The organism is Citrobacter sp. Ct235, assembly GCF_030332305.1.
Taxonomy (GTDB): Bacteria; Pseudomonadota; Gammaproteobacteria; order Enterobacterales; family Enterobacteriaceae; genus Citrobacter_A; species Citrobacter_A telavivensis.
In genome coordinates this window covers 113,593-171,263 of sequence record NZ_JAOWIC010000049.1, presented here as the reverse complement: position 1 = coordinate 171,263, position 57,671 = coordinate 113,593, and the positions used below count along the sequence as shown (strand labels likewise).

The window sequence follows — 57,671 nt, the reverse complement described above, 5'->3', positions numbered from 1 at the left end:
ATTTCTGGCTGGGTGAAACCATCGCCAATGGTCCGTTCGTGCATTATCCGAACGAGAAATGGTTCCCGCTGACCGAAAATGACGACGTACCGGAAGGTCTGCTGGATGCGCGCCTGCGTGCTTTCTACGATCCCGAGAACGAACTGACAGGCAGCATGCTGATCGACCTGCAGTCTGGCAACGAAGAGCGTGGTATCTGCGGTCTGCCGTTCACCCGCCAGTCGGATAACCAGACCGTCTATATTCCGATGAACATTATCGGCAATCTGTACGTCTCGAACGGGATGTCTGCCGGTAACACCCGTAATGAAGCCCGCGTGCAGGGGCTTTCTGAAGTCTTTGAACGTTACGTGAAGAATCGCATTATTGCCGAAAGTATCAGCCTGCCGGAAATCCCGGCCGACGTGCTGGCACGCTACCCGGCGGTGGTGGAATCGATTGCGACGCTGGAAGCAGAAGGTTTCCCAATCTTTGCTTACGACGGTTCTCTGGGCGGCCAGTATCCTGTTATCTGTGTCGTCCTGTTTAATCCGGCTAACGGCACCTGCTTTGCCTCCTTCGGTGCACACCCTGACTTTGGCGTCGCGCTGGAACGTACGGTGACGGAGCTGTTGCAGGGCCGCGGCCTGAAAGATCTCGATGTCTTCACGCCACCGACCTTCGACGATGAAGAAGTGGCTGAGCATACCAATCTGGAAACGCACTTCATTGACTCCAGCGGTCTGATCTCCTGGGATCTGTTCAAACAGGATGCCGACTACCCGTTCGTTGACTGGAGTTTCTCCGGTACAACAGAAGAAGAATTCGCTACCCTGATGGCTATCTTCAACGCGGAAGATAAAGAAGTGTACATCGCCGATTACGAGCATCTTGGCGTCTACGCCTGCCGGATCATCGTGCCGGGGATGTCCGATATTTATCCTGCTGAAGATTTGTGGCTTGCCAATAACAGCATGGGCAGTCATCTGCGCGAGACCCTCCTCTCATTGCCGGACAGCGCCTGGGATAAAGAAGACTACCTCAACCTGATTGAACAGTTAGACGAAGAAGGGTTTGATGATTTCACCCGCGTTCGTGAACTGTTAGGTCTGGCAACCGGTCCGGATAACGGCTGGTACACCCTGCGTATTGGCGAGCTGAAAGCGATGCTGGCGTTGGCAGGTGGCGATCTGGAACAGGCGCTGATCTGGACCGAATGGACGATGGAATTTAATGCGTCGATCTTTAGCGCTGAACGGGCGAATTATTACCGTTGCCTGCAAACGCTGCTGCTTCTGTCGCAGGAAGAAGAGCGTGAACCGCTACAATATCTGAACGCGTTTGTCCGCATGTATGGCGCAGAAGCGGTGGAGGCTGCCAGCGCAGCGTTGAGCGGTGAAGCGGCCTTTTATGGTTTGCAGCCGGTTGACAGCGATCTGCATGCTTTCGCGTCACACCAGTCGCTGCTGAAGGCCTATGAGAAGTTACAGCGCGCAAAATCTTCATTCTGGTCAAAATAAAGACAATTAACCTACGCTGAGTAGGTTTAAATAATCGTCTGAGCTATATTACGGGGCGCACTTAGCGCCCCGTTTTACTTATTTTTGGCTGCTCAAAAATAAATGTAATAACAAGGTTAAATATTGGTAGTTGATATTATACAACTTAACGGTTAGTTGTTACTTTGCAAGTCAATTACTCCATATTAATTAACTGGCCAACAGACCCAGGAAGGAAAATTTTCAACTCATTTGCTAAATTTTAAAATTTATTTTTATCATATTAATCAATAAATTACTCCGTAATTGCATAAAAACCATGCGTATTACGGGCCTATAAGCCAGGCGAGATATGATCTATATCAATTTCTCATCTATAATGCTTTGTTAGTATCTCGTCGCCGACTTAATAAAGAGAGAGTTAGTGTGAAAGCTGACAACCCTTTTGATCTTTTACTCCCTGCAGCAATGGCCAAAGTGGCCGAAGAGGCAGGCGTCTATAAAGCAACGAAACATCCGCTTAAGACTTTCTTCCTGGCAATTACTGCCGGTGTGTTCATTTCCATCGCCTTTGTTTTCTATATCACTGCAACGACCGGTACTGGTACGATGCCCTTTGGTATGGCGAAACTGATTGGCGGTATCTGCTTCTCTCTGGGGTTGATTCTTTGCGTCATCTGCGGTGCAGACCTCTTTACGTCAACCGTGTTGATTGTCGTCGCCAAAGCCAGTGGTCGTATCACCTGGGGTCAGTTGGCGAAAAACTGGCTCAACGTCTATTTTGGTAACCTGATTGGTTGCTTGCTCTTTGTGCTGTTGATGTGGCTTTCTGGCGAATATATGGTCGCCAACGGCCAGTGGGGATTTAACGTCCTGCAAACCGCCGACCACAAAATGCACCATACTTTTATTGAAGCCGTCAGTCTCGGTATCCTCGCAAACCTGATGGTATGCCTGGCCGTCTGGATGAGCTACTCAGGCCGTAGCCTGATGGATAAAGCGTTTATCATGGTTTTACCCGTTGCGATGTTTGTTGCCAGCGGTTTTGAGCACAGTATCGCAAACATGTTTATGATCCCGATGGGTATTGTAATCCGCGATCTCGCTACACCGGAGTTCTGGAGCGCAGTTGGCTCGGCTCCGGAAAATTTTTCTCACCTGACCGCGATGAACTTCATCACTGATAACCTGATTCCGGTTACGATCGGCAACATTATCGGCGGGGGTTTGTTGGTTGGGTTGACATACTGGGTCATTTATCTGCGTGACAACGATCATCATTAATTGATGTCGCGATACACGAAATCATTCAAGTTGCATTGAGGCGGCAAGTGAATGAGTTCCCAGGAGCGTACACACAGTACGTGACTGGGGCGAATGAGCGTAGCCAACAAAGAGGCAGCTTGAAGGATGAAGTGTATATACGCAGTAAATAAAAAATCCACTTAAGAAGGTAGGTGTTACATGTCCGAGCTTAATGAAAAGTTAGCCACAGCCTGGGAAGGTTTTACCAAAGGTGACTGGCAGAATGAAGTAAACGTCCGCGACTTCATTCAGAAAAACTACACTCCGTACGAGGGTGACGAGTCCTTCCTGGCTGGCGCAACTGATGCGACCACTGCACTGTGGGACAGCGTAATGGAAGGCGTTAAACAGGAAAACCGCACTCACGCGCCTGTTGACTTTGACACCTCTGTTGCTTCCACCATCACTTCTCACGACGCTGGCTACATCAATAAAGCGCTTGAGAAAATCGTCGGTCTGCAAACTGAAGCTCCGCTGAAACGTGCGATCATCCCGTTCGGTGGTATCAAAATGGTTGAAGGTTCCTGCAAAGCGTACAATCGCGAACTGGACCCGATGCTGAAAAAAATCTTCACTGAATATCGTAAAACCCACAACCAGGGTGTTTTCGATGTTTACACCAAAGACATTCTGAACTGCCGTAAATCCGGTGTTCTGACTGGTCTGCCGGATGCATATGGCCGTGGCCGTATCATCGGTGACTACCGTCGCATTGCGCTGTACGGTATCGACTTCCTGATGAAAGACAAATACGCTCAGTTCGTTTCCCTGCAGTCCGATCTGGAAAACGGCGTAAACCTGGAAGCGACTATCCGTCTGCGTGAAGAAATTGCTGAACAGCACCGTGCACTGGGCCAGATCAAAGAGATGGCGGCTAAATATGGCTGCGATATTTCCGCACCGGCAACCAACGCACAGGAAGCTATCCAGTGGACTTACTTCGGCTACCTGGCTGCTGTTAAGTCTCAGAACGGCGCTGCAATGTCCTTCGGTCGTGTTTCCACCTTCCTGGATGCATACATCGAACGTGACCTGAAAGCAGGCAAAATCACAGAGCAAGACGCTCAGGAAATGATTGACCACCTGGTCATGAAACTGCGTATGGTTCGTTTCCTGCGTACGCCTGAATATGATGAACTGTTCTCCGGTGACCCGATTTGGGCAACAGAATCTATCGGTGGTATGGGCGTTGACGGCCGTACTCTGGTAACCAAAAACAGCTTCCGCTTCCTGAACACCCTGTACACCATGGGTCCGTCTCCGGAGCCGAACATCACTGTTCTGTGGTCTGAAAAACTGCCTCTGAACTTCAAAAAATTCGCCGCTAAAGTGTCTATCGACACCTCTTCTCTGCAGTATGAGAACGATGACCTGATGCGTCCGGACTTCAACAACGACGACTACGCTATCGCTTGCTGCGTAAGCCCGATGATCGTTGGTAAACAAATGCAGTTCTTCGGTGCCCGTGCAAACCTGGCGAAAACCATGCTGTACGCCATCAACGGCGGCGTTGATGAAAAACTGAAAATGCAGGTTGGTCCGAAATCTGAACCGATCAAAGGCGACGTGCTGAAGTTCGACGAAGTGATGGAACGCATGGATCACTTCATGGACTGGCTGGCTAAGCAGTATGTCACCGCGCTGAACGTTATCCACTACATGCACGACAAGTACAGCTACGAAGCCTCTCTGATGGCGCTGCACGACCGTGACGTTATCCGCACCATGGCGTGTGGTATCGCTGGTCTGTCCGTTGCGGCTGACTCCCTGTCTGCTATCAAATATGCGAAAGTTAAACCGATTCGTGACGAAGACGGTCTGGCTATCGACTTCGAAATCGAAGGCGAATACCCGCAGTTTGGTAACAACGACGCGCGCGTTGATGACATGGCGGTTGACCTGGTTGAACGTTTCATGAAGAAAATTCAGAAACTGAAAACCTACCGTGATGCTATCCCGACTCAGTCTGTTCTGACCATCACCTCTAACGTTGTGTATGGTAAGAAAACCGGTAACACCCCAGATGGTCGTCGTGCTGGCGCGCCGTTCGGACCAGGTGCTAACCCAATGCACGGTCGTGACCAGAAAGGTGCTGTTGCCTCTCTGACCTCCGTTGCTAAACTGCCGTTTGCTTACGCGAAAGATGGTATCTCTTACACCTTCTCTATCGTTCCGAACGCACTGGGTAAAGACGATGAAGTTCGTAAGACCAACCTGGCAGGCCTGATGGATGGTTACTTCCATCATGAGTCTTCCATTGAAGGCGGTCAGCACCTGAACGTGAACGTCATGAACCGTGAAATGCTGCTGGACGCGATGGAGCATCCGGAAAAATATCCGCAGCTGACCATCCGCGTTTCCGGTTACGCAGTACGTTTTAACTCCCTGACGAAAGAACAGCAGCAGGACGTTATTACTCGTACCTTCACTCAGACCATGTAATGTGTTTTGACTGAAATCACGCGTTAAAAGGCGTACAATAAAGGCTCCACGGAAGTGGGGCCTTTTTAACAGGTCGTTTCCCAAACACAGCCTGTTTTGTCAGCTATCTATACTCAATGGATAACCGCCAAAACAGACTCGACACAGCCAATGAGCTGTGCACCAACACGGCCCCGGATGGGCCACATCTGGAGAAACACCGCAATGTCAGTTATTGGTCGCATTCACTCCTTTGAATCCTGTGGTACCGTTGACGGCCCGGGCATCCGCTTTATTACTTTCTTCCAGGGTTGCCTGATGCGCTGCCTGTATTGCCATAACCGCGATACGTGGGACACGCATGGCGGTAAAGAAGTCACCGTTGAAGAACTGATGAAAGAGGTCGTGACCTATCGCCACTTTATGAACGCATCCGGCGGTGGCGTAACGGCATCGGGCGGTGAAGCCATCCTGCAGGCAGAATTTGTTCGCGACTGGTTCCGTGCCTGTAAGAAAGAAGGTATCCATACCTGCCTGGATACCAACGGTTTTGTCCGCCGCTACGACCCGGTGATTGATGAACTGCTGGAGGTCACCGATCTGGTGATGCTCGATCTTAAGCAGATGAATGATGAGATCCACCAGAACCTCGTCGGCGTTTCCAACCATCGTACGCTGGAGTTCGCCCGCTATCTGGCAAACAAAGATATCAACGTGTGGATCCGTTACGTCGTCGTGCCTGGCTGGTCTGACGATGACGACTCAGCGCACCGACTCGGTGAGTTTACCCGCGATATGGGCAACGTTGAGAAAATCGAGCTCCTGCCCTATCACGAGCTGGGTAAACACAAATGGGTGGCGATGGGCGAAGAGTACAAACTGGATGGCGTACACCCACCGAAGAAAGAGACAATGGAACGCGTCAAAGGCATTCTCGAGCAGTACGGTCATAAAGTGATGTACTAAGTTTTGCCACCAGGCCTGATAAGCGCCGCGCTATCAGGCCGCAACACAAGCCAAATGCATTACGACATAAAATATTCCGACAGCTTATTCGCCACACTCTCAATCGAGAAGATGCTCTTCTGATGCGCTTTGCGGCACTCTGCATAGCGTTCATCCTGTTCCTCCAGTGCATTGAGTAATCGGTCCGCAACCATCATTGCCCCAGCAATTTCAGCAAACCCATACTCTCCCTCTCCCTTCAGCGCCACTGCAGCCTGTAAATTCCAGTCAGAAAGACGACTCAATGGTGCAAAGGTTCCTCGCGTAAGCGAAAGAATTCGGGCTCCATGCTGTTTTGCCAGGGTCAGTGCCTGCATCATATCGGCTGACGTCTGCTCAGTGTGAACGACAATAATTCCCTGACTCTGTGACTCAACCATCACGGATGATGTTGTGAGATAAAAACGATCGACAAAACTTGCCGCCTTACCCATTTTGATCAGATTCATCTGCAAAAAGAGCGCAACCGGTACTGCCGTGCCAACGGCATAAATTGCGACATTATTCACCTGGTTGAGCCAGGTGGCAGCAGCCTGTAATTCCTGTGTATTGATAATGGCATGGCTGTCGCGAATACTCGCCACAACAGCAGAGATCTCCGCGTTTCCCTGCTCTTCAGGACGTGCAGCCCCCTGCTCCAGAGCAAGCGCAGTTCTGAAATCTGAGAAACCTTTAAAACCAAATGCCCGGCAAAAACGCGTAATACTCCCCTCACTGGTTTCAATCGAATCGGCTAACTCAGTAATCGTGTGTCGCATCACAAAGTCAGGATTTTCCGTCACAAAATGACCCACCTTTTCCAGGATTGGGCTAAGCCCACTGGCCTCATTTCTGATGTTTATCAGCAAGTTAGTATTAATCTGACTCATTTTTCGCCTTTTTGCTCAAAATGCATACACAATCACATTTTTCTGCCCACACAAAGATAATAATTTTTTTTGTTTTACATTCAATAAAAATAATTATTTTTACAAAACAGGAGAAGTGACATGAAAGGTCTTATTGTCTGTCGTACCGGCATGGGCAGCTCCTTAATGCTCAAAATCAAAGCACAGAAAATCATCGATAAGAATGGATGGGATGTCGACCTTGAACATGATGTGCTGTCAGGTCTCGCCACCTGGCAAGGGATCGACTTTGTTATCACCATGCGCGACCTCACCGATGAAATAGAAGCTGCCGGATTCAGAGCCATCGGTATAACCGATTTGATGAATAGCGAAGAAATGGAAACCGCGCTCACCAGCGTCATTCAGGGCAACTAACCTCTCCCGGAGGCAATATGGATCTCCTCAGGTTTATTGTATTCGACATTCTGGGTGTAACCCCACTTTTAGTTGGATTTATTGCACTAATAGGTCTGTTAATCCAACGTAAGCCAATTGAAAAAGTCTTATCCGGCACATTCAAAACCATCGTCGGTTTTCTGGTTTTCGCCGGTGGTGCCGGATTGGCCGTCACCTCTCTGGGTAATTTCCAGACGCTGTTCAGCGATGGGTTTGGACTTAAAGGGGTGATGCCGCTGGCAGAAGCGTTAACCGGGTTGGCACAGACCAAATTTGCCATGTGCGTGTCCCTGATTATGGTTATCGGCTTTGGCTGGAATCTGCTCTTTGCCCGCGTTACGCCGTTCAAGTACATTTTTTTGACCGGTCAACATAACCTCTATCTCTCCGCTTTACTCACTGTCACATTGAAGGCGCTGGGTTACAGTGATGGTATTACGATTATCGTCGGTTCTGTATTGTTGGGGCTGGCGGCCTGTATCTATCCTGCAATCGCCCAACCCTGGATGCGAAAGATTACCGGTAATGATGAAATTGCCATGGGCCATTACGTCACGCTGGCTTACGCTGCTTCTGGTTGGATCGGTTCGAAAGTGGGCGATCCCAAAGAGTCTACGGAAAAACTTAACCTCCCTGGATGGTTGGGAATTTTTAAAGACTACATTGTCTCGGTCTCCATCTCAGTCAGTATTTTCTATTACATCGCCGCATTAGCCGCTGGCAAAACAGCCGTCACTGCCGTGGCGGGAGGCATGCATTGGCTGGTCTATCCGTTATTTCAGTCACTCACCTTTACCGCCTCTCTTTACATCATTATCACCGGGGTTCGTTTGCTACTTTCGGAGATCGTTCCAGCATTCCTTGGGATCTCTGAGAAATTCATCCCAAATGCTAAACCCGCGCTCGATTGCCCGGTCGTGTTCCCTTACGCACCAACCGCCACCGTACTGGGCTTTATTTCTTCATTTGTTGGTGGGTTGGTGGTGATGGGAATACTTGCGCTGATCGGTCAGACCGTCATTATTCCCGTCGCTATTCCCTATTTCTTCATTGGGGCAACTGCTGCTGTTTTCGGTAACGCCTCTGGAGGCTGGAAAGGTGCCGTTGTGGGCAGTTTTATTACTGGCATTCTCATCGGGATCGGCCCAGCACTTATCTACCCCATTATGGAATCTGTAGGACTCTCCGGCACCAGCTTCCCGGAAACCGACTTTGTTGCACTTGGTCTGGTGGTGTATTACATCGGCAAAATGCTGCCCTGATAAGGAGTAAACATGAATATAGATGAACTGAAATCACATGCGCTGGCAGCTCGCCGCGATATTGTAAGCATGATTTATGAATCCGGGATTGGTCACCCAGGCGGAGCACTTTCTGTTATTGATATCCTGACCTGGATTTATCATCAGGAAGTCGATCTTGATACCACACCACGCGCCAGGGTGGTTATGAGCAAAGGCCACGCCGTCGCCGCACAGTACGCCATGCTGTACCAGAAAGGGAAAATAGCTCGCAGCGAATTCAACACCTTTCGCCAAATCAACTCGCGCTTACAGGGGCATCCCAGCGTGAAATCGCTTCCAGAAGTTGATGCTACCACCGGACTATTAGGCCAGGGACTTTCCGTGGCACTGGGGATGGCAGCGGCGAAGAAGAAGGCTCAGGATCCACATCGTGTCTTCGCCATTATTGGCGACGGTGAAATGCATGAAGGTCAGATTTGGGAGTCATTGCAGCAGGCTGGTCATATGAAGATGGATAATCTGGTAGCGATTATCGACTACAACGGTTTCTCATCGCACGATCCCGTCAATGAGGTTATCAACCTTGAGCCACTCGCCGATAAAATCCGCACCTTTGGCTGGCACGTACTTGAACTGCAAAATGGCAACGATATGCACCAGATTGCCGATACGTTGCTGCTATCACGTCATCTCAAAGGAAAACCCGTAGCCATTGTTGCGCATACGGTCAAAGGCAGTGGCGTCAGCTATATGGAAAATAACGGCGACTGGCATTCAAAAACCCCAAGCACGGAGCAATATCAGCAGGCAATGGAGGAGTTACAGTCATGAGAGCACCACGTGATGAAATTGGCAATGCTCTGCTCGCTCTGAAAGATAAAGGCTATCCGGTTGTTGTTATCGATAGTGATTTAGCGAGCTCAACCCGTACCGATCAATTCCAGAAATCCTGGCCTGATGCCTTCTTTGAAATGGGGATAGCCGAAGGCTCCGCCATGAGTTTCGCCACAGGGCAGGCGCTGGAAGGAAATATCCCGTTCTATGTTAACTTTGCGATGTTCGTTACCGGCACCGCCTGGACCCAATTACGTCAGGCCTGTTATGCAAAAGCGAATATCAAGCTGGTTGGCAGTCATCCTGGTATGGATGATGGTCCGGATGGCGCGTCACACCATGCGCTGGAAGATCTGGCTTTAACACGTGTTTTGCCCGGGATCACGATCCTGACACCGGCAGATGCGGAAGAAGTTGAAGCGGCTTTCGAACAAGCAGCAAACATTCACGGTCCCGTCTACATTCGCGTTGCGCGGGAACCGATGCCAGTACGTGATAAATCAGCTGTTCCACGCGTCACTGACATAGACGCTGTGGAGGATTCTGGCAACGACTTTGCCATCCTCTATGAAGGTACGGTACTGGAACAAGCCAGTGCCGGTTATGAACAGCTCCACTCAACAGGTAAACGTGGCAAGCTCATTCATGTTGCCACGCTAAAACCATTTAACCGACAGCGATTCCTGCAATTAATTGCAGGTTGTCCGCAAATTGTAACGATAGAAAATCACACAATCACCGGTGGACTGGGTGGACAAGTCGCCGAAGTGCTTGCAGAAGAAGGATTAGGTACAAAGCTGATCCGTCTTGGGACACAGGATACCTTTACTGAGTCAGGGAACAGTCGTCAGTTAAAAGAGAAATATGGGATTTCAGCATCTGCTGTCTATAACGCGCTGAGTAAAGGCTAATGAATACCGGATGGCACTTCCCGGAGTGCCATCCGGCGAGAACAAACGGCAAGGAACAACAATGACATCAACGCTCTTTTCCGCCTGCCAGTTTCGCGAACGATGCGATTCCTGGCAAGATGCGGTGAAAATGACCTGCTTACCACTGGAAAAACAGAAAATCATTACCAGCGGATATGCACAGGCAATCATCCACGCCACAGAACAGACCGGACCCTGGTATATTTTGAGCCCTGAGTTTGCCCTGCCGCATGCCCGTCCTGAAGAGGGGGTTCTGAGTAGCAAGTCGCATTTATCACTCCTGTGCCTGAAAGAACCTGTACCGTTCCCGGGTCATCCGAACGTGCAACTGGTGATTGTCCTTGCCGCTGCCAACAGCTCTCAACATATTGAAATGATTCAACAGCTGGTGTGCTGGCTCGATGAGGCGGACCATTTGCAGCAACTGAGCAATATCACCAGCCCGGCGCAACTACACTCCTTGCTTGAATCCTGAAATAATCACGCTTTTCTACGCGCCAACAGTGGGAAGATGAGACCAGGGCCCACCAGCACAAACGGAGTGGCGATATTCAGCGTAAGCTGGAATATCCATTCGGGCGTAAACGCGTCCATTTTCGGGAAAATCCCGTCAGGCCAGCAAATGCGGTAAACGTGGAAAGCGGTACTGGAAGGGTGAAAAACGCAAAACGTCTGAACGCGTTATTTTCATGAAAATAGCCTATATCACCGGAGTTCAATCATCCCCTGGCATATATACAAAAAACAGCATGCAATAACACAGCATTGCATACTGTTTGCGCAGAATTAAACGTGGGCAACCGGATTCGGGGTATGCCCGGCATTGCGCAGCAGCATCAGTAAATAAATAAACGACACGCTGGCAATCATAATAAACAGGAGATTATCGGAATAATTCTGCATCAACATGGCGGTGAAGGAAGGGCCTAACAGGCTGCCGACGGTATAGCTCAGCAGCAGCGCCTGGTTCATCGCCACCAGTTGGTGATGTTCTACTTTTTCACAGGCCCAGGCCATCGCAACCGGATAGAGCGTGAAGCCCGCGGCCCCCAAAATGAAGAGAGCGGGTGCCATCGCCGCCTGGCTTAACATCGCTACGCTCCCCAGGATCACCACAAACACCTGCACGCGCAGCACCAGCAGTCGACCAAACTTATCCGCCAGTCGCCCAATTGGCCACTGGCCGAGGATACCCGCGCTGACCAGTACCGCCATCCAGAAACCGATGCTGGCGTTACTCATCCCCTGATGATTGAGATACAGCGGCATCAGGCCGTACAACGAGCCGAGGACAATCCCGGAAATGATACAGCCATTGACACCCAGTCGCGCCTGGCGCAGTTTCAGCATTGCGGTGATCGGTGTGCCGTTATGTTCTTCTGATTGCTGATTAAGAATACGGGTAAAGAGCAGCGGTAAAATCCCTGCCAGAATCAATCCCGTGGCCCACGGCAGTACGTTCATCAACTCCGTAGAGACTTTGCTGACCAGCAACTGCCCGAGGAACGTCCCCACATAGTAGACCATCATGTAGGCCGCCAACAGGCGACCGCGGTTGCGTGATGTCCCGCTGCACATCAGCGCACTCTCAACGACAACCCAGATCATGGCGCAGCCCACGCCTGCGACAAAGCGCCATGCCAGCCAACTCCAGAAACCAACCATCACACCAAGCCCTACGCAACCCGCGGCAAAGATCAGCGAGGCAAGGTAGTAGCTACGGTTAAACCCGAGGCGTTTGATTAACTGTCCTGTCAACAGCGTCCCGACCAGGTTACCGGTGAAATAGGACGAACTGACCATACCCACCTGCCACGTCGGCAGGTTTTCCTGGGCGAGCCAAAGCGGGACGAGCGTATTCAGCACCGCGATCGCCAGGGTCAACAGAAGTAGACCAGCCAGCAACAGCATGACGGGTCGGGTATAGGTGGACATGAGTATAAACCGTGAGGAAGTTCAAATTTCACGCGCATCATGCCACCAACAAAAACATTGTCAATCGGCGCAAACCGTGGCGTGGCGGCCTTTCATACCCTTCGATTGAATTTATTGATTAAGATTATGAATTATTGCTGACTCACATGAGTCAGGTTACTGTTTTTATTGATTTAACGCAAAAGAGTTCCGTTTCGCTTAGTCGAAAAATCTCATAGTTCCGGCAGCATTTTTTTTCCGTTCTATGCTTTGAATGAACCTTATGCGCCTGAATGAATCTGGGCGCATAGTTGACTCAAGCAAGGAGAAGAGAATGACCAAGCCTTATGTTCGTCTCGATAAAAACGACGCTGCGGTTCTTCTGGTTGATCACCAGGCCGGACTACTCTCACTGGTCAGGGATATTGACCCTGATAAATTTAAGAATAACGTGCTCGCACTGGGTGATTTAGCCAAATATTTTAAGTTACCTACCATCCTCACCACCAGTTTCGAAACCGGACCAAACGGCCCGCTGGTCCCTGAATTAAAAGCCCAGTTTCCCGATGCGCCCTACATTGCACGTCCAGGCAACATCAACGCCTGGGATAACGAAGACTTTGTGAAAGCGGTTAAAGCCACGGGTAAAAAACAGCTGATTATTGCCGGCGTGGTAACCGAAGTCTGTGTGGCCTTCCCGGCGCTGTCGGCCATTGAAGAGGGCTTTGACGTCTTTGTCGTGACCGATGCTTCAGGGACGTTTAATGAAATTACCCGCCATTCAGCATGGGACAGGATGTCGCAGGCTGGCGCACAGTTGATGACGTGGTTTGGTGTGGCGTGTGAATTGCACCGCGACTGGCGCAATGACATCGAAGGGCTGGCGACGCTGTTCTCCAATCATATTCCGGATTACCGCAATCTGATGACCAGTTACGATACGTTGACTAAGCAGAAATAAAAAAACCGGGGCGAAAGCCCCGGTTCATCACTTAGCTGGCAACCGCCATACCGACGGTCATATGCAGGCCATAGAATACGCCGCGACCAATCAACTCCCCCACCAGCAGCAGAATAAAGGCCACTGACAGCAGCGGAACCGCAGGCTGATAACCTTTCAACTGTGGGACAATCCAGCAGCACAATGCCACCGCCAGAACCCCAATACGCCAGGCCATCAGCGAACCGTAGTCCGGTACCAGCGCAGAAGCCTGCTGAACAGAGCTGTGAATGGTCGCCAGTTCCGCCCCCTGCATCACCGACATGATGGCACTGACCACCAACGCCAACAGTGAAACCGCAGGCAGCAGACGCATCGCCCAACCATCAACACCCGCCACACGCAGCAGCAGATAGCCCAACAGCGGGCCGCCCATTAACAGCGTCAGGAAGAAGCCCAGCGGTGTCCAGACGCTGTACCAGGTCGGTACGGTATCGATACTGTTATAAACGCACACCATCATCCAGACGAACAGCACACCCAGTACCATTGTGAGCAGCAGCCACAAGTTACGCAGGGCCGGTGTGAGCTTTTTCAGCACGGCCAGCAGCCAGCCAATCCCACCAACCGCAAAGAAAATAGAACCGCTGGCAATTTCATTACTCAGCGCCGACGATCCTACGCGGTTAAGCGAGTTAAGCGCCCGCATTGGCGAGCCAAGGTGCAGCATGGAAGCGATAAAGCCGATGCCCATCAGCACCCACAGCGCGAACATGCAGGTAATCACGCGCTGTTGCGTTTCTGCCCGCAGGTCGCCTTTCATCAGCGCCAGCGCCAGAACAATGAAGCCACCAACCACACATTGTCCAAAGACCGTAAAGATCATCAGCGGCCATTCATGCCATCCACTTCCCATCTTACACCTCCTTCGGATTCGCCAGATAACCGGTGGTATCCCCGGTCGAACGGCTGTTGGCATTCGGTTTGATCACAATACTCGGCTTCGTGAAGTGCGCACCCGGCAGCGGCGCAACGGCAGCCAGTTCACCGTGTTTCTTACGCAGTTCGTCGATGGGGCCGAAATCCAGTGCGCGCAGTGGACAAGATTCCACGCAGATCGGCTTTTTGCCCTCTGCCACGCGGTCATGACAGCCGTCGCACTTGGTCATGTGACCCTTAGCGGCGTTGTACTGCGGCGCGCCGTACGGGCAGGCCATATGGCAGTAGCGGCAGCCGATGCAGATATCTTCATCCACGACGACAAAACCGTCTTCCCGTTTGTGCATCGCGCCGCTCGGGCAGACCTTGGTACAGGCCGGATCTTCGCAGTGGTTGCAGGCAATGGACAGATAGTAGGCAAATACGTTCTGATGCCAGACGCCGTTGTCTTCCTGCCAGTCTCCGCCCGCGTATTCATAAATGCGACGAAAGCTGACATCCGGAGTTAAGTCTTTGTAATCTTTACAGGCCAGTTCGCAGGTTTTACAACCGGTGCAACGGCTGGAATCAATAAAAAATCCATACTGGGTTGTCATCGGTTACTCCTTACACCTTCTCAACCTGAACAAGGTTCGTATGTGACGGGTTCCCCTTCGCCAGAGGAGATGGGCGCTGCGTGGTCAACACGTTGATGCAACCGCCCTGGTCAATGCGTTTCGTATCCGGGTCATACCAGGCCCCCTCACCTAACGCGACCACGCCTGGCATCATACGCGGCGTCACTTTCGCCTCAATATGGAGCTCTCCGCGGCCGTTGAAGATGCGGACCTTATCACCATTGCGGATACCCCGTTTTTGCGCGTCCAGTGGATTAATCCACATCTCCTGGCGGCACGACGCTTTCAGAACATCCACGTTGCCATAGGTCGAGTGAACGCGAGATTTATAGTGGAAGCCCGTTAGCTGTAGCGGGTAATCTTTGGTCAACGGGTCGTTGTAGTTCTCAAAGCCTGGCGTGTAGATCGGCAATGGATCGATGACATCGCCTTCCGGCAGTTCCCAGGTAGCAGCAATCTCTGCGAGCTCCTGCGAGTAGATCTCGATTTTACCCGACGGTGTCGTCAACGGATTAGCCTGCGGATCGTCGCGGAACGCCTTATAGGCCACGTGATGCCCTTGCGGATCGCGCTGTTTAAACAGACCCTGTTTACGGAATTCCTCAAAGGTCGGCAGTTCCGGAATGGCTTGACGCGACTGTTCGTACAGATGACGCATCCACTCTTCCTGAGTGCGCCCTTCGGTAAACTGCGATTCGACACCCAGACGCTTCGCCAACTCGCTGGTCATTTCATAGATGGTTTTGCATTCGAAACGCGGCTTGATGGCCCGATCGGCGAAAATAACGTAGGACATATTCCCGCAGGAAGCATCCAGCGCGAAGTCCATCTGCTCAGAAGCCGTACAGTCCGGCAACAGGATATCGGCATACTTCGCCGACGACGTCATGTGGCAGTCGATGACGACAATCATTTCGCACTTCTTGTCATCCTGGAGGATGTCGTGCGTACGGTTGATCTCTGAGTGCTGGTTGATAAGACAGTTACCGGCGTAGTTCCAGATCATCTTAATCGGCACGTCGAGTTTGTCTTTACCGCGCACCCCATCACGCAGCGCGGTCATTTCCGGACCACGCTCAATGGCATCGGTCCACATAAACATGGAGATACTGGTTTCTACCGGGTTTTCCAGCGTGGGCATCCGTACAAACGGCAAATCGTAAGAGCCTTCACGTGCACCGCTGTTGCCACCGTTAATCCCGACGTTACCGGTCAGAATGGCCAGCATAGAAATAGCACGGGTGGCGATCTCGCCATTCGCGTGACGCTGCGGTCCCCATCCCTGGCTGATGTAGGCCGGTTTAGCACTGCCGATTTCACGCGCCAGTTTGATAATGCGGTCTGCCGGAATGCCGGTAATTTGCGCCGCCCATTCAGCCGTTTTTGGCGTACCGTCATTCCCCTGCCCCAGAATATAGGCCTTATAGTGACCATTTTTCGGCGCGCTGGCAGGCAAGGTTTTCTCGTCGTAGCCCACACAGTACTTATCGAGGAACGGCTGATCGACCATATTCTCAGTAATCAGCACATAAGCCAGCGCATTCACCAGCGCCGCATCGGTACCCGGGCGAATCGGGATCCACTCGTCTTCTCGACCGGCCCCGGTGTCGGTATAGCGCGGATCGATAATGATCATCCGCGCATTCGATTTCTGTCGCGCCTGTTCCAGATAGTAGGTGACCCCACCGCCACTCATGCGGGTTTCGCCAGGGTTGTTACCGAACAGTACGACCAGCTTACTGTTTTCGATGTCAGACGGGCTGTTACCATCCGCCCAGCCGCCGTAGGTATAGTTCAGGCCCGCCGCAATTTGCGCGGAGGAGTAGTCGCCATAGTGGTTCAGGTAACCGCCGCAGCAGTTCATCAAACGTGCCACCAGGGTATCTCCTGGCGGCCATGAGCGAGTCATCGTACCGCCCAGCGTACCGGTGCCGTAGTTCAGGTAGATGGACTCGTTACCGTAATCCTTAATCAGACGCTGCATATTGCTGGCGATGAGGTCGTAAGCCTCATCCCAACTGATGCGCTCGAATTTACCTTCTCCGCGCTTGCCCACGCGTTTCATTGGGTATTTCAGGCGGTCCGGGTTATAGACGCGACGGCGCATGGAGCGACCACGCAGACAGGCACGCACCTGATGCAGGCCGTCATAGTTGTCATCACCGGTATTGTCGGTTTCAACGTATTTGATTTCGCCATCCACAACATGCATGCGCAACGGGCAACGACTCCCACAGTTCACAGTGCACGCGCTCCAGATGACTTTTTCACTGGCCTGCGCCGGACTCAGGGCTTCGGCTGCATTGGCGATTCGGGTGAATGGCAGGGTAAACGCGCTACTGGCCATCGCCAGTCCGCCTATGGCCGTCGTTTTGACTAAACCACGACGACTCACCTCCGCTGCCATCACGGCATCAGGGATCTTAGTTTTCATAAAGACTCACTCTGCTTGCTTACAGTAAAAAAAAAGAAATTGATGTTATTATTTGAGTAGTTACACAGCGGTATATAGTTTTATATATAGCGATTTCATAGGATAATAGCGCAAAATGCTGAATTCCGTTCAAAGGTAATATTACCCCCAAGGGAGTAATGATTATTGTCCGGCGTCAAACAGGCATAAAAAAAGCGCCCAAAGGCGCTTTTTAGAAAGGGATGAAGCGAGGATTAACCAATATATTCCAGTCCGTTCATGTACGGACGCAGCACTTCTGGTACCTGGATACGGCCATCAGCCTGCTGGTAGTTTTCCATCACGGCCACCAGCGTACGGCCTACTGCCAGACCGGAGCCGTTCAGGGTATGCACCAGGCGGGTCTTTTTGTCAGACTTGCTGCGGCAGCGTGCCTGCATACGGCGCGCCTGGAAATCCCAGACGTTAGAGCAGGACGAGATCTCGCGATAGGTATTCTGTGCCGGTACCCACACTTCCAGATCGTAGGTTTTGCATGCGCCGAAGCCCATGTCGCCGGTGCAGAGAATAATTTTGCGATACGGTAGGCCCAGCAGTTGCAGAACTTTCTCTGCATGGCCAGTCATCTCTTCCAGTGCCGCCATTGAATCTTCCGGGCGAACGATCTGTACCATTTCAACTTTGTCGAACTGGTGCATACGGATCAGGCCACGAGTATCACGACCGTAAGAACCCGCTTCCGAGCGGAAGCACGGCGTATGCGCCGTCATTTTGATCGGCAACTGATCTTCGTCGATGATCTCATCACGCACCAGGTTGGTCAGCGGGACTTCCGCCGTCGGGATCAGCGCGTAGTTACTGCTGTCAGCCTCTTCTTCAAGCGGACGAGTATGGAACAGATCGCCGGCAAATTTCGGTAACTGACCGGTACCGTACAGGGTGTCATGGTTGACCAGATACGGCACATAATTTTCGCTGTAGCCATGCTGCTCAGTGTGCAGATCGAGCATGAACTGCGAGAGCGCACGATGCATACGGGCAATCTGCCCTTTCATCACCACGAAACGGGAGCCTGTCAGCTTAACGGCGGCAGCAAAGTCCAGACCGGCATGCATTTCACCCAGCGTGACGTGATCGCGAACTTCAAAATCAAACTCGCGCGGGGTACCCCAACGGCTGACTTCAACGTTATCGTTCTCGTCTTTACCGACCGGGACATCGTCAGCAGGCAGGTTCGGAATGGTCAGCGCGATATCGCGGATCTCAGCCTGTAAAGCATCCAGCTCCGCTTTTGCGGCATCCAGTTCTTCGCCCAGTTTGTTCACTTCCAGACGTAAAGGCTCGATGTCTTCCCCGCGCGCTTTCGCCTGGCCGATGGATTTCGATCGAGAGTTACGCTCTGCCTGCAGGTTTTCGGTATTGACCTGCAAAACTTTACGACGCTCTTCAAGAGCGCGCAGCTTATCTACATCCAGCTTAAAGCCCCGGCGTGCCAGTTTTTCAGCGACTGCGTCTGGCTCATTACGCAGCAGATTGGGATCGAGCATGCTTATCCTGTGCTTATCGAATTGAAAGAGGAAAATGTGACCACAGCCTGCGGTCACAGGGATACAGTGCCAACATTACCGCAACGCCTGCGCTAACGGTAGCGTTTTATAGGGCTATTTTGATCCTGTCCGGCGAGCCAGGCGAGCTTTTCGCCAATCTTACCCTCAAGACCTCTGTTTGTGGGGTGATAATAGCGTGTTTGTGCCATCTCCTGCGGGAAATAGTCCTCGCCGGCGGCATAGGCATTCGGTTCATCATGCGCGTAGCGATATTCCTGACCGTAGCCCATCTCTTTCATCAGTTTCGTCGGCGCATTGCGCAGATGGACAGGTACGTCATAGTCAGGGCGTTCACGGGCATCGGACATCGCCGCTTTGAATGCGGTATACACCGCATTACTTTTCGGTGCGCAGGCCAGATAGACAATCGCCTGCGCGATGGCGCGTTCGCCTTCAGCAGGCCCCACACGCGTAAAGCAGTCCCAGGCGGAGATCGCCACCTGCATCGCACGCGGATCGGCATTGCCCACATCCTCGGAGGCAATAGCCAGACAGCGACGCGCCACGTACAGCGGATCGCCCCCCGCCGTAATGATGCGCGCATACCAGTAAAGTGCCGCATCCGGCGCGCTGCCGCGAACCGATTTATGCAATGCGGAAATGAGATCGTAGAAGCGGTCACCTTTGTTATCGAAACGCGCGCTGCGCTCGCCGGCAATTTCGGTCAACAGCGCGGGCAGCAATACCCGCTTGCCGCTGTCATCCACTTCCGCCATGTCGGCCATCATTTCCAGCGTGTTCAGCGCCCGACGCGCATCGCCGTTGACCAGCTCCGCGATTGCTCTGCGGGTGTCATCCGGTAGAACAATATTCTGCCCACCGTAACCCCGCACCTTGTCTTCCATCGCCTGACGCAGAACCTGCTCGATATCTTCCGTCGTCAGCGACTTGAGCAAATAGACGCGCGCACGTGACAGCAGTGCGGAATTTAGCTCAAAAGAGGGGTTCTCGGTGGTAGCCCCGATAAAAGTGATGGTGCCGTCTTCAATGTGCGGCAGGAACGCATCCTGTTGGCTTTTGTTGAAGCGATGAACTTCGTCAACAAACAGGATGGTGCGACGCCCGGCATTACGACTCTGCCGGGCGCGTTCGATGGCTTCACGGATCTCTTTCACGCCGGAGGTGACGGCTGAAATCCGCTCAACGTCGGCATCGGCGTAGCGGGCAATCACTTCAGCAAGCGTGGTTTTTCCGGTGCCTGGCGGTCCCCACAAAATCATGGAGTGCAGGTGTCCGGCTTCAATCGCGCGCGGCAATGGTTTGCCCGCAGCCAACAGGTGCTGCTGACCAATATACTGCGCTAAATTTTCTGGCCGCATCCGCGCGGCCAGTGGCTGAAAGGTATTATCAGAAAAATCGAGCGACAGGTTGCTCACTGATGCCTCTACTTACGTTGGTCGTCTACCGTTACGCCTTGCGGTGGAGTAAAGGTGAATTTCGATGCGTCAACGGTGCCATTCTGCTGCGATTTCAGCTGATAGCTGCTGCGCTGGTCATCCTGCTCCACGGCGCTGAACTGATGAATGGTCCCGTCGCGGCCCACATTGATAGTGAACTGTTTCAGGTTGCCGTTGCTGGTTTTTGGCGTCAGGACGAAGTCATCTCCGTTCTGCTTGATATTGTACTGCTGCCAGTCGCTGGACTGATTGCGGGCAATCAGCATAAACGGCGTGTTGCCGGTGGCGTCTTTCAACCATGTCGCGGTGGCCTGCTCAACAAACGGGTTAAAGAACCACAGCGTTTTACCATCAGAAACCAGAATGCTTTCGTCAGGCTGCGTCATGTGCCAGTTAAACAGGTTCGGACGCTTCACCCACAAATCACCCTGACCTTCCTGAACAGCGGCACCGCTGCCATCGGTCACTTTCTGCGTAAAGCTGGCGTGGAAGCTGCTCACTTTATCCAGACGACTTTTCAGATCGCTGGCGGCATCCGCCCAAACGCTGCTTACCACGAATCCTGAGAGTAATGCACAGGTGATTGCGATTCTTTTCATTGTTATTCCTCAAAATACGTCACTCCCGACCGGGAGATCCCTCTGCTATCCATTCCAGGCCAAAAATCAGCGTGAGGAAAGTAGACAATACTGAATTACGTAACTTTGCACTTAGTCAAACGGCGGTGGTGCCAGCACTTCGCGATTGCCGTTATGGCCCTGTTCGCTGACGATCCCCTGCGCTTCCATCTGTTCGATGATGCGTGCCGCGCGGTTGTAGCCAATGCGGAACTGGCGCTGTACGCCGGAGATGGACGCTTTACGTTTCTCCGTCACAAAGTTAACCGCTTGATCAAATAACGGATCCAGCTCTTCGCCGCCGTCAAAGCCACCACCGCCGCCTTCACTTTCGCTGTCGGAGGTGATGCCATCCACATACTGCGGACGCCCACGTGCCTTCCAGTCCTGAACCACCGCATGCACTTCCTGGTCACGGACAAATGCGCCGTGAACACGCACTGGCATTGTGGAGTTCGGCCCGGAGTAAAGCATATCCCCCATCCCCAGCAGCGATTCTGCACCGCCCTGATCGAGGATGGTACGCGAGTCAATCTTACTGGATACGGTGAAGGCAATACGGGTCGGAATGTTGGCCTTGATCAGACCCGTAATCACGTCAACCGATGGACGCTGCGTCGCCAGCACCAGGTGGATCCCTGCCGCACGGGCTTTTTGCGCCAGTCGGGCAATCAACTCTTCAACTTTCTTACCGACGGTCATCATCAGGTCGGCAAATTCATCCACCAGCACAACGATATACGGCAGTTTTTCCAGTACCGGATGCTGTGCATCCATACTGTCACCCGGCTTCCAGTACGGGTCCGGAATCGGACGCCCCATCCGCGCGGCTTCGGCAATCTTCTCGTTGTAACCCGCCAGATTACGCACGCCCAGAGCGGACATCAGCTTGTAACGGCGCTCCATCTCGTTAACGCTCCAGCGCAGGGCGTTGGCGGCGTCTTTCATATCGGTGACGACCTCCGTCAGCAAATGCGGAATGCCTTCGTAAACCGACAGTTCCAGCATTTTCGGGTCGATCATGATGAAGCGAACGTCTTCCGGTTGCGCCTTGTAAAGCATGCTGAGGATCATCGCATTCACACCAACCGATTTACCCGAACCGGTTGTACCCGCCACTAACAGGTGTGGCATTTTCGCCAGATCGGCCACCACCGGATCGCCAGCAATATCTTTACCCAGCACCACGGTCAGCGGCGACGGGTTTTCACGGAATTTCGCGTTATCCAGCACTTCACGCAGATAAACGGTCTGCCGTTTTTTGTTCGGCAATTCCAGGCCTACGTAGGGTTTACCCGGAATCACTTCCACCACGCGTACAGCGATGGTCGAAAGCGAACGCGCCAGGTCACGAGAGAGGTTGGAAATACGGGCAGCCTTCACGCCCGGTGCCAGATTCAGTTCAAAACGCGTGATCACCGGACCTGGAGAGTAATTCACCACATCAGCCTTGATGCGGAAGTCAGCCAGACGGGCTTCAACCAGTCGCGCCATTTGTTCCAGCGCAAAGGTATCAACCGGCTCGACTTCACTCGGCGGCTGCGTCAGCAGATCCAGCGACGGCAACGGCGTCGTCGGTCTTTGCAGCGGACGGCTGTCACCGTTGCGCATCAGCAACGGGTGAATCAGACTTTCCTGCGGCTGAGGCGCTGCGGGTTGCTGCGGGACCATCGGCTGTTGTGGCTGCTGATACTGCGGCTGAGGAACCACCGGCTGTTGTGGCTGCTGATACTGCGGCTGCGGGGCCACCGGCTGTTGCGGCTGCTGATACTGCGGCTGCGGGGCCACCGGCTGTTGCGGCTGTTGATACTGCGGCTGCGGGGCCATCGGCTGTTGCGGCTGTTGATACTGCGGCTGCTGTGGCTGCTGAACAGGCGCAGGCTCCGGCATCACGCCCGGCGTAAACAACGGCTCATGCGGGCCATTATCCACCAGCGTTTTCATCGGTGAAAACTCAAAATCATCCAGCGAGAACGGATTCGCTCCCGTAGGTTGCTCACCGGCGTAGCGTTGCTGCTGCGAAGAGGCAAACTGGCGCGCCAGTTCGGCTTCTGCAGCGACATCTTCATCGTCAGCCTGCGTCACATCTCGCGGATACTCATCGCCATAACGACTTTGCTGTGACTGGGCGAACTGACGAGCCAGTTCATCCTGCTGCATGGCGTCGATTTCATCATCGCTGTATTGCGGATCGTGCTGCCCGGCCTCACGTACTCTCTCCTCAGCCATACGCTGAGACGGTAATTTAATGCCATACGATGCCAGCTCACGGCGCGTCGGTACACGCACGCGGTTCGGACGAGGCAACTGTGGACCAATCCCTTCTTTCACCTGCGGACGCGGCGCGCCGCCGTTCGCGAGGCTGAAGATCGGCGCTGCCGCCGCCGCAGTCGAACCGGCTGATAACGTCGCATCCTTCACGCCTGCGGCGATCGGTGCAATAGCCGCTGCGGCGTCGACTGGCGGTATGGAAGGCGCGGCTGATGGCGCAGGAGCCACCGATTCCGGCGCGTTAACAGGCTCAGGAATCGGCTGATACCATGCCGCCAGTTGCTCGCGTTCACGCGCGCGCTTCTCTTCCACCTCTTCAAAATAGTACAGCGGCGGGCGCGCAGGTTTCGTCTCTTCCACCACCGGTTCAGGCTCTGCAACAGGCATCTGCTGAACCACCGGTTCCTGCGGCTCTGGCTGATAAGCCGGTTGATGATAATTCGGTTGTTGAACGGGCTCTGACGGATAAACCGACTCAGGTTGCCAGGGTTGTTCTGGCGCAGGCTGCGGTTGCTGCCACGGTTGCTGCAGTACGCCTGGCTGTAAATAACCTGTTTCAGGGCCAACAGGCGCAGTGTATTGCGGTTCAGTCGGAACAGGCTGTTGCCATGACTCATACTGCGCGTGTTGCGGTTGCGCATACTGAGCGTGCGGCGGATAGCCTTCCGGCGCCGGAGCGATAGCCGGCTCGCCGGTTTGCGGCCCCGGAACAGGCTGCCATTCAACGGCAGGTTGTACAGGAACAGTTTCCGCTCCCGACATAGGTGGCGTTTGCATAATTGGATCGACCGGGGCGGCCCAGGCCTGAGTCGCAGCCGTTGCTGCCGCCGCAGCAGCGACCGGTTCGGTCACCGAATGACCGTTTAAAAGCGGATCGTATTCATCAGATTCTGGTTGCGTTGCACGATGTCCAGAGAACAGCACATCGCCAGGATCCGCTTCGACGCCACGCGCGCTGTATGCTACCTCATCATCGTCATCCATGCGTCTGCCAGAGAACAGCGCCGCATCGGTCTGACGACCATGCGGGTTGATAAATTTTTCAGCCAGACGTTGACGGCGCGCCAGCGCTCCGCGAAGAATACGCGCCCGACGAGATTCTCGTCTCCCGCCATCAGCGTCATCTTCATATTCTTCATCGTCTTCGTATTCGTCGTCTTCTACCCAGGTATCATCACGACGCGTTCGGTTGCTGGCAAAAGTCAGAATATTAAGCAGCCAGCCACCGAGTTTTTCGGCGATGCTAACCCATGACCAACCGGTAAAGAGCGTCAGCCCCGCGGCCCACACGCACAAAAGCGTAATGGTGCCGCCACTGCTGTGCAGCAGTGGTTGCAGCGTAGTACTCAACAGACTGCCAATCACCCCGCCGGACGCGAAGTACCAGATATCGTCAGCATTGATTGCGGCCAGGCCACAGGAGGTGAGGATAAGCGCCAGCACGCCAATAATGCGCAGTGAGACGGCAAAATAGTCGATATAGTCATCGGTCGCCTGATGACGCCAGGCAAACCAGCAGCCGCCCACAATGATGACTGGAATGGTGTACGCCATCACCCCAAAGATAAAGAACAGAGTATCTGCCAGCCACGCACCCGGAGCCCCCCCCAGATTATGGATAGGCTCATGCCAGGCCGTTTGCGACCAACTGGGATCAGAAGGATTAAAGCTCAGTAAGGCTGCCATCAGCCAGACGGCAAAAAGGGCAATAAGAATTAACAACGCCTCCAGAAGTCGGCGCCCGCTGCTTAACTTTGTCAATGTGACTTCTTTGTCTTCAGTGTATTCCTGGCTCAAAAAAGGCTCTCCAGGTTTCAGGCTTTTCCTGCCCGGTGCTAAAACGGACAACAGCACCGGGTTACCCCGGCACTGTTGCTGTATGGATTAACAGGAGTGTAATCAAAATACGCCGATTTTGCACCTGTTCCGTATTAGCGCGTCTTAATAACCAGACGATTACTCTGTTTGACTTCTTCCATTACCACGTAAGTACGTGTGTCATTCACGCCAGGCAGACGCAGCAGGGTTTCCCCCAACAGCTTACGGTACGCTGACATATCCGGCACACGTGTTTTCAACAGGTAGTCGAAATCACCGGACACCAAATGACACTCTTGAATTTCTTCAAGTTTCTGTACGGCAGCATTGAATTGTTCAAACACATCCGGAGCGCCACGATTCAGAGTAATCTCAACAAATACCAGAAGTGATGCATCCAGATAATGCGGGTTTAACAGAGCGGTATAGCCCTGAATGAAACCCTGTCTTTCCAGACGACGCACACGCTCAAGGCAGGGCGTCGGGGAAAGTCCCACTCGTTTAGAAAGCTCGACGTTAGAAATACGCCCATCCTTTTGCAACTCATTAAGAATGTTACGATCGATACGGTCGAGATCTTTGCCAGGGCGCTTTTTGCTATCTACCATTATTATTGTCTCTCTGTATTCCTTCCCTACTCCTGCCTGACTCATCAAACATCATTGTCGAGAGTCGATGCCCATCACAATAGACCGAAACCCAGAGGATTAACGGCGCGCAATGCCTGGGTCTATAGTGAGAAGACCGTTGCCTGAAGGCAGCTATCGACATCACGAATGGCGTCTGTCCACGCCATGCGTAGATTTCGCTAGCCCGGTAAACATGGTATTTATATGCATGATTATGCGGCACACACACAACACTGTTTTTTTCTTCCTCGAATGTTTTCGCAAAACGGCAGGTGATTGTCAAAGTAAAACATCGATTTTTAGTACAACATGCCAGTTATTCATTATGCGTTAAGACAATTCGTCATTTTATCACCTTATAACTGACCGACTTTAAGTAGAATTCTTTATAGTGCCACTGCCGATTTGTTCACTTATTGGCCTCGCCTATTGCACAAATTGTTAACAAAATCGCTATACTCTTTTTTTACGCCACCAAATTCCCTACAATCCAGCCCATTGCCTGCCAACAACAATGAGGATCTCATGGGCACGACCAAACACAGTAAACTGCTTATCCTGGGTTCTGGCCCGGCGGGATACACCGCGGCGGTCTATGCTGCGCGCGCAAACCTGCAGCCGGTGCTGATTACCGGTATGGAAAAAGGCGGTCAACTGACCACCACGACCGAAGTGGAAAACTGGCCTGGCGATCCGAACGATCTGACCGGTCCCCTGCTGATGGAACGTATGCACGAGCATGCGACTAAGTTTGAAACCGAGATCATCTTCGATCACATCAATAAAGTGGACCTGCAAAACCGTCCGTTCCGTCTGACAGGTGACAGTGCAGAGTACACCTGTGATGCGCTGATTATCGCCACCGGTGCGTCCGCTCGCTATCTCGGTCTGCCGTCAGAAGAGGCGTTCAAAGGTCGTGGCGTTTCTGCCTGCGCAACCTGTGACGGCTTTTTCTATCGCAACCAGAAGGTCGCGGTTATCGGCGGCGGTAACACGGCCGTTGAAGAAGCGCTGTATCTGGCGAACATCGCCTCTGAAGTTCACCTGATTCACCGCCGTGACGGCTTTCGCGCGGAAAAAATTCTGATTAAACGTCTGATGGACAAAGTGGAGAACGGCAACATTGTGCTGCACACCCACCGCACGCTGGAAGAAGTGACCGGCGATCAGATGGGCGTTACGGGTCTGCGCCTGCGCGATACGCAGAATGCAGACAACATTGAGTCGCTGGAGGTCGCGGGACTGTTTGTTGCCATCGGCCACAGCCCGAACACGGCGATTTTCGAAGGTCAGCTTGAGCTTGAAAACGGCTACATCAAAGTACAGTCCGGCAGTCACGGTAACGCGACCCAGACCAGCATCCCGGGCGTCTTCGCTGCGGGCGACGTGATGGACCACATTTATCGTCAGGCTATCACCTCCGCAGGCACCGGTTGTATGGCTGCGCTGGATGCTGAACGTTACCTCGATGGTTTAGCCGACGCGTGCAAATAGTTTTTACAAATCAGTAACAAAAGTAAATAAGGCGACTATAAGTCGCCTTTATTTTTGCCCCGTTGTAACATTGCCCTGCCAAAAAATTCTGATAACTCACCTGCAAAGCGCGCAATGAATAAAACTCGTCAAAAAGAGCTAACCCTCTGGTTAAAACAGCAAAGTGTCATTTCCCAACGCTGGCTCATGATTTCCCGTCTGCTGGGGTTCGTGAGTGGCGTACTGATTGTCGCTCAGGCCTGGATCATGGCTCGCATTCTGCAACATATGATCATGGATAACATCCCGCGCGAGGCATTGCTGTTGCCCTTTGTCGTGCTGGTGCTGATCTTTATCCTGCGTGCCTGGGTGGTATGGCTACGCGAACGCGTGGGATTCCATGCGGGACAACATATCCGATTTGAGATCCGCCGCCAGGTCCTCAATCGCCTGCAACAGGCCGGTCCGGCGTGGATTCAGGGGCGACCGGCGGGAAGTTGGGCCACGCTGGTGCTGGAACAAATTGACGATATGCACGATTACTACGCCCGCTATCTGCCGCAGATGGCGCTGGCAGTGTGTGTGCCCATCCTGATCGTGGCGGCTATTTTTCCCTCGAACTGGGCCGCCGCGCTGATTCTGCTCGGCACCGCGCCGCTTATCCCTCTGTTCATGGCGATGGTCGGTATGGGCGCAGCCGATGCTAACCGTCGTAACTTCCTGGCGCTGGCTCGTCTGAGCGGGCATTTTCTCGATCGCTTACGCGGAATGGATACCCTGCGCATTTTTGGTCGCGGTGAAGCCGAAACAGAAAGCATCCGCGTCGCGTCGCAAGATTTCCGCCAGCGCACGATGGAAGTGCTACGCCTTGCCTTTTTATCTTCGGGCGTACTGGAATTTTTCACCTCGCTTTCCATCGCGCTGGTCGCCGTTTACTTTGGCTTTTCCTACCTCGGCGAACTTAATTTCGGCCACTATGGTACGGGCGTGACGCTGGCGGCAGGCTTCCTGGCCCTCATTCTGGCCCCTGAGTTTTTCCAGCCGCTACGCGATTTGGGTACGTTTTATCACGCCAGGGCGCAGGCGGTGGGTGCGGCTGACAGTCTGAAAACCTTTATGGAAACGCCGCTCGCCCACCCGGAACGCGGCGAGGTTGAATTATCCGCGCAAGAACCTGTTTCCATTGATGCTGAAAATCTCATTATCACCTCCCCGGAAGGTAAAACGCTGGCAGGACCACTGAACTTCTCGCTTCCTGCCGGGCAGCGTACCGTGCTGGTCGGTCGTAGCGGTTCAGGCAAGAGTTCGTTGTTGAATGCACTTTCCGGCTTCCTTTCCTATCAGGGATCGCTGCGCATTAACGGTGTGGAACTGCGCGATTTGTCTCCAGAGTCCTGGCGCAGGCATCTCTCCTGGGTGGGGCAAAACCCACAGTTGCCCGCAGCAACGATACGGGAAAACGTTTTGCTGGCGCGCCCGAATGCCAGCGAGCAAGAACTGCGCGCAGCGCTCGACAGCGCCTGGGTCAGTGAATTCCTGCCGCTGTTGCCGCAGGGCGTTGATACTCTCGTTGGCGATCAGGCAGGACGCCTGTCCGTCGGCCAGGCTCAACGCGTAGCAGTCGCACGTGCGCTCCTTAATCCCTGCAAGTTACTGCTGCTGGACGAACCGGCTGCCAGCCTGGATGCCCATAGTGAACAGCGGGTCATGCAGGCGCTGAAAACTGCCTCAAAACGCCAGACAACGCTGATGGTCACGCACCAGCTTGAAGATCTTGCCGACTGGGACACGATTTGGGTGATGCAGGACGGACAGATTATCGAACAAGGCTCCTGGGCCGAGTTGAGTTCCGCCAGCGGCGCGTTTGCAACGCTGTTGGCCCATCGTCAGGAGGAGATCTAAATGCGCGCGCTGCTGCCTTATCTGACGCTCTATAAACGTCACAAGTGGATGTTAACGCTGGGCATCGTGTTGGCCATTATTACTCTGCTCGCCAGTATTGGCCTGCTGACGCTGTCCGGCTGGTTTCTTTCAGCGTCGGCCGTGGCGGGCTTTGCCGGTATCTACAGTTTTAACTACATGCTTCCTGCCGCGGGCGTACGCGGCGCGGCCATTACCCGGACTGCCGGACGCTATTTCGAGCGGCTGGTCAGCCATGATGCGACCTTCCGCGTACTGCAACATTTGCGCATTCACACCTTCAGCAAGCTGTTGCCGCTCTCCCCTGCCGGACTGGCTCGCTATCGTCAGGGTGAATTGTTGAACCGCATTGTGGCAGATGTGGATACGCTGGATCACCTCTACCTGCGCGTCATTTCCCCTCTGGTGGGTGCTTTTGTGGTGATTATGGTTGTGACGATCGGTCTGAGCGTACTTGACGTCACTCTCGCCTGCACCCTCGGCGGTGTGATGCTGCTGACGCTGTTTATTATGCCGCCCGTATTCTATCGCGCCGGGAAAACCACCGGACAGAACCTGACGCATCTGCGCGGACAGTATCGTCAGCAACTGACCGCGTGGTTACAGGGCCAGGCTGAACTGACTATTTTTGGCGCCAGCGACCGTTATCGCGCGCAGATGGAAGCCACAGAGTTACAGTGGCACGAAGCACAGCGCCGACAGTCTGAACTGACGGCACTGTCACAGGCGCTAATGTTGCTGATCGGCGCCGTTGCCATATTACTGATGCTGTGGATGGCGGCAGGCGGCGTGGGGGGTAACACCCAGCCGGGCGCGCTGATTGCTCTGTTTGTCTTTTGCGCGCTGGCGGCGTTTGAAGCGCTGGCTCCGGTTACCGGTGCATTTCAGCATCTGGGACAGGTCATCGCCTCCGCCATGCGGATCACCGAGTTAACCGAACAGAAGCCGGAAGTCATTTTCCCGACCGATGTGTCGGACGTCCCGGCTAAGGTTACTCTGACGCTGCGTGACGTTGTATTCAGCTATCCTGGGCAGGCGCAAAAAGCGCTGGATTCGCTCTCTCTTCAGGTGAATCCTGGCGAGCACATTGCCATTCTTGGTCGTACTGGGTGCGGTAAATCGACATTGCTGCAACTGCTCACGCGCGCGTGGGATCCGCAGCAGGGCGAGATCCTGCTCAACGACCGTCCGATTGCGGCATTGAATGAAGCGACGCTGCGCAAGACCATCAGCGTCGTACCGCAGCGTGTGCACTTGTTCAGCGCCACCCTGCGCGACAACCTGCGGCTTGCCGCACCCGACGCCAGTGACGAACAGTTGACAGACACGCTGCGCCGCGTCGGACTGGAGAAACTCCTCGACGATACCGGCCTCAATAGCTGGCTGGGAGAAGGCGGTCGTCAGTTATCCGGTGGGGAACTACGCCGTCTGGCGATCGCCCGTGCCCTGCTGCACGATGCGCCGCTGATGCTGCTTGATGAACCAACGGAAGGACTGGATGCGACCACCGAAAGCCAAATGCTTGAATTACTGGCGGATGTAATGCGTGGTAAAACGTTACTGATGGTGACGCATCGCCTGCGCGGGCTCGCGCGTTTTGATCAAATAATAGTAATGGACAACGGCCAAATTATTGAGCAAGGTAATCACGCAGATCTGTTAGCGCAGCAGGGTCGTTATTACCAGTTTAAGCAAGGTCTGTAAGCTATTATTGAACGATCCGACTCGCGTACTGGAGTTCTGCTGTCATGCGCCTGGTTCAGCTTTCCCGACACTCTATCGCCTTCCCTTCGCCGGAGGGCGCTTTACGCGAGCCAAACGGCCTGCTGGCGCTTGGGGGCGATCTGAGCCCTGCGCGGCTGCTGATGGCCTATCAGCGCGGCATTTTCCCGTGGTTTTCCCCTGGCGACCCTATTCTCTGGTGGTCGCCGGACCCTCGGGCCATTCTGTGGCCTGACACTTTTCATATTAGCCGCAGCATGAAGCGCTTTCATAAGCGCTCTCCGTATCGTGTCACCCTGAATTATGCGTTTGGTCAGGTCATCGACGGATGCGCCAACGATCGCGATGAAGGGACATGGATAACTCAGGGCGTGGTGGAAGCCTATCACCGACTGCACGAACTGGGACACGCGCATTCCATTGAGGTCTGGCGCGACAATGCGCTGGTCGGTGGTATGTATGGCGTTTCCCAGGGAGCCCTGTTTTGCGGTGAGTCAATGTTCAGTCGGCAAGAGAATGCGTCAAAAACCGCACTACTGGTTTTTTGTGCCGAATTTGTCCGTCACGGCGGCAAATTAATGGATTGCCAGGTGCTCAATAGCCATACCGAATCGCTAGGGGCGGTCGAAATTTCGCGTCGGGTGTATCTGGAACACCTCGATGCGTTACGCCAACAACGTTTACCTCGCGATTTTTGGGTCCCTCGTACGTTATTTTTGCCCCTGAAGTGAATGTTTTCGGCACATTTTTTGTCAGGGTGTTATAATTGCGTCGCAGAGTTGGTTTAGCCCATTACCCCGCTGCCGTTAAGGATCCGTTCGCGTCAGGTAACGCCATCGTTTATCTCATCGCTCCCTTATACGTTGCGCTTCACGTGCGGCTTTGCCGTGTGCTTTTTAAGCAAACCGGAGTAATGCGCCAAATTTTGTTTGCTGCGTTTTAAACGTGCAAATCTTTACTTATTAAAAGAACTTCGGCATTATCTTGCCGGTTCAAATTACGGTAGTGATACCCCAGAGGATTAGATGGCCAAAGAAGACAATATTGAAATGCAGGGTACCGTTCTCGAAACGTTACCTAATACCATGTTCCGCGTAGAGTTAGAAAACGGTCACGTGGTTACTGCACACATCTCCGGTAAAATGCGTAAAAACTACATCCGCATCCTGACGGGCGACAAAGTGACTGTTGAGCTGACCCCGTACGACCTGAGCAAAGGCCGCATTGTCTTCCGTAGTCGCTGATTGTTTTCACGCCCGAATGGCGTACCAATAATAAAAGGTCGGTCTATCCGGCCTTTTTTGTTGTGTAGAAATCATCTACTCCTCCGTCATCCGCGCGTACTCGTCCGTCAGGAAATCCACCAGCGCTCTCACCGACGGCAGCAATCCCCTGCGTGAAGGAAAAACCGCATGAATCACCTCTCTTCGGGGTTCCCATCCTTCCAGTAACGAAACCAGTTCACCCGCCGCCAGCTGTTCTTTGACCATTAAGATGGGAAGCTGTACGGCACCGACGCCGGCGATAGCCGCCTCACGCAATACCAACATATCAGTCGTGATAAATCGCGGGGTAAAGTGTACTTCCGCTCTGGCCCCTTTTGGACCGTACAACTCCCAGCGATGAATATGTTTTCCGGATGCCAGACTCAGTCCGGGCCAACGGCTTAATTCCGCCGGTGATGCAGGGGCACCCATGCGTGCGATCAATGCCGGACTGGCAAATAACCGGTGTGCGCGGTCAGCAAGAACCCGCATAACCAGATCGCTGTCCTCAATCGGGCGCGGTCGTACTCTGATAGCAATATCAACGCCTTCACCCACCACATCAACACGACGATTCGTCGCTTCGAGTTGCAGCGTGACATCGGGATAGCGCGCCAGAAATTTCGCCAGCATCGGCCCCACGTGAACGTGGAGCAGCGTAACCGGACACGTCAGCTTCACCACGCCACGAGGTTCGACCTGCAATGCGGCAATCGCATCCTGCGCCGCCTGTGCTTCTACCAGCATCGCTTTGCAGTGCTCGTAGAACGTTTGCCCCACTTCCGTAACGTTAAACTGCCGCGTCGTCCGCTGGATGAGTCGCACACCCAGTTGCTCCTCCAGTTGCGCGATGCGCCGACTGAGCTTTGATTTAGGTTCGTCTAACGCGCGGCCTGCCGCGGCAAACCCGCCCTGCTCCACGACATGGACAAACCACGCAAAATCATTGAGATCTGGCTTTGCCATTTATTGTTCCATTTTCAGAACGATGAGATTCATTTTAGCGACTACTCACCTCGCTGTCATGAATATAAGCTTATTCACAGGCCAGGAATACCATTGAGGAGATAATGATGAAACAGGTTACAGGCGTCTATACCGCACCTCGCCCGCACTGGGTTGGCGATGGATTTCCGGTTCGTTCACTGTTTTCGTACCAGTCCCACGCGCAGCAGCTGAGCCCGTTTCTGCTGCTCGACTATGCGGGTCCCCATACGTTCACGCCGGGAACGGAAAAGCGTGGTGTGGGTGAACATCCCCACCGCGGTTTTGAAACGGTGACAATAGTGTACAGCGGTGAAGTTGAGCATCGCGACTCAACGGGTCGCGGCGGCATTATTGGCCCTGGCGACGTGCAGTGGATGACGGCAGGCGCAGGCATTTTGCATGAAGAATTTCATTCTGAAGCCTTCACCCGCAAGGGAGGAGAACTGGAGATGGTACAACTGTGGGTAAACCTGCCAGCGAAAGACAAAATGACGTCACCGGGATACCAGAGCATCACTCAGGAACACATCCCAACCGTTGAGCTGCCGAACGAGGCAGGAACAGTACGAATCATTGCCGGTCAGTATCAGCAGACGACAGGACCGGCTCACACGTTCTCGCCGCTGAACGTCTGGGATATGCGGCTGCAGCAGGCGCGCCCGTTGACGCTTTTGCAGCCAGAGGGGTGGAGTACCGCACTGGTGATCCTGAAAGGTTCAATCAGGGTAAATGGCTCGACAACGGCAAATGAGGGGCAACTGGTCGTATTAAGTCAGCAAGGAGACTCAGTGCATCTGGAAGCCAGCGGTGATGCCAGCGTGTTGTTGCTGTCGGGGGAACCGCTGAATGAACCGGTAGTCGGTTACGGTCCGTTTGTCATGAATACCAAACAAGAAATTGCAGAAGCCGTTCGCGATTTTAACGCTGGCCGCTTTGGTCAAATCTGACCGGGAGGAGGTTGTAAGAATAGCAAAATGCGGGATTCATAACGCAGAAAAGCTTCCCCGACGGCATCGTTCGGGGAAGCTGTACAATGCGTAACCAAACGATAAGCAAAGCGTAAATACTGCTTGACCGTTTTAGCGCAACTCCCTATAGTAGCGCCCCGTTGCTCCCCAAGCGGTCAGGCAACAATACAATATGGTGAGGTGTCCGAGTGGCTGAAGGAGCACGCCTGGAAAGTGTGTATACGGCAACGTATCGGGGGTTCGAATCCCCCCCTCACCGCCATATTTCAGATGAGAGCCGGTACTTATGTATCGGCTCTTTTCTTTTATGTTCTCCATCGGGGGGGATGAGAATCCCCGACCGGGGTTCGACAACGGGCAAAGCCCGTTGGACAGACCGCAAACATCGTGAGCGGGCTGCCCGTCAGGGCGAGCGAAGCGAGTCAATCCCCCCCCTCACCGCCAATTTAAGAAAGAGCGCGTACGCAAGTACGGGCTTTTTTTTCGCATATCGCACACACTGTGGGGGGATGAGAATCCCCGACCGGGGGTCGACAACGGGCGCAGCCCGTTGGACAGACCGCGAACATCGTGAGCGGGCTGCCCGTCAGGGCGAGCGAAGCGAGTCAATCCCCCCCTCACCGCCATATTTAAGAAAGAGCTCGTACGCAAGTACGGGCTTTTTTTTCGCATATTGCACGCACTACGGGGGGATGAGATCAGAGATTTCCACCCGGGTAATGAAATCATCTGCAATTTTATTCAATACACATCAGAACAGCGACCGATATTCTGTCAGAAATAGTGCTAAGGAGAGAATGTCAATGCCGCTATGTTATGCCTCTGAAATTCATACGAGATTCAGGCAACTTCGTTCTGCGACGATCGGTGTTAATGGTATTCACGCAGATGCTAATTCGGGCGCACAAGTGGCTCAGTTACTTGCAGTCGCAGATAAGCGACTGGCGGCAACTCGCGAAGGCGAGTTTGCGGAGATTAAAGCCTGGCGTCGTGCTTTTTCCGAGTTAGGCCTTAAGCCTACGCAATATCGCTGCGCATCGGAATCTCTGCTAAGACGGTATCGCAAGAACGGAGAGTTGCCGACGCTACATCCGCTGATTGACCTGTGTAATGCGGCTTCCCTCGCCTTTGCCATACCGGTTGCTGCGTTTGACATCGACCGGATCAGCGGTGCGTTAACAGTGCGTTCAGCCTGTGGGGATGAACTCTATGAGACGTTTTCCGGGGAAACTGAACACCCTGAACCCGGTGAAGTTATCTTTGCCGATGATTCCGGGCGAGCCCATGCCCGACGCTGGACTCATCGACAAAGCGGTTGGTCGGCCGTTCGCCAACGTACGTCCAACGTGCTGATTGTCGCCGAAGCTTTGCACGAAACCGCACAGGATGACGTTGAAAACCTTATTGTCGCACTCACAGACGCCATATCTCAGGTATGGCCTGCAGCCATACGGACGGACATAAAGCGCTTATGAACCCAGCGCTTCGGTTTGCTGGTAATGGGTATTTGCGACGGTGGTACGTTGATACATTATTGCCAGGGCAAAAGTATTATCATCAATAAAGACGGTACCCCGCACGAGTGTGGGTATTTGTCTCTGAGCCATACTCTTCCCCATTATCCCGAGCAGTGGTATCCCATGATAATTTCGGGCTTTATTTTACGATGATAATTCCTGGGATTAATCAGTTTCAGGGAGGCTGCTGCGCTCAGATTAGGCAGTAACTTATTCATTCGTCGGGCATTCGGGATATAGCTTTCATCTGTCTATGCCACTCACATTCATTCTGGATTTGTGATTGAAAAATAAAGACTGGTATAAACACTTCCGTTCAGATCATCCGAACAGGCATAGTGACGAATGAGGATTTTTTTCACAACAGGAGTTGCCATGTTTTCTTATGTCATGTTGGGTACCAATAACCCGGAAGTTTCTTATAAATTTTATGCGCCACTAATGGAGGTGCTGGGATATCCCCTGGATGGTCGAAGTGAGAAAGGCGCCGCCTGGGGCACGTTTAAAAATAATAATTCTACAGGGCTATGTGTTGGCCTTCCCTTTAATCAACGTCCGGCAACATTTGGCAATGGCGTGATGGTGGCGCTTAATGCCTCCTCCGTTGATATAATTAACAAGCTCTATGCCTTAGCGTTAGAAAACGGTGGCGAGGATGATGGTCCTCCTGGCTACCGTCCACACTATGGTGATGATTTTTATAGTGCTTATGTCCGCGATCCTGACAAGAACAAAATTGCTTTTGTTTTTTACGATCCGACAAAAAAATAAAGTCCACTGTATTTGATATGTGCCTGCTCTGCCTCAACGTTTATCGTCTGCGACCTTTTATGGCTCTACAGGCCATCCGTTGATTCATTAACTTAGCTGAAACATCCTGACACTCTGCATGAATAAGCAAAGTGTCAGGATGTTATCTCAGTGTGAAAATAAACATCACATTGTAACAGGCCAGGATTAATACCAGGAAAACGCTATTATTCTGATTTATTGGCATTCTGTGCAATCAGGCGCAGATACTCATTGTTTTTAAACGCAATCATAATAAGTTCAAACATGACGCGACAGCCAACCAGACTAAAAATCGTGCCAAGTAATCCTGCAATGATTTGACCATTAAATATAGAAATTACGCCACCAATGACCACTAAGACCATAAAAATCCAGTATAAAAACACCATGATTTTAGGTGTCAGAAGACTATCAAAACCCAGAATTACTTTCATTTGGCTATCCTTAATAAATAAAATTTGAAGAAAACTGCAAGAACAACATATATTATCTATTTCAAAATGTAAATACTGATTTATTAGTCTGGCTACTATTCTATTGCGTTCTATTGTGAAACAATTGAAGGTGAGAATTTTCCGTGAATAGCGTGATAATGATTTCAGGATCATAATATTAGCTAAGCATGGAATATAATTTTATGAAATAAATATTGGTATTTATTATTAACTAATTATTAATATTCATCTTACCGTTTCCTCTGCTGGCGAAGAATAATCTGAAGGTAAAACGAGAAGGGAGCCATGGGGATGAAAACCGAACTATGAGGCAGATGTTTGTCTGTCCAGATAATAGAGAACCGGGCACATGGCCCGGTTCGTCAGTCAGCTAAGAGAGCGTTGAGATTAATGCGCGGCTTCCGGCTTGTGCTTCTGCGCACTCTGGAAGCCATAGGTCAGTTCATTTTTCTCTTTATCCAGTGCCACGGTCACCTGTCCGCCGTCCACCAGCGAGCCAAACAGCAGTTCGTTTGCCAGCGGTTTTTTCAGGTTATCCTGAATCACACGCGCCATTGGACGTGCGCCCATTGCCCGATCGTAGCCCTTCTCAGCCAACCAGTTGCGCGCTTCCTGACTGACTTCCAGGGAGACACCTTTCTGATCCAACTGGACCTGCAGCTCGACAATGAACTTATCGACAACCTGATGGATCACCTCAGTAGACAGGTGTTCGAACCAGATAATATTGTCGAGACGGTTACGGAACTCCGGCGTAAACACTTTCTTGATTTCACTCATCGCATCAGTGCTGTTGTCCTGATGAATCAGGCCAATCGATTTACGTTCCGTTTCGCGTACACCGGCGTTGGTGGTCATGACCAGCACCACGTTACGGAAATCGGCTTTACGCCCGTTATTATCCGTCAGCGTGCCGTTGTCCATCACCTGCAGCAGCAGGTTAAAGACATCCGGGTGCGCTTTTTCAATTTCATCCAGCAGCAGTACCGCATGAGGATGCTTGATGACCGCATCCGTCAACAGACCACCCTGATCAAAACCCACGTATCCCGGAGGCGCACCAATCAGGCGGCTGACGGTATGACGTTCCATATACTCGGACATGTCAAAACGCAGCAGTTCGATTCCCAGCGCTTTGGAAAGCTGTACCGTGACCTCTGTTTTCCCGACACCGGTCGGCCCGGCAAACAGGAAGGAACCCACCGGCTTATGCTCGTGTCCCAGACCCGCGCGGCTCATCTTGATGGCTTCGGTCAGCGCCTCAATGGCTTTATCCTGCCCAAAGACCAGCATTTTCAAACGGTCGCCAAGGTTTTTCAGCGTATCGCGATCGCTTTGTGACACGCTCTTTTCCGGAATACGCGCAATACGCGCGACCACAGACTCGATATCCGCCACGTTAACGGTTTTCTTGCGTTTGCTGACCGGCATCAGACGCGCACGCGCACCGGCTTCGTCAATGACGTCAATCGCTTTATCCGGCAGATGACGATCGTTGATATATTTCACCGCCAGCTCAACCGCCGCACGCACCGCTTTCGCGGTATAACGCACGTCGTGGTGCGCTTCGTACTTCGGCTTCAGGCCGTTGATAATCTGTACGGTCTCTTCCACCGACGGTTCAGTAATATCAATTTTCTGGAAGCGACGGGCTAACGCACGGTCTTTCTCGAAAATATTGCTGAACTCCTGATAGGTCGTGGAGCCAATCACGCGGATCTTACCGCCGGAAAGCAGCGGTTTAATCAGGTTTGCGGCATCCACCTGGCCGCCCGATGCTGCACCCGCACCAATAATGGTGTGGATCTCGTCGATAAACAAAATACTGTTGGTATCCTGCTCCAGCTGTTTCAGCAGTGCTTTAAAGCGTTTTTCAAAGTCACCGCGGTATTTGGTGCCCGCCAGCAGCGAACCGATATCCAGTGAATAAATCGTGCAATCGGCCATCACTTCCGGCACGTCGCCCTGCACGATACGCCAGGCCAGTCCTTCGGCAATCGCCGTTTTCCCGACGCCGGATTCCCCGACCAACAGCGGGTTATTTTTACGCCGACGGCACAGCACCTGAATGGCACGCTCCAGTTCTTTGTCGCGGCCGATCAGCGGGTCAATACCGCCAACACGGGCAAGCTGGTTAAGGTTTGTCGTGAAGTTCTCCATACGTTCCTCCCCGCCAGCTTGCTCTTCGGTATTGGGCTGACTGCCGGGATCGGATGACTGACTCGGCTCATCTTTGCGCGTACCGTGAGAAATAAAGTTGACTACGTCAAGACGGCTGACCTCATGCTTACGCAACAGGTAGGCCGCCTGAGACTCCTGTTCGCTAAAGATGGCAACCAGCACGTTCGCGCCAGTCACTTCACTACGCCCGGAGGACTGAACGTGGAAAACCGCACGTTGCAGAACGCGCTGAAAGCTCAGCGTCGGCTGCGTGTCGCGTTCTTCTTCGCTGGCAGGCAGTACGGGTGTGGTTTGTTCTATGAAGGCTTCGAGTTCCTGACGGAGCGCCACGAGGTCCACGGAACACGCTTCCAGCGCTTCGCGGGCCGATGGGTTACTGAGCAGCGCCAGTAACAAGTGCTCGACGGTCATAAACTCATGACGGTGCTCGCGCGCTCTGGCGAAAGCCATGTTTAAACTGAGTTCCAGTTCTTGATTGAGCATAGGCACCTCCCCCAATTTTTATGCCTGCATTCAGGCTTTTTCCAGCGTACACAGCAACGGATGCTCGTTCTCCCTCGCATACGTGTTCACCATCGCCACTTTGGTCTCCGCGACCTCTGCGGTGAATACACCGCAAATGGCTTTACCGTGATAGTGAACCGCAAGCATCAGTTGCGTTGCACGTTCTACATCATAAGAAAAGAATTTTTGTAACACGTCAATAACAAACTCCATCGGAGTATAATCATCATTGACTAATATCACTTTATACATAGATGGCGGTTTAAGCGCGTCACGCACTTTATCTGCCGCCAGCTGGTCAAAATCCAGCCAGTCGTTCGTCTTACCCATTGTCAGTCGTCATCTTCAGTTACGGTTACCGGCAGAACAGTCTGCCGCTGACAAGAGCGGATGTGCACACTCAATCTACCTCAATTAATAGATAACTATCATCTATCACTGGCATCCGCGACATCTGTCACATTCCCGCCAATAGCGTTAACTGCTTCAAATTTTTGATTCATTTTTACCCACTGCCCCCCGTCAGATGCTTGACGCCCCGCCTGATTTCTCTAAATTGTAGTTTCGAGAGTTGGCGAGGTTTTGAACAACCCCCACTCCACCACCGGTTCATTCCATCTTACTTATATAAGATTTACGAAGGATGTCGAAGCATGGAAACGGGTACTGTTAAGTGGTTCAATAATGCCAAAGGGTTTGGTTTCATCTGCCCTGAAGGCGGCGGCGAAGATATTTTCGCTCACTATTCCACCATTCAGATGGATGGTTACAGAACGCTAAAAGCCGGACAGTCTGTCCAGTTTGATGTTCACCAGGGGCCAAAAGGCAATCACGCCAGTGTCATCGTGCCTATCGAAGCAGAAGCTGTTGCATAGCTCTTCTGTCTCATTGTGTACATCCCGCAGATAAAATGCCAGCCCGATCGGCTGGCATTTTTATTTCCCGCAACGTTACTCTCGCGCCAACGCATCGACCGGATCCAGTCGCGCCGCGTTGCGCGCCGGTAACCAGCCGAACAGAATACCGGTAAAGGTAGAGCACAAAAATGCCGTCAGCAGCGCTACCGGCGAGAAGCCAATCTCCCAACCGGGCAGGAACAGCTGCAGCGTGAAGGCGATCAGCATCGACAGGCTGATACCCAGCGCGCCGCCGACCAGGCAGACCAGCACCGCTTCAATCAAAAATTGCTGCAACACATCGCTGGCGCGTGCGCCAACTGCCATCCGGATACCTATCTCCCGCGTACGCTCCGTGACCGACACCAGCATAATGTTCATCACGCCGATCCCGCCGACCACCAGTGAAATCACCGCCACCAGCGTCAGGAACAACTGAAGAGTACGTGTGGTCTTTTCGGCGGTTTTCAAGACACCGTCCATATTCCAGGTGAAGAAATCCTTTTTGCCATGACGCAGCGTCAACAGTCGGGTGAGTTGCTGTTCGGCCTGCGCGCTGTCGAAGCCCTCTTTCACCCGCACGGTGATCGAGTTCAGCCACGACTGCCCCATAATGCGCCCGGACATCGTGCTGTAGGGCAACCAGACGCGTAGAATTTTGCTGCTGCCAAACATCGACTGCTTCTCTTCTGCTACGCCAATCACCGTCGCAGGCATGTTGCCCACGAGGATCACTTCGCCCACCACGTTCGCCTTATGCGGGAATAACTGACGTCGGGTGTTGCTGTCGAGCACCACGACCTGCGCGCGGCCATTAAGCTGTTCGCGGTTAAAGGTGGTTCCTTCACTGAAGGTCATGCCGTAGACGTTAAAATAGTCGCCGCTCACCCCGTTTGCACTGGCGGCAACATCGGTGTTGCCATAGCGCAAGCGCAGATTCTGCGACACGGCGGGCGTGGCGGAGGTTACCCATGGCTGTTTCTGGATAGCGGCGAGATCGTCGTATTTCAGCGCCTGCTGGTACTGCGGGTCGTCGTCACCAAAATCTTTGCCAGGGTAGATATCAATGGTGTTGGTCCCGATGGCGCGGATGTCCGCCAGCACCAGTTGCTTCGCCGCATCACCGACGACCACAATCGACACCACCGACGCGATACCGATAATAATCCCGAGCATCGTGAGCAGCGTGCGCATTTTGTTGGCCGCCATCGCCAACCACGCCATCGTAAGCGCTTCACGGAATCCGCTGATAAACTGACTCCAGCCGGACGCCGTTTTCACCGTCGGTTCCTGAATCCCCTGTCCCTGAACGGCACGCTTCGCGGGCGGATTACGCACAATTTCGCCATCATGAATTTCAATCACCCGTTCCGCCTGGGCCGCGACCAGGGGATCGTGGGTGACGATAATCACCGTGTGCCCGCGATCGCGCAGCTGATGCAGGATAGCCATCACTTCTTCACCGGAACGGCTGTCGAGCGCGCCCGTGGGCTCATCGGCGAGGATCACCTGTCCGCCGTTCATCAGCGCGCGGGCAATACTGACGCGCTGCTGCTGACCGCCGGAAAGCTGCGAGGGTTGGTAATCGACGCGATCGCCCAGGCCAAGCCGCTGGAGCAGTTCCTGCGCGCGCACCAGACGCTGTTTCCGCTCCGTTCCGGCGTAAACGGCGGGGACTTCGACGTTTTGCGCCGCCGTCAGGTGAGACAGCAAATGATAGCGCTGGAAAATAAAGCCGAAATGCTCCCGGCGCAGCTGCGCCAGCGCGTCACGATCCAACGTTGATACATCGCGTCCTGCCACCCGATAGGTGCCGCTGGTGGGTTTATCGAGGCATCCCAGAATATTCATCAGCGTGGATTTGCCGGAGCCAGACGCCCCCACGATCGCCACCATTTCGCCGGCATTGATCTGTAGCGTGATGCCTTTCAGCACCTCCACCTGTTCTTCTCCGGAGGGGTAACTGCGACGAATATTGCTCAGCTCAAGCAATGCCGTCATTGTACGGCTCCCGGTTTACCCTCGCCCGTCACCACTTCATCCCCGGCTTCCAGCCCTTTCACAATCTCCACGTCGGTGTCATTGCGCGCGCCAATTGACACCTCACGCTCACGGGTTTCGCCGTTACGCAGCAGAGTCACCTTGTAGCGATTGTCCCCGACCGGATCGCCCAACGCGGAAAGCGGGATCGTCAGAACGTTTTTTACATCGGTTAGTTGAATGTGGACCTGTGCGGTCATCTCCAGTCGCAGAATGCCTTTTGGATTGGGCACTTCAAAACGGGCGTAATAGAAAATGGCATCATTAACCTTTTCCGGCGTCGGCAACACATCTTTCAGCGTCCCTTCGTAACGGGTTTGCGGATCGCCCAGCACGGTAAACCAGGCCTTTTGCCCCGGTTTAAGGTGAATCACATCGGCTTCAGAAACCTGCGCTTTCACCAGCATCGTGCTCATATCCGCCAGCGTCAGAATGTTCGGCGCTTGCTGCGCGGCGATCACCGTCTGACCTTGCAGGGTGGTAATCTGCGTGACTTCTCCAGCCATCGGCGCGACGATGCGTGTGTAGTCGAGATTGGTTTTCGCGGTATCCAGAGACGCCTGATTACGCTTGATCTGCGCATCGATGGTGCCGATTTGCGCCTGCTTCACCGCCATCTCCGTCGCGGCGGTGTCCAGATCCTGTTGCGATACGGCCTGGGTTTTTGCCAGTTGCTGCTGGCGAGAGAGCGTCACCCGCGCCAGTTTCCACTCAGCTTCGGCCTGCTGGCGTTGGGCGCGCAGTTCCATTAGCGTCGCTTCCACCTCTTTGATCTGGTTTTGTGCCTGTTCAGGGTCGATAACGCCAAGCAACTGGTCTTTCTTCACCTTGTCGCCAATCGCCACCGACAGCGTTTTGAGCTGACCGCTCACCTGCGCCCCCACATCCACTTTACGCAGCGCGTCGAGTTTGCCAGTTGCCAGCACGCTTTGCTGCAGATCTCCCGGACGCACAATCAGCGTCTGATAATTTGGCACTGGCGCATTCAGCGTCCGCCAAAGGGCAAATGCCCCCAGGATGAGAATGAATATAAGCAGCAGATAGCGCTTTTTAATTTTATTTCCCTTAATACCCATAGTGATCCTGATGGTAAGTTTTCAGCTGAAATTCAACAGTATCTAAACAAACCGCAAGCGGAAAGGACAGCGCTCAGGGCATTGACGATTGGTTAAGATTCAGCGTGTTTCAATTTTCGCAATCATCGCATTGCGGATTATGATCATGTCACAGATTACTGATAATACCTTTTACACTTCAGACGTTGCGTCTCCTTTACAATTATTTATGCGCCTGACGCGTGGTCAATTACTGCCGGGTAAATTCTGGCGGAAAGCCAGCTTTCGCCGTAAGTTTTTAATTCGCTCGCTGCTGATGCCAAGAGCCACCCGTCAACTGCTGGAAAATCTGACCCAGTGGCCTGAGCTGAATACGTTACTGACACGGCAACCCCGGTTACCTATCCGTCTGCATCGCCCGTATATGGCCGTAAATATTAAGCGCGATACCGCGCTGACTGCGCTCTGTAGCCATTACGATCTGCTGCGTCAGTTGTTCAGCCGCGAACAACTGGCCTGTTATTTAAGTCAGGGCGGTCTCAACCTGGCAAAAATTGAGGCTAAAGATGGTACGCCATTCCAGCTTGATTTAGTCAGTCTGGTCTCGCTGGATAAAGAAGGGGAAAGTACCGTTGTGATCCGCGATGATCGGATGCGTATTCTGGCAGAAATTACGTTCACATTCTGCACGTTAAACGGAAAACGCACCCTGTTTATCGGGGGCTTGCAGGGCGCGGCCAATGATGTCCCGCATGAGGTGATCCAGCAGGCCACCAAAGCCTGTTACGGCCTGTTCCCCAAAAGAATGGTGATGGAAGCGCTGTGTCAGTTCGCGCACATCGCCGGGGCGGAGCAGATTCTGGCGGTCAGCAACGCGGTACATGTTTATCGCAGTTGGCGCTATATGGATAAAAAAACGCAAATGCATGCCGACTACGACGCCTTCTGGGCGTCACTGGGCGGTGAAAAGACCGAGGGGGAATACTTCTCTCTGCCGCTGACCATTGCACGAAAAAGCGAGGCGGATATTGCCAGCAAAAAACGGGCTGAATACCGCCGTCGCTATGCGCTGCTCGACAGCGTCGTCACGCAGGTTCCGCAGCGGTTACAGAATTAATCCGCTCGACCGCGCGCCAGCCACAGCACCCGTGAGAACATATGTCTCAGCAGCGTCGGCACCGCATCCACACCCCGCCGCCCGGCTTCCATCGCCACTTCGATGGCTAAGTCGGGCTTCGATGAGCGATGGATCGCCTTCGAAATGATTTTACGCATATTCATCGGCACGTTTTCCGGGATTTGCGCCACCCGGTGAAAGACATCGGAAAACCCTTGCCGGTACATAAAGTGTTCCATATCCAGCGCGGGTAGCGTGGTCAGGTGCTCTCGCTCTTCCTCCCGATCGTTATTCAGCAGGCTTCGCACCGTGGCGGCATATTTTTTCCCGGCTTCATCACCATCCACCAGCACATGCCACTCAATGCCCATCCGCCGGGCGAATTTCACCAGCGGCTTGAGACCGGACTGCGCAAATTCGATCACCTTAATCCCTTCGGCGTCAAAATGATGGCCACACTGGCGGGCCAGTTCGTTAATCACCCAGGTTTCTGTTTCGCCTTCCACCAGCAGCCAGCAGCGGGCAAACAGCGAAGAGGCGCGGTTAAAGCGAATGTGAAAGGCAATGCGTCGGCCATCCTCGGCGCTCAGACCACCCGGCCCCAGACGCCAAGCCGCCACGCGCGAGGATTCACGCACCAGACGACAGACATGCTCCACGGGGGTCAACGAGAGTAATTCGCCCGAGTTAGTGGTCGTGATACGCTGAAGCGGCAGCAGATTCAGCAACTGCCACGCCACTGACAGCATAATAGGATGCAGGCGCGTTTCCGGATCTTCCACCAACAGCAACGGCCTGGCATCTTTATGCAATCTGACCGTGCCCTTCGCCTGCAACAGCGTGGAGAACAGTCCCAGCAGAATCACCCGGTGAGTACGCCCGCCAGGTTTGTCAATCATCCGGTTGATGATATCGAGATAGCGCCAGCTTCGCTGCTCGTTGGCGGAGCGTCGACGCATTAAGCGGTGGCGGGACTGTGAAGTACCCTGCTCGGTAAAATAGTGCTCCAGCAGTTGCACCATCGCCGAAAGGCCCTGGCGAATCTGTCCGTCGGTGAGATTCTGCGGGCGCATCGCCAGTTCCCGGGCGAGAAAATCCAGTTGCCGGGCGGTGACTTCCACATCGTCAACCTCCGGCACCGTACCGTTACGGATGCGGCGCATAAACCGTGCATCGCGTAAGCGCAGCACCGGCATCAGGCGCACCAGATGTCGCGCCTGTTCGTTGATATCGTCCACCGCCAGTGGGTGCCCGTCGCCGTCGAGAAAACTGCGCAGCGTCATCACGCTGCCGTCTTCTCCGCATTCGCCTTCAAGGCGATAAAAGATGCGCTGAAAGCCATCGTGGCACGGCGCCCAGCACGCCTCCAGCGGCCGATAGCGTCGAACCCGGTAGCGACCGGGTTGCGATTCACGAAACGTCAGCACGATATGCAGGTGATGTTCACGGCCTTTTATATCGCCAGGAGGAAACCAGAAATCGTCACGGTCAAAATGATACAACTCTGATTCGGGTGACAGCAGCAGCGTTAACGCATCCAGTAAACTTGATTTACCCCAGGCGTTCTCACCAATCAGGACGTTGTTCTGCTCGAGCATCAACGACAGTCGATTGATACCGCGAAATCCCACTATCTCAACGCGTTCGAGAATCATGTTTCCTCCAGAAAACCTTCACTTTTCCTTTAAGCTCCTCGCAGTATAACTGCAAAAGCCGGCGCGGGACGTGATATGGACATTATTACGCTGGCTAACTGTACGAAGGGTGAACGATTTATTCTTTTCTCTTTCATTCGTAATAGAGAGCAGGCATGTTTGGCAGGACATAAATAAATCCGTTTGCGTTAATTCTCCTTCATATGACTATGCGCTACACTTTCCCCTAAGATAAATCTATGGAAGGAATGACGCCGCATTGCCCTAAATCAAACTAAGAGGCTTTATTTGACTAGAGAACGGATGACGATCGTTTTTAAAATAGCGAGCTATTTATTTTGTCGTCATTCAGGCGAACAGTAAATATCAATTACCGCAACGCTTTTGCGGTTATTTTTACATTGAGGTGGATATGTTTAGAAAATTAGCAGCCGAATGTTTTGGTACATTCTGGCTTGTTTTTGGTGGCTGCGGCAGCGCCGTACTGGCAGCAGCGTTTCCGGAATTAGGTATTGGTTTTGCGGGTGTCGCACTGGCATTCGGCCTGACCGTATTAACCATGGCTTTTGCCGTTGGTCATATTTCCGGCGGGCATTTTAACCCGGCAGTGACATTAGGCTTATGGGCCGGCGGTCGTTTCCCGGCAAAAGACGTCATTGGCTACATTATTGCCCAGGTGGTGGGCGGTATTATTGCCGCAGCGGTACTGTATCTGATTGCCAGCGGTAAAGCCGGCTTTGATGCGACGGCCAGCGGTTTCGCCTCCAACGGTTATGGCGAGCATTCACCGGGCGGTTACTCCATGCTGTCCGCGATCGTTATCGAAATCGTGCTGACTGCCGGTTTCCTGCTGGTGATTCACGGTGCCACTGACAAACATGCACCGGCGGGCTTTGCGCCAATCGCTATCGGTCTGGCATTGACCTTGATCCACCTGATCAGTATTCCGGTGACCAATACGTCTGTTAACCCGGCGCGTAGCACCGCGGTCGCCATCTTCCAGGGCGGTTGGGCATTAGAACAACTGTGGCTGTTCTGGGTGATGCCGATTATTGGCGGTATTCTCGGTGGCCTTATTTACCGTACGCTGCTCGAAAAACGCGATTAATGTCAGAAGGTCCGACGGCATATGCCCGCTGGACCAAACACTCTTCAGCCGGATAAGGCATCGTCCCTGTCCGGCTTTTATTTTGCATCTTTACTGAACCCGCGTTATTGGGTAGTGTCATGGCGCTGTCTCGCTAATTCAAAGGACCCGGCTGTTCATGTTTTCAGGACTACTCATCATTCTGCTCCCGCTGATAGCAGGTTATCTCATTGTGCTTCGGCACACCGCGGCATTAAAACTGATCAATCGGCTCTTAAGCTGGATGGTTTATCTGATTCTCTTTTTTATGGGGATCAGCCTGGCCTTTTTAGATAACCTGGCGAGCAACCTGCTGGCGATATTTCACTATTCCGCCGTCAGTATTACCGTTATTTTACTGTGTAATATTGCCGCATTACTGTGGCTGGAACGCACGTTACCCTGGCGTCACCATCACCAGCAGGAGAAACTGCCCTCCCGTATCGCGATGGCGCTTGAGTCGCTGAAGTTGTGCGGCGTGGTCGTGATCGGCTTTCTGCTGGGCTTGAGCGGTCTGCCCATTTTGCAACACGCCACAGAGGCGAGCGAATATACGCTGATCCTGTTACTGCTGTTGGTCGGGATCCAGTTACGCAATAGCGGTATGACGTTAAAGCAGATCGTCCTGAACCGGCGTGGCATGATTGTGGCGGTCGTGGTCGTCGCCAGCTCCATGATTGGCGGCCTGATCAACGCGCTGATTCTCGACCTGCCAATGAAAACCGCGCTGGCAATGGCGTCGGGTTTTGGCTGGTACTCCCTGTCGGGTATTTTGCTGACCGAATCCTACGGTCCAGTGATCGGCAGCGCCGCGTTCTTTAACGATTTGGCGCGCGAACTGCTCGCGATTATGTTGATCCCGGGACTGGTGCGCCACAGTCGCTCTACCGCGCTGGGACTGTGTGGCGCCACATCAATGGACTTTACCCTGCCGGTGTTACAGCGTACCGGTGGGCTGGAGATGGTTCCGGCGGCGATTGTCCACGGCTTTATCCTCAGTTTGCTGGTGCCCATTTTGATGGCCTTTTTCTCCGCTTAACTCCCTCTCTGGCGGTAGGGTTCTGCCGCCAAAATTGAGCTAAATCAATCTCCCTGTAAATTGTATCAGAAATACCTTTTCTCCCTTTACGCACAGGCATAACCTTAAACATGTATATTAAATATAACTTTAAAAGGTGTGACCATGTTTTGTGTGCAATGTGAACAAACCATCCGTACTCCGGCAGGAAACGGCTGCTCTTACGCGCAGGGTATGTGCGGTAAAACGGCTGAAACCTCTGACCTGCAAGATCTGCTGATTGCCTCCCTACAAGGCCTGTCTGCATGGGCGGCTAAAGCGCGTGAATATGGCATCATTGATCATGACGTCGATAACTTTGCGCCGCGTGCTTTCTTCTCCACGCTGACCAACGTTAACTTCGATTCCCCGCGTATCGTCGGCTATGCCCGCGACGCTATCGCGATGCGTGAAGCGCTGAAAGCCCAGTGCCTGAGCGTTGACGCCGATGCGCACTGCGACAACCCCATGGCTGACCTGCAACTGGTGAGCGACGATCTGGGCGACCTGCAACGTCAGGCTGCCGAATTTACCCCGAATAAAGACAAAGCCGCCATTGGCGAGAATATCCTCGGCCTGCGTCTGCTGTGTCTGTACGGCCTGAAAGGTGCGGCGGCCTATATGGAACACGCACACGTTCTCGGTCAATACGACAACGACATCTACGCGCAGTACCATAAAATTATGGCGTGGCTGGGCACCTGGCCTTCCGATATGAACGCTCTGCTGGAGTGCTCCATGGAAATCGGCCAGATGAACTTCAAAGTGATGAGCATTCTGGATGCGGGTGAAACCACCAAATACGGTCACCCGACGCCAACACAAGTCAATGTCAAAGCCACTGAAGGCAAATGCATCCTGATCTCCGGCCACGACCTGAAAGATCTGTACAACCTGCTGGAACAAACCGAAGGTACCGGCGTTAACGTCTATACCCACGGTGAAATGCTGCCGGCGCATGGCTATCCGGAACTGCGCAAATTCAAACATCTGATTGGTAACTACGGCAGCGGCTGGCAGAACCAGCAGGTCGAATTTGCCCGCTTCCCGGGGCCTATCGTGATGACCTCAAACTGCATCATCGACCCGACCGTGGGCAGTTACGACGACCGTATCTGGACCCGTAGCATCGTCGGTTGGCCGGGTGTAAGCCACCTGGAAGGTGACGACTTCGGTCCGGTTATCGCACAAGCGCAGCAAATGGCGGGCTTCCCGTACAGCGAAATTCCGCATCTGATCACCGTCGGTTTCGGTCGTCAGACGCTGCTGGGCGCGGCGGACACCCTGATCGATCTGGTGAGCCGTGAAAAACTGCGTCACATCTTCCTGGTTGGCGGTTGCGACGGCGCGCGCGGCGAACGCAACTACTTCACCGATTTCGCCACCAGTGTACCGGACGACTGCCTGATCCTGACCCTGGCCTGCGGTAAATACCGTTTCAACAAGCTGGAGTTCGGCGATATTGAAGGTCTGCCACGTCTGGTCGATGCCGGTCAATGTAACGACGCTTACTCCGCCATCATTCTGGCCGTGACGCTGGCAGAAAAACTGGGCTGCGGCGTGAATGACCTGCCGCTGTCTCTGGTGCTCTCCTGGTTCGAACAAAAAGCGATTGTCATTCTGCTGACCCTGCTCTCCCTGGGCGTGAAAAACATCGTGACCGGTCCGACCGCGCCAGGCTTCTTCACGCCAGATCTGCTGGCGGTACTCAACGAGAAATTTGGTCTGCGTTCTGTGACCACCGTTGAAGAAGACATGAAGCAATTGCTGAGCGCGTAAGGAGTTAAGACATGACAATGCCAACGAATCAGTGCCCATGGCGGATGCAGGTTCACCACATCCATCAGGAAACGCCGGATGTATGGACAATTTCGTTGTTGTGCCACGACTATTATCCGTATCGCGCCGGGCAGTATGCACTGGTGAGCGTGCGTCATTCAGCGGACACGCTGCGCGCTTACACCCTCTCTTCAACGCCGGGCGTCAGCGAGTACATTACGCTGACCGTTCGTCGGATTGATGATGGTGCGGGCTCACAGTGGTTAACCCGCGACGTGAAGCGCGGCGACTACATCTGGCTGTCCGATGCGATGGGCGATTTCACCTGCGAAGATAAAGCCGATGATAAGTTCCTGATGCTGGCGGCCGGTTGTGGCGTCACGCCGATCATGTCGATGCGTCGCTGGTTGGCAAAGTACCGTCCGCATGCGGATGTCCAGGTCATCTTCAACGTGCGTTCGCCACAGGATGTCATTTTCGCCGAAGAGTGGCGTCAGTATCCGGTCACGCTGGTGGCGGAAAATAACGCCACCGACGGTTTCGTGGCCGGTCGCCTGACCACGGAACTGCTGCAACGTGTTCCTGACCTGACGTCTCGTACCGTGATGACCTGTGGTCCGGCACCGTATATGGATTGGGTCGAGCAGGAAGTGAACGCGCTGGGCGTGACGCGCTTCTTTAAAGAGAAGTTCTTCACCCCGGTGGCAGATGCAGCAACCAGCGGTCTGAAATTTACAAAACTACAACCGGCGAAAGAATTTTACGCGCCGGTCGGTACGACGCTGCTGGACGCGCTGGAAAGCAACCAGGTGCCGGTGGTTGCCGCCTGCCGCGCCGGTGTATGCGGATGCTGTAAAACAAAAGTCGTGGATGGAAATTACACGGTGAGCAGCACCATGACGCTAACAGAGGCGGAAATTGCCGACGGCTACGTGCTGGCCTGCTCCTGCCATCCGCAGAGTGACCTGGTTCTCGCCTGACAGCAGATTGCCGCATGACGCTGCGCTTATCCGGCCTACGAGAGCAATGGTAGGCCGGATAAGGCATTTACGCCGCCATCCGGCAATTTCTCACCGCCACGCCGAATTGCCAGCAACCGAAAACCGTCCCGCCCCTAAAAACGCCACCGCCAGCGCGCCGATAAAGAAATAGACCAGGCTTTCAATCGCCCAGGCCCCGGTTTTATCCAGCGCCCAGGTTTCATTGATCCCGACCATCAGCCACGCCACAATCATGGTGAACGCCAGTACCAGCGCCGCCGGACGCGTCAGGATCCCGAGAATAATCAGGCAAGGCGCAATCACTTCGCCCACCAGCACACCGTACGCAATAAAGCCCGGTAGCCCTTTGGCAATCAGCATTCCGCTGATGCCATCAATGCCGGCAAACAGCTTATGCAGCCCGTGAAACAGCATTAATCCCCCAACCGCCAGGCGTAATAAAAACTTGCCAAAATCCTCGTGCGTCAGCATCCGATTCACTGCATTTAACAATGTTGTAAGCATCTGAGTTTACTCCTGGTTCGCCCTGATTTTTTTTCACGCTACGCGTTATCCCCCCTGAAAGGAAGCTGCTGAAAATAAGGGGGTGCCACGCAGCGTAATCAGTATCTTCATCTAAACTTGTAACCGGTATCACAATTAAGGAGATGGAAAACCATGAAACAAACGGTTGCCGCTTTTATTGCTAAAACACTGGAACAGGCGGGTGTGAAACGTATCTGGGGCGTGACGGGCGATTCGCTGAACGGCCTGAGCGACAGTCTTAATCGCATGGGAACGATTGAGTGGATGTCGACCCGTCATGAAGAGGTGGCCGCCTTCGCGGCGGGTGCGGAGGCACAGCTAACCGGCGAACTGGCGGTTTGTGCAGGTTCCTGTGGCCCCGGTAACCTGCACCTGATCAACGGCCTGTTTGACTGTCATCGCAACCACGTCCCGGTGCTGGCCATCGCCGCCCACATCCCTTCCAGTGAAATTGGCAGCGGGTATTTTCAGGAAACACACCCGCAGGAACTGTTCCGCGAATGCAGCCACTATTGCGAGCTGGTTTCCAGCCCGGAGCAGATCCCTCAGGTACTGGCGATTGCCATGCGCAAAGCGGTGCTCAATCGCGGCGTCTCGGTAGTGGTCTTACCGGGCGATGTGGCGTTAAAACCCGCGCCAGAAAGCGCCAGCACCCACTGGTATCACGCGCCGTTACCGATCGTCACGCCAGCGGAAGAAGAGTTAAGAAAGCTGGCCCAACTGCTGCGTTATTCCAGCAATATCGCCCTGATGTGCGGCAGCGGCTGTGCGGGGGCGCATAAAGAACTGGTCGAGTTCGCCGCCAAAATTAAAGCCCCCATCGTTCACGCCCTGCGCGGCAAAGAGCATGTCGAATACGACAACCCGTATGATGTGGGAATGACCGGGCTTATCGGCTTCTCTTCCGGCTTCCATACCATGATGAACGCCGACACGCTGGTGCTGCTCGGTACGCAGTTCCCCTACCGCGCGTTCTATCCAACCGATGCCAAAATCATTCAGATTGATATCAACCCTGCCAGCATCGGTGCGCACAGCAAGGTCGACATGGCGCTGGTCGGCGATATCAAAGCCACTCTGACGGCGCTTCTGCCGCTGGTGGAGGAGAAAACCGAGCGTAAGTTCCTGGATAAGGCGTTGAGCGATTATTGCGATGCGCGTAAGGGCCTTGATGACCTCGCCAAACCCAGCGAAAAGGCGATTCATCCACAGTACCTCGCGCAGCAAATCAGCCATTTCGCCGCCGATGACGCCATCTTTACCTGCGATGTCGGTACGCCGACGGTGTGGGCCGCCCGCTACCTGAAAATGAACGGCAAGCGCCGACTGCTGGGCTCGTTTAACCACGGCTCAATGGCTAACGCTATGCCGCAGGCGCTGGGTGCACAGGCCACCGCCCCAGGACGTCAGGTGATCGCCCTATGCGGCGATGGCGGATTCAGTATGCTGATGGGGGATTTCCTGTCGGTGGTCCAGATGAAGCTTCCGCTTAAAATCGTGGTCTTTAACAACAGCGTGCTGGGCTTTGTGGCGATGGAGATGAAAGCGGGCGGTTATCTCACCGACGGTACGGCGTTGCACGACACCAACTTCGCCCGCATTGCCGAAGCATGCGGCATCACCGGCATTCGGGTGGAAAACGCCGCCGACGTTGATGAAGCGCTGCAGCGCGCCCTGTCGATTGACGGTCCGGTGCTGGTGGATGTGGTTGTCGCAAAAGAAGAGCTGGCCATTCCGCCGCAGATCAAACTGGAGCAGGCCAAAGGTTTCAGCCTGTACATGCTGCGTGCCATCATCAGCGGTCGCGGCGATGAGGTTATCGAACTGGCAAAAACCAACTGGCTCAGGTAAAACAATGCACATCGCCTTTCAAACAATAGGGATGTGCAATGATAGATCTACGCAGTGATACCGTCACCCGTCCGGGTAGCGCCATGCTCGAAGAAATGATGGCCGCCCCGGTCGGAGACGACGTGTACGGAGATGACCCTACCGTTAACGCGCTCCAGCAATACGCCGCTGACCTTTCTGGTAAAGAAGCGGCGTTATTTTTACCCACCGGCACTCAGGCCAACCTCGTGGCGCTACTCAGCCACTGCGAGCGCGGCGAGGAGTATATCGCCGGTCAGGGGGCGCATAACTATCTGTATGAAGCCGGTGGCGCAGCGGTGCTCGGCAGCATTCAACCGCAGCCCATTGACGCTGCGGGCGATGGTACGCTGCCGCTGGATAAAGTCGCCGCTAAAATTAAGGCCGATGACATCCATTTTGCCCGTACCCGCCTGCTGAGCCTGGAAAATACACACAACGGCAAAGTGCTGCCGCGTGAGTATCTGCGCGAGGCGTGGGAGTTTACCCGTGAGCGCGGTCTGGCGCTGCACGTTGACGGCGCGCGTATTTTTAACGCCGTCGTGGCCTACGGGTGTGAACTCAAAGACGTCGCGCGGTATTGCGACTCCTTTACCATCTGCCTGTCAAAAGGGCTGGGAACGCCGGTGGGATCGTTACTGGTCGGCAGCCGCGATTATATCAAGCGCGCCACGCGCTGGCGCAAAATGACCGGCGGCGGCATGCGTCAGGCCGGTATCCTGGCGGCGGCCGGACTGTATGCCCTGAAAAATAACGTTGCCCGTCTGCAGGACGATCATGACAACGCGGCCTGGCTGGCAGAACAACTGCGGGAAGCCGGGGCGGACGTGATGCGTCACGACACCAACATGCTGTTTGTTCGCGTGGGTGAAGCCAACGCGGCGGCCCTGGGCGAGCACATGAAGGCACATGGCGTGCTGATCAACGCGTCGCCGATTGTCCGTCTTGTGACCCACCTGGACGTCTCACGGGAACAGCTTGCCGATGTTGTCGCCCACTGGCGCACGTTCCTGAATCGTTAAGGAGAGAGATGTGCCGCAACGCATAGTGGTTCTTGGCGCCAGTGGTTACATTGGTCAGCATCTGGTGCAGGCGCTCAGCCAGCAAGGACACCAGGTGCTGGCGGCGGCACGTCGCATTGAGCGACTGGAAAAACAACAGTTACCCAACGTCAGCTGTCATAAGGTCGACCTGAACTGGCCGACGCATCTTTCTTCTCTGCTGACAAATGTCGATACCGTTTACTATCTGGTGCATGGTATGGGAGAAGGCGGCGATTTTATCGCCCATGAACGTCAGGTCGCGCTTAACGTACGTGACGCCCTGCGTGAAACGCCGGTCGGGCAGTTGATTTTTCTTAGCTCCCTGCAGGCACCGGAGCACGAGCAGTCCGACCATCTGCGGGCCCGGCAGATAACCGCCGATACCCTGCGTGAATCTGGCGTGCCGATGACGGAACTGCGCGCCGGGATTATCGTCGGTGCCGGTTCCGCCGCTTTTGAAGTCATGCGCGACATGGTCTACAACCTGCCGATACTGACCCCGCCGCGCTGGGTTCGTTCGCGCACCACGCCCATTGCGCTGGAAAATCTGCTGTACTATCTGGTGGCGCTGCTGGAGCACCCTTCCCCGACGCATCGGATCCTCGAAGCCGCCGGGCCGCAGGTGCTCAGCTACCAGGAGCAGTTCGAACATTTCATGGCGGTGAGCGGCAAACATCGCTGGCTTATCCCCATCCCCTTTCCGACCAGTTGGATTTCAGTCTGGTTCCTGAACGTCATCACCTCGGTGCCGCCGACCACCGCGAAAGCGTTGATACAGGGCCTCAGACACGACCTGCTGGCCGATGACAGCGAACTACGGGCATTGATACCCCAGAAGCTTATCGCCTTTGACGACGCCGTACGCAGCACGCTAAAGGAAGAAGAGGAACTGGTGAATTCCAGCGACTGGGGCTATGACGCACAGGCGTTTGCCCGCTGGCGACCTGAATATGGTTTTTTCGCCAAACAGGCCGGATTTACCGTGAAGACGCACGCCAGCTTGTCGGCATTGTGGCGAGTCGTGAACCGTCTGGGCGGCAAAGAGGGCTATTTCTTCGGCAATGCCTTGTGGAAGATCCGCGCGGCGCTGGATCGGTTAGTCGGTCATCGGCTGGCAAAAGGTCGTCCGGAACACGAACTGCTTCAACCGGGCGATGCCGTAGACAGTTGGAAAGTGATTATCGTCGAGCCGGAAAAACAGCTCACGCTGCTGTTTGGCATGAAGGCACCGGGGCTGGGACGGTTAAGTTTTACCCTTGAAGATAAAGGTGACCATCGCGAGATTGACGTCCGTGCCTGGTGGCATCCGCATGGTATGCCGGGGCTATTCTATTGGCTGCTGATGATCCCGGCGCACCTGTTTATTTTCCGGGGGATGGCAAAAAAAATTGCCAGACTTGCAGAACAAATCACAGATAAATCGTAAAAACTTACTGTATTGTTTCACGTTTCCCATTGCATACCGACGTAATTCACGGAAGAATGCGCACGACGTTTTATTAAACACAGTGGACTGATATGAAGGTACTGGTTACCGGCGCAACCAGCGGCTTAGGACGAAACGCGGTTGAGTTTTTGCGCAACAAAGGCATCAGCGTCAGAGCGACCGGTCGCAACGAAGCGATGGGTAAACTGCTCGAGAAAATGGGCGCGGAGTTTGTGCATGCGGATCTGACCGAGCTGGTCTCTTCGCAGGCGAAAGTCATGCTTGCGGGCATTGATACGCTGTGGCACTGCTCAAGTTTCACCTCTCCCTGGGGAACCCAGGAAGCCTTTGATCTGGCAAACGTTCGTGCGACCCGCCGTCTTGGCGAATGGGCCGTCGCATGGGGTGTGCGTAACTTTATCCATATCTCCTCCCCGTCGCTTTACTTCGATTATCACCATCATCGCGATATCAAAGAAGATTTTCGCCCGCATCGTTTTGCTAACGAGTTTGCCCGCAGCAAAGCCGCCGGAGAAGAGGTCATCAGCCTGCTGGCCCAGGCCAATCCGCAGACGCGGTTTACGGTGCTACGCCCGCAAAGCCTGTTTGGTCCGCATGACAAAGTGTTTATCCCCCGTCTGGCGCACATGATGCACCACTACGGCAGCGTGCTGTTGCCGCATGGCGGCAGCGCGATGGTTGATATGACCTATTATGAGAACGCTGTCCACGCTATGTGGCTGGCGAGTCAGACACTGTGCGACACCCTGCCTTCGGGTCGGGTGTACAACATCACCAACGGTGAGCCCAGAACCCTGCGCAGTATCGTGCAAAAACTGATTGATGAACTGAACATCCACTGCCGGATCCGCTCAGTGCCCTACCCGATGCTGGATATGATCGCTCGCAGCCTGGAGCACTTTGGTAATAAGTCAGCCAAAGAGCCAGCGTTAACCCACTATGGGGTGTCGAAGCTGAATTTCGACTTTACGCTGGATATCAGTCGCGCCGAAGAGGAACTGGGGTATAAGCCGAGGGTGACGCTGGATGAAGGCATTGTGCAAACCGCCGCGTGGCTACGCGACCACGGAAAACTGCATCGCTAAGGCAGCGAGCCAATAAATACGTAAAAACGGCAACCCGAAGGTTGTAATGCCGATCAGTTAAGGATCGGTTGAACGATCCAGTGGTTGTGTAAGAATCCGGAAATGCTCACCCGTTTCCGGATTTTTTTATGCACCTTGGACAGGCTGTTGATCTGGTATCCCGTTACGATTCTCTGCGTAATCCACTGACTTCTCTGGGCGACTATCTGGACCCGGAACTGCTCTCCCGCTGTCTGGCCGAAGCCGGCACCGTCACCCTGCGCAAGCGTCGTCTTCCGCTGGAAATGATGGTCTGGTGTATTGTCGGCATGGCCCTTGAACGAAAGGAACCCCTTCATCAGATCGTGAACCGGCTGGACATCATGCTGCCGGGCAGTCGTCCCTTTGTCGCACCCAGCGCGGTGATCCAGGCCCGGCAGCGTCTGGGCAGCGAGGCCGTCCGGCGCGTGTTCACGCAAACAGCACAACTCTGGCATCATAGCACTCCACATCCACACTGGTGCGGCCTGACCCTGCTGGCCATCG

The 57,671-nt window shown here is 53.7% G+C and carries 49 protein-coding genes, 1 tRNA gene and 1 pseudogene (1 of these 51 running past the window's edge); 30 read left to right on the top strand and 21 right to left on the bottom strand.

The genetic code is table 11. The annotated features are described in order from the left end of the window. The 4 genes from ycaO to pflA all read left to right on the top strand — a co-directional run. Positions 1-1,499, top strand: the 3' portion of a protein-coding gene (ycaO, locus tag OGY35_RS17910; RefSeq protein ID WP_286633020.1) for a 30S ribosomal protein S12 methylthiotransferase accessory factor YcaO. The gene continues 262 nt to the left of window position 1, outside the view; the window shows 1,499 of its 1,761 coding nt (coding positions 263-1,761); the start codon falls outside the window, past its left edge; its stop codon occupies positions 1,497-1,499. 405 nt (positions 1,500-1,904) lie between these two features. Next, entirely contained in the window at positions 1,905-2,762 is an 858-nt protein-coding gene (gene focA, locus OGY35_RS17905; protein ID WP_046478675.1) for a formate transporter FocA, read from the top strand. Between the two features lie 180 nt (positions 2,763-2,942). Continuing rightward, a complete protein-coding gene (gene pflB, locus OGY35_RS17900; RefSeq protein ID WP_152405259.1) occupies positions 2,943-5,225 on the top strand; it encodes a formate C-acetyltransferase in 2,283 nt (760 codons plus the stop codon). A 204-nt stretch (positions 5,226-5,429) separates the two neighbouring features. After that, positions 5,430-6,170 carry a pyruvate formate lyase 1-activating protein gene (gene pflA, locus OGY35_RS17895; RefSeq protein WP_152405260.1) on the top strand — a complete coding sequence of 247 codons (741 nt, stop codon included), beginning with the start codon at positions 5,430-5,432 and terminating at the stop codon, positions 6,168-6,170. Between the two features lie 59 nt (positions 6,171-6,229). On the opposite strand, the gene OGY35_RS17890 is transcribed toward pflA, so the two are convergent. Then, positions 6,230-7,078 carry a MurR/RpiR family transcriptional regulator gene (locus tag OGY35_RS17890; protein ID WP_152405261.1) on the bottom strand — a complete coding sequence of 283 codons (849 nt, stop codon included), beginning with the start codon at positions 7,076-7,078 and terminating at the stop codon, positions 6,230-6,232. Between the two features lie 120 nt (positions 7,079-7,198). Between OGY35_RS17890 and OGY35_RS17885 the strand changes: the two genes are divergently transcribed. From OGY35_RS17885 to OGY35_RS17865, 5 genes are all read left to right on the top strand, one after another. Continuing rightward, on the top strand, positions 7,199-7,474 hold the full coding sequence (locus OGY35_RS17885; RefSeq protein ID WP_152405262.1) for a PTS sugar transporter subunit IIB: 276 nt from the start codon (positions 7,199-7,201) through the stop codon (positions 7,472-7,474). 17 nt (positions 7,475-7,491) lie between these two features. After that, on the top strand, positions 7,492-8,757 hold the full coding sequence (ulaA, locus tag OGY35_RS17880; protein ID WP_152405263.1) for a PTS ascorbate transporter subunit IIC: 1,266 nt from the start codon (positions 7,492-7,494) through the stop codon (positions 8,755-8,757). 12 nt (positions 8,758-8,769) lie between these two features. Beyond that, positions 8,770-9,570 carry a transketolase gene (locus OGY35_RS17875; protein ID WP_286633019.1) on the top strand — a complete coding sequence of 267 codons (801 nt, stop codon included), beginning with the start codon at positions 8,770-8,772 and terminating at the stop codon, positions 9,568-9,570. Next, entirely contained in the window at positions 9,567-10,484 is a 918-nt protein-coding gene (locus tag OGY35_RS17870) for a transketolase family protein (RefSeq protein WP_152405265.1), read from the top strand. Before OGY35_RS17875 ends, OGY35_RS17870 begins: the two co-directional genes overlap by 4 nt. A gap of 61 nt (positions 10,485-10,545) precedes the next feature. Next, on the top strand, positions 10,546-10,980 hold the full coding sequence (locus tag OGY35_RS17865) for a PTS sugar transporter subunit IIA (protein WP_286633018.1): 435 nt from the start codon (positions 10,546-10,548) through the stop codon (positions 10,978-10,980). Positions 10,981-10,985: 5 nt separating this feature from the next. On the opposite strand, the pseudogene OGY35_RS17860 reads toward OGY35_RS17865, so the two are convergent. Then, positions 10,986-11,137: pseudogene (locus OGY35_RS17860) on the bottom strand (amino acid permease); the annotation flags it as partial. Positions 11,138-11,291: 154 nt separating this feature from the next. Continuing rightward, positions 11,292-12,440 carry an MFS transporter gene (locus OGY35_RS17855; protein WP_286633017.1) on the bottom strand — a complete coding sequence of 383 codons (1,149 nt, stop codon included), beginning with the start codon at positions 12,438-12,440 and terminating at the stop codon, positions 11,292-11,294. Positions 12,441-12,753: 313 nt separating this feature from the next. Here OGY35_RS17855 and ycaC point away from each other — a divergent pair, with 313 nt between their 5' ends. Further along, complete coding sequence (gene ycaC, locus OGY35_RS17850) at positions 12,754-13,380, top strand: isochorismate family cysteine hydrolase YcaC (RefSeq protein ID WP_102602156.1); 627 nt, start codon at positions 12,754-12,756, stop codon at positions 13,378-13,380. A gap of 31 nt (positions 13,381-13,411) precedes the next feature. On the opposite strand, the gene OGY35_RS17845 is transcribed toward ycaC, so the two are convergent. From OGY35_RS17845 to lrp, 8 genes are all read right to left on the bottom strand, one after another. Beyond that, positions 13,412-14,275, bottom strand: coding sequence for a dimethyl sulfoxide reductase anchor subunit family protein (locus OGY35_RS17845; RefSeq protein ID WP_286633016.1), 864 nt, complete (start codon positions 14,273-14,275; stop codon positions 13,412-13,414). 1 nt (position 14,276) lies between these two features. Continuing rightward, on the bottom strand, positions 14,277-14,894 hold the full coding sequence (gene dmsB, locus OGY35_RS17840; protein ID WP_286633015.1) for a dimethylsulfoxide reductase iron-sulfur subunit DmsB: 618 nt from the start codon (positions 14,892-14,894) through the stop codon (positions 14,277-14,279). A gap of 10 nt (positions 14,895-14,904) precedes the next feature. Further along, positions 14,905-17,349 carry a dimethylsulfoxide reductase subunit A gene (gene dmsA, locus OGY35_RS17835; RefSeq protein WP_286633014.1) on the bottom strand — a complete coding sequence of 815 codons (2,445 nt, stop codon included), beginning with the start codon at positions 17,347-17,349 and terminating at the stop codon, positions 14,905-14,907. Between the two features lie 233 nt (positions 17,350-17,582). Beyond that, positions 17,583-18,875, bottom strand: coding sequence for a serine--tRNA ligase (gene serS / locus OGY35_RS17830; RefSeq protein WP_178827887.1), 1,293 nt, complete (start codon positions 18,873-18,875; stop codon positions 17,583-17,585). A 92-nt stretch (positions 18,876-18,967) separates the two neighbouring features. Beyond that, positions 18,968-20,311, bottom strand: coding sequence for a replication-associated recombination protein RarA (gene rarA / locus OGY35_RS17825; protein ID WP_286633013.1), 1,344 nt, complete (start codon positions 20,309-20,311; stop codon positions 18,968-18,970). Positions 20,312-20,319: 8 nt separating this feature from the next. Beyond that, entirely contained in the window at positions 20,320-20,931 is a 612-nt protein-coding gene (gene lolA, locus OGY35_RS17820) for an outer membrane lipoprotein periplasmic chaperone LolA (protein WP_152405273.1), read from the bottom strand. Between the two features lie 111 nt (positions 20,932-21,042). Further along, positions 21,043-25,017: a DNA translocase FtsK gene (gene ftsK / locus OGY35_RS17815; RefSeq protein WP_286633012.1), complete on the bottom strand. Its 3,975-nt coding sequence runs from the start codon at positions 25,015-25,017 to the stop codon at positions 21,043-21,045. 134 nt (positions 25,018-25,151) lie between these two features. Then, positions 25,152-25,646, bottom strand: coding sequence for a leucine-responsive transcriptional regulator Lrp (lrp, locus tag OGY35_RS17810; RefSeq protein WP_000228469.1), 495 nt, complete (start codon positions 25,644-25,646; stop codon positions 25,152-25,154). A gap of 546 nt (positions 25,647-26,192) precedes the next feature. Between lrp and trxB the strand changes: the two genes are divergently transcribed. The 5 genes from trxB to infA all read left to right on the top strand — a co-directional run bounded on the left by trxB (position 26,193) and on the right by infA (position 32,026). Beyond that, complete coding sequence (trxB, locus tag OGY35_RS17805; protein WP_152405275.1) at positions 26,193-27,161, top strand: thioredoxin-disulfide reductase; 969 nt, start codon at positions 26,193-26,195, stop codon at positions 27,159-27,161. 114 nt (positions 27,162-27,275) lie between these two features. Then, positions 27,276-29,042, top strand: coding sequence for a heme ABC transporter permease/ATP-binding protein CydD (gene cydD / locus OGY35_RS17800; RefSeq protein ID WP_286633011.1), 1,767 nt, complete (start codon positions 27,276-27,278; stop codon positions 29,040-29,042). Further along, positions 29,043-30,764 carry a heme ABC transporter ATP-binding protein/permease CydC gene (gene cydC, locus OGY35_RS17795; protein WP_286633010.1) on the top strand — a complete coding sequence of 574 codons (1,722 nt, stop codon included), beginning with the start codon at positions 29,043-29,045 and terminating at the stop codon, positions 30,762-30,764. It begins immediately after the preceding gene. A 44-nt stretch (positions 30,765-30,808) separates the two neighbouring features. Then, on the top strand, positions 30,809-31,513 hold the full coding sequence (gene aat, locus OGY35_RS17790) for a leucyl/phenylalanyl-tRNA--protein transferase (RefSeq protein WP_178822977.1): 705 nt from the start codon (positions 30,809-30,811) through the stop codon (positions 31,511-31,513). A gap of 294 nt (positions 31,514-31,807) precedes the next feature. Then, positions 31,808-32,026: a translation initiation factor IF-1 gene (infA, locus tag OGY35_RS17780; RefSeq protein ID WP_001040187.1), complete on the top strand. Its 219-nt coding sequence runs from the start codon at positions 31,808-31,810 to the stop codon at positions 32,024-32,026. Positions 32,027-32,101: 75 nt separating this feature from the next. Here infA and OGY35_RS17775 read toward each other — a convergent pair whose 3' ends face one another. Next, a complete protein-coding gene (locus OGY35_RS17775) occupies positions 32,102-33,013 on the bottom strand; it encodes a LysR family transcriptional regulator (RefSeq protein ID WP_286633009.1) in 912 nt (303 codons plus the stop codon). A 107-nt stretch (positions 33,014-33,120) separates the two neighbouring features. On the opposite strand from OGY35_RS17775, the gene OGY35_RS17770 reads away from it, so the two are divergent. The 3 genes from OGY35_RS17770 to OGY35_RS17760 all read left to right on the top strand — a co-directional run bounded on the left by OGY35_RS17770 (position 33,121) and on the right by OGY35_RS17760 (position 35,477). After that, positions 33,121-33,981 carry a pirin family protein gene (locus OGY35_RS17770; RefSeq protein ID WP_178823416.1) on the top strand — a complete coding sequence of 287 codons (861 nt, stop codon included), beginning with the start codon at positions 33,121-33,123 and terminating at the stop codon, positions 33,979-33,981. Between the two features lie 195 nt (positions 33,982-34,176). Then, positions 34,177-34,264: transfer RNA gene (locus tag OGY35_RS17765), tRNA-Ser, on the top strand. A 646-nt stretch (positions 34,265-34,910) separates the two neighbouring features. Beyond that, positions 34,911-35,477: a B3/B4 domain-containing protein gene (locus OGY35_RS17760; protein WP_286633008.1), complete on the top strand. Its 567-nt coding sequence runs from the start codon at positions 34,911-34,913 to the stop codon at positions 35,475-35,477. On the opposite strand, the gene OGY35_RS17755 is transcribed toward OGY35_RS17760, so the two are convergent. Continuing rightward, on the bottom strand, positions 35,472-35,609 hold the full coding sequence (locus tag OGY35_RS17755; RefSeq protein ID WP_178827978.1) for a hypothetical protein: 138 nt from the start codon (positions 35,607-35,609) through the stop codon (positions 35,472-35,474). The two genes, OGY35_RS17760 and OGY35_RS17755, sit on opposite strands and share 6 nt — an antisense overlap. Before the next feature lie 285 nt (positions 35,610-35,894). Between OGY35_RS17755 and OGY35_RS17750 the strand changes: the two genes are divergently transcribed. Further along, the gene (locus OGY35_RS17750) at positions 35,895-36,290 is read left to right on the top strand and encodes a VOC family protein (RefSeq protein ID WP_286633007.1); all 396 of its coding nucleotides are present in this window, start codon (positions 35,895-35,897) and stop codon (positions 36,288-36,290) included. A 206-nt stretch (positions 36,291-36,496) separates the two neighbouring features. On the opposite strand, the gene OGY35_RS17745 is transcribed toward OGY35_RS17750, so the two are convergent. The 4 genes from OGY35_RS17745 to OGY35_RS17730 form a co-directional block, all read right to left on the bottom strand. Continuing rightward, positions 36,497-36,745, bottom strand: coding sequence for a DUF4282 domain-containing protein (locus tag OGY35_RS17745; RefSeq protein ID WP_286633006.1), 249 nt, complete (start codon positions 36,743-36,745; stop codon positions 36,497-36,499). Between the two features lie 408 nt (positions 36,746-37,153). Beyond that, the gene (gene clpA / locus OGY35_RS17740; protein WP_152405282.1) at positions 37,154-39,430 is read right to left on the bottom strand and encodes an ATP-dependent Clp protease ATP-binding subunit ClpA; all 2,277 of its coding nucleotides are present in this window, start codon (positions 39,428-39,430) and stop codon (positions 37,154-37,156) included. 30 nt (positions 39,431-39,460) lie between these two features. Continuing rightward, positions 39,461-39,781: an ATP-dependent Clp protease adapter ClpS gene (clpS, locus tag OGY35_RS17735; protein WP_042320277.1), complete on the bottom strand. Its 321-nt coding sequence runs from the start codon at positions 39,779-39,781 to the stop codon at positions 39,461-39,463. A gap of 98 nt (positions 39,782-39,879) precedes the next feature. Next, the gene (locus tag OGY35_RS17730) at positions 39,880-39,954 is read right to left on the bottom strand and encodes a hypothetical protein (RefSeq protein WP_212807582.1); all 75 of its coding nucleotides are present in this window, start codon (positions 39,952-39,954) and stop codon (positions 39,880-39,882) included. Positions 39,955-40,104: 150 nt separating this feature from the next. On the opposite strand from OGY35_RS17730, the gene cspD reads away from it, so the two are divergent. After that, the gene (gene cspD, locus OGY35_RS17725; RefSeq protein ID WP_042284847.1) at positions 40,105-40,326 is read left to right on the top strand and encodes a cold shock-like protein CspD; all 222 of its coding nucleotides are present in this window, start codon (positions 40,105-40,107) and stop codon (positions 40,324-40,326) included. Positions 40,327-40,401: 75 nt separating this feature from the next. Here cspD and macB read toward each other — a convergent pair whose 3' ends face one another. Further along, complete coding sequence (gene macB, locus OGY35_RS17720; RefSeq protein WP_152405283.1) at positions 40,402-42,348, bottom strand: macrolide ABC transporter ATP-binding protein/permease MacB; 1,947 nt, start codon at positions 42,346-42,348, stop codon at positions 40,402-40,404. Beyond that, positions 42,345-43,463: a macrolide transporter subunit MacA gene (macA, locus tag OGY35_RS17715; RefSeq protein WP_371895611.1), complete on the bottom strand. Its 1,119-nt coding sequence runs from the start codon at positions 43,461-43,463 to the stop codon at positions 42,345-42,347. The genes macB and macA overlap by 4 nt, the downstream gene beginning before the upstream one ends. A 145-nt stretch (positions 43,464-43,608) precedes the next feature. On the opposite strand from macA, the gene OGY35_RS17710 reads away from it, so the two are divergent. Continuing rightward, positions 43,609-44,559, top strand: coding sequence for a VirK/YbjX family protein (locus tag OGY35_RS17710; protein ID WP_286633005.1), 951 nt, complete (start codon positions 43,609-43,611; stop codon positions 44,557-44,559). On the opposite strand, the gene OGY35_RS17705 is transcribed toward OGY35_RS17710, so the two are convergent. Then, positions 44,556-46,214: an ATP-dependent endonuclease gene (locus OGY35_RS17705; RefSeq protein ID WP_286633004.1), complete on the bottom strand. Its 1,659-nt coding sequence runs from the start codon at positions 46,212-46,214 to the stop codon at positions 44,556-44,558. The two genes, OGY35_RS17710 and OGY35_RS17705, sit on opposite strands and share 4 nt — an antisense overlap. Before the next feature lie 412 nt (positions 46,215-46,626). On the opposite strand from OGY35_RS17705, the gene aqpZ reads away from it, so the two are divergent. From aqpZ to hcr, 4 genes are all read left to right on the top strand, one after another. Next, entirely contained in the window at positions 46,627-47,322 is a 696-nt protein-coding gene (aqpZ, locus tag OGY35_RS17700) for an aquaporin Z (RefSeq protein WP_178827702.1), read from the top strand. Positions 47,323-47,479: 157 nt separating this feature from the next. Further along, the gene (locus tag OGY35_RS17695; RefSeq protein WP_152405288.1) at positions 47,480-48,379 is read left to right on the top strand and encodes a LysO family transporter; all 900 of its coding nucleotides are present in this window, start codon (positions 47,480-47,482) and stop codon (positions 48,377-48,379) included. Between the two features lie 144 nt (positions 48,380-48,523). Continuing rightward, a complete protein-coding gene (hcp, locus tag OGY35_RS17690) occupies positions 48,524-50,176 on the top strand; it encodes a hydroxylamine reductase (RefSeq protein ID WP_286633003.1) in 1,653 nt (550 codons plus the stop codon). An 11-nt stretch (positions 50,177-50,187) separates the two neighbouring features. Further along, on the top strand, positions 50,188-51,156 hold the full coding sequence (gene hcr / locus OGY35_RS17685; protein ID WP_286633002.1) for an NADH oxidoreductase: 969 nt from the start codon (positions 50,188-50,190) through the stop codon (positions 51,154-51,156). 90 nt (positions 51,157-51,246) lie between these two features. Here hcr and OGY35_RS17680 read toward each other — a convergent pair whose 3' ends face one another. Then, positions 51,247-51,681, bottom strand: coding sequence for a DoxX family protein (locus tag OGY35_RS17680; protein WP_046477860.1), 435 nt, complete (start codon positions 51,679-51,681; stop codon positions 51,247-51,249). Between the two features lie 153 nt (positions 51,682-51,834). Here OGY35_RS17680 and poxB point away from each other — a divergent pair, with 153 nt between their 5' ends. From poxB to OGY35_RS17655, 5 genes are all read left to right on the top strand, one after another. Then, entirely contained in the window at positions 51,835-53,553 is a 1,719-nt protein-coding gene (poxB, locus tag OGY35_RS17675; protein ID WP_286633001.1) for a ubiquinone-dependent pyruvate dehydrogenase, read from the top strand. A gap of 38 nt (positions 53,554-53,591) precedes the next feature. After that, entirely contained in the window at positions 53,592-54,593 is a 1,002-nt protein-coding gene (gene ltaE / locus OGY35_RS17670) for a low-specificity L-threonine aldolase (RefSeq protein ID WP_286633000.1), read from the top strand. Positions 54,594-54,603: 10 nt separating this feature from the next. Continuing rightward, positions 54,604-56,040: an SDR family oxidoreductase gene (locus OGY35_RS17665; protein WP_286632999.1), complete on the top strand. Its 1,437-nt coding sequence runs from the start codon at positions 54,604-54,606 to the stop codon at positions 56,038-56,040. Between the two features lie 92 nt (positions 56,041-56,132). Beyond that, complete coding sequence (locus OGY35_RS17660) at positions 56,133-57,146, top strand: 3-beta-hydroxysteroid dehydrogenase (RefSeq protein WP_152405293.1); 1,014 nt, start codon at positions 56,133-56,135, stop codon at positions 57,144-57,146. A 128-nt stretch (positions 57,147-57,274) separates the two neighbouring features. After that, positions 57,275-57,671 (top strand): transposase domain-containing protein (locus tag OGY35_RS17655; protein ID WP_286631380.1); only part of this gene is annotated, 397 nt, incomplete at its 3' end.

Excerpts from the sequence above, each read along its gene's own strand:
- pflB (WP_152405259.1), top strand. The coding sequence starts at position 2,943 with ATGTCCGAGCTTAATGAAAAGTTAGCCACAGCCTGGGAAGGTTTTACC.
- pflA (WP_152405260.1), top strand. The coding sequence starts at position 5,430 with ATGTCAGTTATTGGTCGCATTCACTCCTTTGAATCCTGTGGTACCGTT.
- OGY35_RS17890 (WP_152405261.1), bottom strand. The coding sequence starts at position 7,078 with ATGAGTCAGATTAATACTAACTTGCTGATAAACATCAGAAATGAGGCC.
- OGY35_RS17885 (WP_152405262.1), top strand. The coding sequence starts at position 7,199 with ATGAAAGGTCTTATTGTCTGTCGTACCGGCATGGGCAGCTCCTTAATG.
- ulaA (WP_152405263.1), top strand. The coding sequence starts at position 7,492 with ATGGATCTCCTCAGGTTTATTGTATTCGACATTCTGGGTGTAACCCCA.
- OGY35_RS17875 (WP_286633019.1), top strand. The coding sequence starts at position 8,770 with ATGAATATAGATGAACTGAAATCACATGCGCTGGCAGCTCGCCGCGAT.
- OGY35_RS17870 (WP_152405265.1), top strand. The coding sequence starts at position 9,567 with ATGAGAGCACCACGTGATGAAATTGGCAATGCTCTGCTCGCTCTGAAA.
- OGY35_RS17865 (WP_286633018.1), top strand. The coding sequence starts at position 10,546 with ATGACATCAACGCTCTTTTCCGCCTGCCAGTTTCGCGAACGATGCGAT.
- OGY35_RS17855 (WP_286633017.1), bottom strand. The coding sequence starts at position 12,440 with ATGTCCACCTATACCCGACCCGTCATGCTGTTGCTGGCTGGTCTACTT.
- ycaC (WP_102602156.1), top strand. The coding sequence starts at position 12,754 with ATGACCAAGCCTTATGTTCGTCTCGATAAAAACGACGCTGCGGTTCTT.
- OGY35_RS17845 (WP_286633016.1), bottom strand. The coding sequence starts at position 14,275 with ATGGGAAGTGGATGGCATGAATGGCCGCTGATGATCTTTACGGTCTTT.
- dmsB (WP_286633015.1), bottom strand. The coding sequence starts at position 14,894 with ATGACAACCCAGTATGGATTTTTTATTGATTCCAGCCGTTGCACCGGT.
- dmsA (WP_286633014.1), bottom strand. The coding sequence starts at position 17,349 with ATGAAAACTAAGATCCCTGATGCCGTGATGGCAGCGGAGGTGAGTCGT.
- serS (WP_178827887.1), bottom strand. The coding sequence starts at position 18,875 with ATGCTCGATCCCAATCTGCTGCGTAATGAGCCAGACGCAGTCGCTGAA.
- lolA (WP_152405273.1), bottom strand. The coding sequence starts at position 20,931 with ATGAAAAGAATCGCAATCACCTGTGCATTACTCTCAGGATTCGTGGTA.
- lrp (WP_000228469.1), bottom strand. The coding sequence starts at position 25,646 with ATGGTAGATAGCAAAAAGCGCCCTGGCAAAGATCTCGACCGTATCGAT.
- trxB (WP_152405275.1), top strand. The coding sequence starts at position 26,193 with ATGGGCACGACCAAACACAGTAAACTGCTTATCCTGGGTTCTGGCCCG.
- cydD (WP_286633011.1), top strand. The coding sequence starts at position 27,276 with ATGAATAAAACTCGTCAAAAAGAGCTAACCCTCTGGTTAAAACAGCAA.
- cydC (WP_286633010.1), top strand. The coding sequence starts at position 29,043 with ATGCGCGCGCTGCTGCCTTATCTGACGCTCTATAAACGTCACAAGTGG.
- aat (WP_178822977.1), top strand. The coding sequence starts at position 30,809 with ATGCGCCTGGTTCAGCTTTCCCGACACTCTATCGCCTTCCCTTCGCCG.
- infA (WP_001040187.1), top strand. The coding sequence starts at position 31,808 with ATGGCCAAAGAAGACAATATTGAAATGCAGGGTACCGTTCTCGAAACG.
- OGY35_RS17775 (WP_286633009.1), bottom strand. The coding sequence starts at position 33,013 with ATGGCAAAGCCAGATCTCAATGATTTTGCGTGGTTTGTCCATGTCGTG.
- OGY35_RS17770 (WP_178823416.1), top strand. The coding sequence starts at position 33,121 with ATGAAACAGGTTACAGGCGTCTATACCGCACCTCGCCCGCACTGGGTT.
- OGY35_RS17755 (WP_178827978.1), bottom strand. The coding sequence starts at position 35,609 with ATGGCTCAGAGACAAATACCCACACTCGTGCGGGGTACCGTCTTTATT.
- OGY35_RS17750 (WP_286633007.1), top strand. The coding sequence starts at position 35,895 with ATGTTTTCTTATGTCATGTTGGGTACCAATAACCCGGAAGTTTCTTAT.
- OGY35_RS17745 (WP_286633006.1), bottom strand. The coding sequence starts at position 36,745 with ATGAAAGTAATTCTGGGTTTTGATAGTCTTCTGACACCTAAAATCATG.
- clpA (WP_152405282.1), bottom strand. The coding sequence starts at position 39,430 with ATGCTCAATCAAGAACTGGAACTCAGTTTAAACATGGCTTTCGCCAGA.
- clpS (WP_042320277.1), bottom strand. The coding sequence starts at position 39,781 with ATGGGTAAGACGAACGACTGGCTGGATTTTGACCAGCTGGCGGCAGAT.
- cspD (WP_042284847.1), top strand. The coding sequence starts at position 40,105 with ATGGAAACGGGTACTGTTAAGTGGTTCAATAATGCCAAAGGGTTTGGT.
- macB (WP_152405283.1), bottom strand. The coding sequence starts at position 42,348 with ATGACGGCATTGCTTGAGCTGAGCAATATTCGTCGCAGTTACCCCTCC.
- macA (WP_371895611.1), bottom strand. The coding sequence starts at position 43,463 with ATGGGTATTAAGGGAAATAAAATTAAAAAGCGCTATCTGCTGCTTATA.
- OGY35_RS17710 (WP_286633005.1), top strand. The coding sequence starts at position 43,609 with ATGTCACAGATTACTGATAATACCTTTTACACTTCAGACGTTGCGTCT.
- OGY35_RS17705 (WP_286633004.1), bottom strand. The coding sequence starts at position 46,214 with ATGATTCTCGAACGCGTTGAGATAGTGGGATTTCGCGGTATCAATCGA.
- aqpZ (WP_178827702.1), top strand. The coding sequence starts at position 46,627 with ATGTTTAGAAAATTAGCAGCCGAATGTTTTGGTACATTCTGGCTTGTT.
- OGY35_RS17695 (WP_152405288.1), top strand. The coding sequence starts at position 47,480 with ATGTTTTCAGGACTACTCATCATTCTGCTCCCGCTGATAGCAGGTTAT.
- hcp (WP_286633003.1), top strand. The coding sequence starts at position 48,524 with ATGTTTTGTGTGCAATGTGAACAAACCATCCGTACTCCGGCAGGAAAC.
- hcr (WP_286633002.1), top strand. The coding sequence starts at position 50,188 with ATGACAATGCCAACGAATCAGTGCCCATGGCGGATGCAGGTTCACCAC.
- OGY35_RS17680 (WP_046477860.1), bottom strand. The coding sequence starts at position 51,681 with ATGCTTACAACATTGTTAAATGCAGTGAATCGGATGCTGACGCACGAG.
- poxB (WP_286633001.1), top strand. The coding sequence starts at position 51,835 with ATGAAACAAACGGTTGCCGCTTTTATTGCTAAAACACTGGAACAGGCG.
- ltaE (WP_286633000.1), top strand. The coding sequence starts at position 53,592 with ATGATAGATCTACGCAGTGATACCGTCACCCGTCCGGGTAGCGCCATG.
- OGY35_RS17660 (WP_152405293.1), top strand. The coding sequence starts at position 56,133 with ATGAAGGTACTGGTTACCGGCGCAACCAGCGGCTTAGGACGAAACGCG.